61 protein-coding genes and 1 pseudogene are annotated in these 56,072 nt (G+C 66.3%); 38 read left to right on the top strand and 24 right to left on the bottom strand.

The features are described from left to right. The 10 genes from B1818_RS21350 to B1818_RS21395 form a co-directional block, all read left to right on the top strand. On the top strand, positions 1–650 hold a 650-nt coding region (locus tag B1818_RS21350), incomplete at its 5' end, for a penicillin-binding transpeptidase domain-containing protein (protein ID WP_303048506.1). Positions 651–740: 90 nt separating this feature from the next. After that, the gene (locus B1818_RS21355; protein WP_078113911.1) at positions 741–1,298 is read left to right on the top strand and encodes a copper chaperone PCu(A)C; all 558 of its coding nucleotides are present in this window, start codon (positions 741–743) and stop codon (positions 1,296–1,298) included. Then, entirely contained in the window at positions 1,291–2,532 is a 1,242-nt protein-coding gene (locus B1818_RS21360) for a Dyp-type peroxidase (RefSeq protein WP_078113912.1), read from the top strand. The genes B1818_RS21355 and B1818_RS21360 overlap by 8 nt, the downstream gene beginning before the upstream one ends. 239 nt (positions 2,533–2,771) lie before the next feature. Then, positions 2,772–3,275 carry a hypothetical protein gene (locus tag B1818_RS21365; protein WP_078113913.1) on the top strand — a complete coding sequence of 168 codons (504 nt, stop codon included), beginning with the start codon at positions 2,772–2,774 and terminating at the stop codon, positions 3,273–3,275. A gap of 308 nt (positions 3,276–3,583) precedes the next feature. Continuing rightward, positions 3,584–4,300, top strand: a complete 717-nt coding sequence (locus tag B1818_RS21370; RefSeq protein ID WP_176455968.1) for an N-acetyltransferase — start codon at positions 3,584–3,586, stop codon at positions 4,298–4,300. A gap of 150 nt (positions 4,301–4,450) precedes the next feature. Continuing rightward, entirely contained in the window at positions 4,451–5,377 is a 927-nt protein-coding gene (locus tag B1818_RS24305) for a hypothetical protein (RefSeq protein ID WP_139363063.1), read from the top strand. Continuing rightward, positions 5,374–6,528: a DUF418 domain-containing protein gene (locus B1818_RS21380; RefSeq protein ID WP_078113916.1), complete on the top strand. Its 1,155-nt coding sequence runs from the start codon at positions 5,374–5,376 to the stop codon at positions 6,526–6,528. The genes B1818_RS24305 and B1818_RS21380 overlap by 4 nt, the downstream gene beginning before the upstream one ends. A gap of 398 nt (positions 6,529–6,926) precedes the next feature. After that, on the top strand, positions 6,927–8,987 hold the full coding sequence (locus tag B1818_RS21385) for a DEAD/DEAH box helicase (protein ID WP_176455969.1): 2,061 nt from the start codon (positions 6,927–6,929) through the stop codon (positions 8,985–8,987). 34 nt (positions 8,988–9,021) lie between these two features. Beyond that, on the top strand, positions 9,022–9,261 hold the full coding sequence (locus tag B1818_RS21390) for a hypothetical protein (RefSeq protein WP_078113918.1): 240 nt from the start codon (positions 9,022–9,024) through the stop codon (positions 9,259–9,261). A gap of 228 nt (positions 9,262–9,489) precedes the next feature. Further along, positions 9,490–10,230, top strand: coding sequence for a hypothetical protein (locus tag B1818_RS21395; protein ID WP_078113919.1), 741 nt, complete (start codon positions 9,490–9,492; stop codon positions 10,228–10,230). A 332-nt stretch (positions 10,231–10,562) separates the two neighbouring features. Here the strand turns inward: B1818_RS21395 and B1818_RS21400 are convergent, their stop codons facing one another. Then, positions 10,563–10,784 (bottom strand): hypothetical protein, encoded by a 222-nt coding sequence (locus B1818_RS21400; protein WP_078113920.1) that lies wholly within the window; start codon positions 10,782–10,784, stop codon positions 10,563–10,565. Positions 10,785–11,180: 396 nt separating this feature from the next. On the opposite strand from B1818_RS21400, the gene B1818_RS21405 reads away from it, so the two are divergent. Together B1818_RS21405 and B1818_RS21410 are read left to right on the top strand one after the other, a co-directional pair. After that, a complete protein-coding gene (locus B1818_RS21405; RefSeq protein ID WP_254859789.1) occupies positions 11,181–11,672 on the top strand; it encodes a hypothetical protein in 492 nt (163 codons plus the stop codon). 393 nt (positions 11,673–12,065) lie between these two features. Then, complete coding sequence (locus B1818_RS21410) at positions 12,066–12,818, top strand: Abi family protein (RefSeq protein ID WP_078113921.1); 753 nt, start codon at positions 12,066–12,068, stop codon at positions 12,816–12,818. Here the strand turns inward: B1818_RS21410 and B1818_RS24550 are convergent. The 7 genes and pseudogenes from B1818_RS24550 to B1818_RS21440 form a co-directional block, all read right to left on the bottom strand. Then, positions 12,784–13,039 (bottom strand): annotated as a pseudogene (locus B1818_RS24550) (hypothetical protein). The gene B1818_RS21410 and the pseudogene B1818_RS24550 sit on opposite strands and share 35 nt — an antisense overlap. After that, positions 13,036–13,362: a hypothetical protein gene (locus B1818_RS21415; RefSeq protein ID WP_078113922.1), complete on the bottom strand. Its 327-nt coding sequence runs from the start codon at positions 13,360–13,362 to the stop codon at positions 13,036–13,038. Before B1818_RS21415 ends, B1818_RS24550 begins: the two are co-directional and overlap by 4 nt. 210 nt (positions 13,363–13,572) lie before the next feature. Further along, positions 13,573–14,472 (bottom strand): DUF2637 domain-containing protein, encoded by a 900-nt coding sequence (locus B1818_RS21420; RefSeq protein WP_078113923.1) that lies wholly within the window; start codon positions 14,470–14,472, stop codon positions 13,573–13,575. Between the two features lie 102 nt (positions 14,473–14,574). Continuing rightward, the gene (locus tag B1818_RS24555; RefSeq protein ID WP_239403873.1) at positions 14,575–14,733 is read right to left on the bottom strand and encodes a hypothetical protein; all 159 of its coding nucleotides are present in this window, start codon (positions 14,731–14,733) and stop codon (positions 14,575–14,577) included. A gap of 173 nt (positions 14,734–14,906) precedes the next feature. After that, on the bottom strand, positions 14,907–15,692 hold the full coding sequence (locus B1818_RS21430) for a ParA family protein (protein ID WP_078113925.1): 786 nt from the start codon (positions 15,690–15,692) through the stop codon (positions 14,907–14,909). A gap of 448 nt (positions 15,693–16,140) precedes the next feature. Beyond that, positions 16,141–18,114 carry a hypothetical protein gene (locus B1818_RS21435; RefSeq protein ID WP_254859791.1) on the bottom strand — a complete coding sequence of 658 codons (1,974 nt, stop codon included), beginning with the start codon at positions 18,112–18,114 and terminating at the stop codon, positions 16,141–16,143. 534 nt (positions 18,115–18,648) lie between these two features. Beyond that, positions 18,649–19,494, bottom strand: coding sequence for an alpha/beta fold hydrolase (locus tag B1818_RS21440; protein ID WP_078113927.1), 846 nt, complete (start codon positions 19,492–19,494; stop codon positions 18,649–18,651). 106 nt (positions 19,495–19,600) lie between these two features. On the opposite strand from B1818_RS21440, the gene B1818_RS21445 reads away from it, so the two are divergent. Both B1818_RS21445 and B1818_RS21450 read left to right on the top strand, forming a co-directional pair. Further along, positions 19,601–20,131: an ImmA/IrrE family metallo-endopeptidase gene (locus tag B1818_RS21445; protein WP_078113928.1), complete on the top strand. Its 531-nt coding sequence runs from the start codon at positions 19,601–19,603 to the stop codon at positions 20,129–20,131. Beyond that, entirely contained in the window at positions 20,128–21,321 is a 1,194-nt protein-coding gene (locus B1818_RS21450) for a DUF6545 domain-containing protein (RefSeq protein WP_078113929.1), read from the top strand. The genes B1818_RS21445 and B1818_RS21450 overlap by 4 nt, the downstream gene beginning before the upstream one ends. Here B1818_RS21450 and B1818_RS24030 read toward each other — a convergent pair. The 3 genes from B1818_RS24030 to B1818_RS24790 all read right to left on the bottom strand — a co-directional run bounded on the left by B1818_RS24030 (position 21,304) and on the right by B1818_RS24790 (position 23,251). After that, complete coding sequence (locus B1818_RS24030) at positions 21,304–21,738, bottom strand: hypothetical protein (protein ID WP_139363065.1); 435 nt, start codon at positions 21,736–21,738, stop codon at positions 21,304–21,306. The genes B1818_RS21450 and B1818_RS24030 overlap by 18 nt on opposite strands. Positions 21,739–21,749: 11 nt before the next feature. Continuing rightward, a complete protein-coding gene (locus B1818_RS21455) occupies positions 21,750–22,433 on the bottom strand; it encodes a helix-turn-helix domain-containing protein (RefSeq protein WP_254859792.1) in 684 nt (227 codons plus the stop codon). 290 nt (positions 22,434–22,723) lie between these two features. Next, on the bottom strand, positions 22,724–23,251 hold the full coding sequence (locus tag B1818_RS24790) for a helix-turn-helix transcriptional regulator (protein ID WP_078113931.1): 528 nt from the start codon (positions 23,249–23,251) through the stop codon (positions 22,724–22,726). A gap of 608 nt (positions 23,252–23,859) precedes the next feature. Here B1818_RS24790 and B1818_RS21465 point away from each other — a divergent pair. The 23 genes from B1818_RS21465 to B1818_RS21580 all read left to right on the top strand — a co-directional run bounded on the left by B1818_RS21465 (position 23,860) and on the right by B1818_RS21580 (position 45,080). Then, entirely contained in the window at positions 23,860–25,479 is a 1,620-nt protein-coding gene (locus B1818_RS21465) for a cutinase family protein (protein WP_254859794.1), read from the top strand. Positions 25,480–25,691: 212 nt separating this feature from the next. Beyond that, positions 25,692–26,444 carry a hypothetical protein gene (locus B1818_RS24235; protein ID WP_176455971.1) on the top strand — a complete coding sequence of 251 codons (753 nt, stop codon included), beginning with the start codon at positions 25,692–25,694 and terminating at the stop codon, positions 26,442–26,444. 61 nt (positions 26,445–26,505) lie between these two features. Continuing rightward, positions 26,506–27,780 carry a hypothetical protein gene (locus B1818_RS21480; RefSeq protein WP_078113934.1) on the top strand — a complete coding sequence of 425 codons (1,275 nt, stop codon included), beginning with the start codon at positions 26,506–26,508 and terminating at the stop codon, positions 27,778–27,780. Positions 27,781–27,823: 43 nt separating this feature from the next. Further along, positions 27,824–28,624: a hypothetical protein gene (locus B1818_RS21485; protein WP_078113935.1), complete on the top strand. Its 801-nt coding sequence runs from the start codon at positions 27,824–27,826 to the stop codon at positions 28,622–28,624. Beyond that, positions 28,621–29,223, top strand: coding sequence for a DUF6668 family protein (locus tag B1818_RS21490; RefSeq protein WP_078113936.1), 603 nt, complete (start codon positions 28,621–28,623; stop codon positions 29,221–29,223). The genes B1818_RS21485 and B1818_RS21490 overlap by 4 nt, the downstream gene beginning before the upstream one ends. A 19-nt stretch (positions 29,224–29,242) precedes the next feature. Then, positions 29,243–29,560, top strand: coding sequence for a hypothetical protein (locus tag B1818_RS21495; RefSeq protein WP_078113937.1), 318 nt, complete (start codon positions 29,243–29,245; stop codon positions 29,558–29,560). A gap of 15 nt (positions 29,561–29,575) precedes the next feature. Beyond that, the gene (locus B1818_RS21500) at positions 29,576–29,824 is read left to right on the top strand and encodes a hypothetical protein (protein ID WP_078113938.1); all 249 of its coding nucleotides are present in this window, start codon (positions 29,576–29,578) and stop codon (positions 29,822–29,824) included. A 44-nt stretch (positions 29,825–29,868) separates the two neighbouring features. Further along, complete coding sequence (locus B1818_RS21505; protein ID WP_254859810.1) at positions 29,869–30,447, top strand: hypothetical protein; 579 nt, start codon at positions 29,869–29,871, stop codon at positions 30,445–30,447. 71 nt (positions 30,448–30,518) lie between these two features. Continuing rightward, positions 30,519–30,923: a hypothetical protein gene (locus B1818_RS21510; RefSeq protein WP_078113939.1), complete on the top strand. Its 405-nt coding sequence runs from the start codon at positions 30,519–30,521 to the stop codon at positions 30,921–30,923. Beyond that, on the top strand, positions 30,920–31,771 hold the full coding sequence (locus B1818_RS21515) for a hypothetical protein (RefSeq protein ID WP_078113940.1): 852 nt from the start codon (positions 30,920–30,922) through the stop codon (positions 31,769–31,771). Before B1818_RS21510 ends, B1818_RS21515 begins: the two co-directional genes overlap by 4 nt. Then, on the top strand, positions 31,762–33,306 hold the full coding sequence (locus B1818_RS21520) for a hypothetical protein (RefSeq protein ID WP_078113987.1): 1,545 nt from the start codon (positions 31,762–31,764) through the stop codon (positions 33,304–33,306). The genes B1818_RS21515 and B1818_RS21520 overlap by 10 nt, the downstream gene beginning before the upstream one ends. Positions 33,307–33,385: 79 nt before the next feature. Beyond that, on the top strand, positions 33,386–34,876 hold the full coding sequence (locus B1818_RS21525; RefSeq protein WP_078113941.1) for an SCO6880 family protein: 1,491 nt from the start codon (positions 33,386–33,388) through the stop codon (positions 34,874–34,876). A 13-nt stretch (positions 34,877–34,889) separates the two neighbouring features. After that, complete coding sequence (locus B1818_RS21530) at positions 34,890–36,758, top strand: hypothetical protein (RefSeq protein ID WP_078113942.1); 1,869 nt, start codon at positions 34,890–34,892, stop codon at positions 36,756–36,758. Continuing rightward, a complete protein-coding gene (locus B1818_RS21535) occupies positions 36,755–37,072 on the top strand; it encodes a transposase (RefSeq protein WP_078113943.1) in 318 nt (105 codons plus the stop codon). Before B1818_RS21530 ends, B1818_RS21535 begins: the two co-directional genes overlap by 4 nt. Further along, on the top strand, positions 37,069–39,102 hold the full coding sequence (locus B1818_RS24690) for a transglycosylase family protein (protein WP_078113944.1): 2,034 nt from the start codon (positions 37,069–37,071) through the stop codon (positions 39,100–39,102). Before B1818_RS21535 ends, B1818_RS24690 begins: the two co-directional genes overlap by 4 nt. A gap of 10 nt (positions 39,103–39,112) precedes the next feature. Next, the gene (locus B1818_RS21545) at positions 39,113–39,700 is read left to right on the top strand and encodes a hypothetical protein (RefSeq protein ID WP_078113945.1); all 588 of its coding nucleotides are present in this window, start codon (positions 39,113–39,115) and stop codon (positions 39,698–39,700) included. Next, entirely contained in the window at positions 39,697–40,437 is a 741-nt protein-coding gene (locus tag B1818_RS21550) for a hypothetical protein (RefSeq protein ID WP_078113946.1), read from the top strand. Before B1818_RS21545 ends, B1818_RS21550 begins: the two co-directional genes overlap by 4 nt. Continuing rightward, positions 40,434–41,141 carry a hypothetical protein gene (locus B1818_RS21555; protein WP_078113947.1) on the top strand — a complete coding sequence of 236 codons (708 nt, stop codon included), beginning with the start codon at positions 40,434–40,436 and terminating at the stop codon, positions 41,139–41,141. The genes B1818_RS21550 and B1818_RS21555 overlap by 4 nt, the downstream gene beginning before the upstream one ends. Beyond that, positions 41,141–42,964, top strand: a complete 1,824-nt coding sequence (locus tag B1818_RS21560; protein ID WP_078113948.1) for a type IV secretory system conjugative DNA transfer family protein — start codon at positions 41,141–41,143, stop codon at positions 42,962–42,964. Before B1818_RS21555 ends, B1818_RS21560 begins: the two co-directional genes overlap by 1 nt. Then, the gene (locus tag B1818_RS21565) at positions 42,961–43,425 is read left to right on the top strand and encodes a DUF4913 domain-containing protein (protein WP_078113949.1); all 465 of its coding nucleotides are present in this window, start codon (positions 42,961–42,963) and stop codon (positions 43,423–43,425) included. The genes B1818_RS21560 and B1818_RS21565 overlap by 4 nt, the downstream gene beginning before the upstream one ends. After that, on the top strand, positions 43,418–44,344 hold the full coding sequence (locus B1818_RS21570) for a hypothetical protein (RefSeq protein ID WP_078113950.1): 927 nt from the start codon (positions 43,418–43,420) through the stop codon (positions 44,342–44,344). The genes B1818_RS21565 and B1818_RS21570 overlap by 8 nt, the downstream gene beginning before the upstream one ends. A gap of 29 nt (positions 44,345–44,373) precedes the next feature. Continuing rightward, positions 44,374–44,781, top strand: a complete 408-nt coding sequence (locus B1818_RS21575; RefSeq protein WP_078113951.1) for a hypothetical protein — start codon at positions 44,374–44,376, stop codon at positions 44,779–44,781. Positions 44,782–44,819: 38 nt separating this feature from the next. Beyond that, the gene (locus tag B1818_RS21580; protein ID WP_078113952.1) at positions 44,820–45,080 is read left to right on the top strand and encodes a non-hemolytic enterotoxin B; all 261 of its coding nucleotides are present in this window, start codon (positions 44,820–44,822) and stop codon (positions 45,078–45,080) included. 131 nt (positions 45,081–45,211) lie between these two features. Here B1818_RS21580 and B1818_RS24575 read toward each other — a convergent pair whose 3' ends face one another. The 4 genes from B1818_RS24575 to mobC all read right to left on the bottom strand — a co-directional run bounded on the left by B1818_RS24575 (position 45,212) and on the right by mobC (position 49,470). Further along, positions 45,212–45,469 carry a hypothetical protein gene (locus B1818_RS24575; RefSeq protein ID WP_254859796.1) on the bottom strand — a complete coding sequence of 86 codons (258 nt, stop codon included), beginning with the start codon at positions 45,467–45,469 and terminating at the stop codon, positions 45,212–45,214. 239 nt (positions 45,470–45,708) lie between these two features. Next, the gene (locus B1818_RS21590) at positions 45,709–45,951 is read right to left on the bottom strand and encodes a three-helix bundle dimerization domain-containing protein (RefSeq protein WP_254859798.1); all 243 of its coding nucleotides are present in this window, start codon (positions 45,949–45,951) and stop codon (positions 45,709–45,711) included. Between the two features lie 957 nt (positions 45,952–46,908). Further along, the gene (locus B1818_RS21605; RefSeq protein ID WP_254859800.1) at positions 46,909–48,936 is read right to left on the bottom strand and encodes a relaxase/mobilization nuclease domain-containing protein; all 2,028 of its coding nucleotides are present in this window, start codon (positions 48,934–48,936) and stop codon (positions 46,909–46,911) included. A gap of 36 nt (positions 48,937–48,972) precedes the next feature. After that, on the bottom strand, positions 48,973–49,470 hold the full coding sequence (gene mobC, locus B1818_RS21610; RefSeq protein ID WP_078113957.1) for a plasmid mobilization relaxosome protein MobC: 498 nt from the start codon (positions 49,468–49,470) through the stop codon (positions 48,973–48,975). Positions 49,471–49,980: 510 nt separating this feature from the next. On the opposite strand from mobC, the gene B1818_RS21615 reads away from it, so the two are divergent. Further along, positions 49,981–50,301, top strand: coding sequence for a hypothetical protein (locus B1818_RS21615; RefSeq protein ID WP_078113958.1), 321 nt, complete (start codon positions 49,981–49,983; stop codon positions 50,299–50,301). Positions 50,302–50,442: 141 nt separating this feature from the next. Here the strand turns inward: B1818_RS21615 and B1818_RS21620 are convergent, their stop codons facing one another. The 9 genes from B1818_RS21620 to B1818_RS21660 all read right to left on the bottom strand — a co-directional run bounded on the left by B1818_RS21620 (position 50,443) and on the right by B1818_RS21660 (position 55,718). Further along, complete coding sequence (locus B1818_RS21620; protein WP_078113959.1) at positions 50,443–51,240, bottom strand: Fic family protein; 798 nt, start codon at positions 51,238–51,240, stop codon at positions 50,443–50,445. A gap of 83 nt (positions 51,241–51,323) precedes the next feature. Beyond that, complete coding sequence (locus tag B1818_RS21625) at positions 51,324–51,560, bottom strand: hypothetical protein (RefSeq protein ID WP_078113960.1); 237 nt, start codon at positions 51,558–51,560, stop codon at positions 51,324–51,326. Positions 51,561–51,659: 99 nt separating this feature from the next. Beyond that, positions 51,660–51,854 carry a hypothetical protein gene (locus tag B1818_RS21630; RefSeq protein ID WP_078113961.1) on the bottom strand — a complete coding sequence of 65 codons (195 nt, stop codon included), beginning with the start codon at positions 51,852–51,854 and terminating at the stop codon, positions 51,660–51,662. Further along, positions 51,854–52,204 carry a hypothetical protein gene (locus tag B1818_RS21635; RefSeq protein WP_078113962.1) on the bottom strand — a complete coding sequence of 117 codons (351 nt, stop codon included), beginning with the start codon at positions 52,202–52,204 and terminating at the stop codon, positions 51,854–51,856. Before B1818_RS21635 ends, B1818_RS21630 begins: the two co-directional genes overlap by 1 nt. A gap of 41 nt (positions 52,205–52,245) precedes the next feature. Beyond that, positions 52,246–52,932: a hypothetical protein gene (locus B1818_RS21640; protein ID WP_078113963.1), complete on the bottom strand. Its 687-nt coding sequence runs from the start codon at positions 52,930–52,932 to the stop codon at positions 52,246–52,248. A 32-nt stretch (positions 52,933–52,964) separates the two neighbouring features. Continuing rightward, complete coding sequence (locus B1818_RS24240; protein ID WP_176455972.1) at positions 52,965–53,135, bottom strand: hypothetical protein; 171 nt, start codon at positions 53,133–53,135, stop codon at positions 52,965–52,967. 20 nt (positions 53,136–53,155) lie between these two features. Further along, positions 53,156–53,398 carry a glutaredoxin-like protein NrdH gene (gene nrdH, locus B1818_RS21650; protein ID WP_078113965.1) on the bottom strand — a complete coding sequence of 81 codons (243 nt, stop codon included), beginning with the start codon at positions 53,396–53,398 and terminating at the stop codon, positions 53,156–53,158. A 697-nt stretch (positions 53,399–54,095) separates the two neighbouring features. Further along, positions 54,096–55,106 (bottom strand): DUF3560 domain-containing protein, encoded by a 1,011-nt coding sequence (locus tag B1818_RS21655; RefSeq protein WP_078113966.1) that lies wholly within the window; start codon positions 55,104–55,106, stop codon positions 54,096–54,098. A gap of 39 nt (positions 55,107–55,145) precedes the next feature. Beyond that, positions 55,146–55,718, bottom strand: a complete 573-nt coding sequence (locus tag B1818_RS21660; RefSeq protein ID WP_078113967.1) for an LPD29 domain-containing protein — start codon at positions 55,716–55,718, stop codon at positions 55,146–55,148. Positions 55,719–56,072: the final 354 nt, after the last annotated feature.

Below are 56,072 nucleotides of genomic sequence, written 5' to 3' on the forward strand. Positions count from 1 at the left end.
GGTCGTCGGGTTACGGCGAGAAGAGCATGGCCCAGTACGTCAAGGACGGGAACTTCGGCTCCTTCACCCTCGGCCCGACGCCGGTCAGCGGTCTCGAGCTCGCCAACGTCGCCGCCACCCTCGCGTCGGGCGGCACATGGTGCCCGCCCAATCCGATCAAGGCCATCAGCCGGATCAAACGCGACGGGTACGGCAATCCCGTGGTGGACCCCGATAACCAGCCCGTACTCACGTCGGTGCCGTTCACGCCCCCGACGTGCGAGCAGGTCGTGGACGAGGGACTCGCGCACACCCTCGCCAACGCGATGAGCAAGGACGATCAGGGCAGCGGCACATCTGCCGCTGCAGCAGGTTCCACGGGATGGAACCTGCCGGCATCAGGCAAAACCGGTACCACCGAGTCGTATCGCTCCTCGGCCTTTTTGGGCTTCACCAACCAGATCGCCGGCGCCGCCTACGTCTACAACGATGGCCCGACTCCGTCTGGAGTCTGCACTTCTCCGCTGCGGAGGTGTGCGGAGGGCAATGTGTACGGCGGTATGGAACCGGCGCGCACGTGGTTTCAGGCTTTACGCCCGGTCGCAACGAAATTTGGTCCGGTCCGGCTGCCCCCACTTGACGCCCGATTCACGTCAACCCCACGGCGATGACCAGTCATCACGCGTCGTGACCAGTGCATTGCCGATCGCACCAGGCACACGGCAGTGCCGCCATTACAACCCCGGAAAGGTGGTTTTACAATGCCTGTGCACCACAGGAATAGATCGCTGTCTGTCGTGTCAGTCGTCGCAGTTCTGAGCGCACTATTTGCGCTTGCTGGCTGTTCGAGCGAACCGGCGAGGGAGTCCACGCAGTCGGCGGCGGTTGCGATCACCGACAGTTGGATCAAAGGTATGCCGGCGGGAATGACGTCGGTGTACGCCACGATCGCCAACGACAGCGACAGCGATGTCCGGGTGGTCTCTGCATCGTCTCCAGTAGCGGGCAGAGCCGAACTGCACGAGATGGTTTCCGACGGCGGAATCATGTCGATGCGTATCAAACCCGAGGGGCTGATCATTCCTGCCCGACAGACGACGACTCTGGGTCCTGGCGATGACCACCTGATGCTGTTCGACCTCAGACAGCCGATCACTCCCGGCTCATCGACAACGGTAACGTTGAGGTTCGAGGACGAGTCCAGCGTCGACTTCACCGCGCAGGGCCGAGACTTCCCTGGCGCGAGCGAACGCTACGAGCCCAACAACGACGAGCATGCCCCCCACACCCAACCCGAGTCCGAGCCCGGCGATGGATAGCGCGACACCCCGCGGAGCTCGGGGGCTGACTCGACGACAAATACTCGCCACCGGTGTTCTCTCAGCGGGGGCTGCTACCGCCGGAGCCGCAGCCGCAGGCTCCGGACTCAAGGCCACGGCCAGCGCCCCCACGGCCACGACCTTCGGCGAGCAACGCCTCGATTTCTACGGCCAGCATCAAGCCGGCATCCTGACACCGCCACAGGCGGCGGCCACCTTCCTCACGTTGGACTTGACCCCCCAGGCAACCCGCGACGATCTCATCTCAGTACTGCGGCTATGGACTGCTGATGCCGCTCGCCTCACCGCCGGTAAGCCCGCGCTGGCAGACACCGAACCCGAACTCGCCGCACTCCCGGCCCGCCTGAGTATCACCGTCGGATTCGGACCGGAGCTGTTCGACCGTATCGGATTGGCCGAGCGCCGCCCCTCCTCGGTCCGTTCGCTACCCGCATTCAGCATTGATCGTCTTCAACCCCGCTGGTGCGGCGGACAACTTCTTCTACAGATTGCATCCGATGACCCCTCCGCTACATCACACGCCGTCCGAGTCCTGACGAAGAATGTGCGATCCCTGACCAGAATTCGTTGGGTTCAGAATGGGTTCCGCTCAGCGCGTGGTTCTCGCCCAGATGGACTGACCATGCGCAATGTCATGGGCCATCTCGACGGGACCGCCAACCCGCAGCCGACGGATCTGCCCTCACTGGTATGGGCCGACGGTGCGGACCAGCCATGGTTCCGCGACGGAACGACGATGGTACTGCGGCGAATTCAGGCTGAGATGGATACCTGGGACGAACTCGACACCCATGCCCGAGCACGAGTAATCGGACGACGTCAGGACACCGGCGCACCCCTAACCGGAAACCACGAGACCGACAAACCTGATTTCGCGGCTACCACAGCTGGGCTTCCGGTCATACCCACCGAATCCCACATTGCACGCGCGAGCTCAGTCGATCCGCGCGAGCGATTCCTCAGGCGCGCCTACAACTTCGAAGACACCTCGCCTGCCGGCCAGCCTGGCGTCATCACCTCTGGTCTCATCTTCACTGCTTTCCAATACGACATCGACACACAGTTCGTGCCGGTCCAGCGACGCCTCGCCGAGGTCGATCTGCTCAACGAGTGGGTAACCCCCATCGGTTCGGCTGTGTTCGCCATACCCCCTGGCATCGACGAGGGTGACTATCTCGGTCAATCCCTTCTGAGCCCGAACCACTCCGGCTGAAAACCGGCTTCGCTTGCGTTGCCAGCAACTTGGTGGCGACGTTGCAGCGGACGGCCGAGCCAGACAGGAACTCCTGAACACCAAAGGACCAGCGGAACAATGATTTCATCTACACGACGACCGGCACCCTGAGTGTGATGCAGGATTCAGTGCCGAGAGACGTCGGGCCGCGGTGGCGGTCACGGCAAGCAGACGTGTCGGCGAGAGTTGTCGGTCCAACACTCGCCGACGGCTGGGCCGTGTACGTCGCTGCTGCCCTGACGGTGCTGACGGCTGTCGTGATGGATGTTGTGGCCGGTGAGCATCCGATTCACATGGTGACGTTAGGGCTGGCGGCGACCGCGGTGGCCGCGGTGCGTGTGTTCGCCTCCGGCCGCCTACGGGGGTGTGCTGCCGTTCTGAGTGGTGTTGTCGTGTGCCAGCCGGCTGTGCATGCGTCCACAAAGCTGTTTCCAGAAACGAGCGAACACGCGACGCAAGCCTCGGTCAGCGCGGTTCACGTGATGTTTGCCGCCGTAATGGCTGCCGCCGTCGCCTGCGCGCAGGTGCTACTCGAGCTCGTTGTGTCGGTGAGCCGGATCACGTTGGCATTGGTGTGGCTGACGATCTCTAGAGGGCAGCCGATACCCGCTGCGCCGATGGCGCCCGCGCCAGCACCGAATGTGCCGCTGTGTGACGGCTTTGCGGTCTCAGAACCGTTGCGCGGACCACCAAAGCCTACCGGCCTTGCCTTCTCGGTCTGACCCACGCCGGGCGCGGGTCGCGCACAGCCAGCAGCTGACCCGCCGTTGAGTAGTTGAGCTCGCAGTTCGCCGCAGTGCGAGATCGCGATCCTCTCACCTGACTGGGGCGTGAGGGGCAAGTAGGCCACATCCAGTAGCCGATTTCGATGCCCCCCAACGTGACTGGGGCACACCCCTCTTTCCTGTCATGGAGACCTCTTATGTCGATCCTTCATTCCTTGCCTGTCCCTGGACCGTCTCGATTCAGCATGGCCACCCGGTACGGCGCACGCTCCAACGCGCCAACGGCACTGCGCGGACCCACGCAGATGTCCATCACGCAGACTGACCACGACCAACCCGCCGAGCTGGGCGTCGTCACAGTTCGCGCTGCAAGCGTCGCAGACCTCACAGCCACCTCCACGCTGCACGTCGCTCATCTGCGGCTGGGGTTGTTCCCTCGCCTTGGACGTCGCTTCGTGCAGCGATGGCACACGACGTTTCTGACCGCCCCAGGCGGTGTCGGGATCGTCGCGACCACCCGCGATACCGAGGGACGAGAGGTGCTTCTCGGCTTCCTGCTCGGGACCACCGACCGCGACGCGTCACGCAGCGACTTAATCAGCTTCCGCAGCTGGCCGATCGTGCTTCACGCCGCCGTCGCGTTGGCGCTGCGGCCCGTCACGCTGGTGCAGTTTCTGCGGACCCGGCTCGTTCGTTACGCCCGTCGATTCGCACTCGCAGCGCATACGCGCCGCAAGACTGTTTCGGCAAGTACGAGGTGTTCGACGCAGGTAGCAGAACTCGACGTGCTGGCGGTTTCACCTGCAGCGCGGCGACTCGGCCTCGGCGCGCACCTGGTCGAACTTTTCGTGCACGCCTGTGAAACTGGGGGTGCCGTACGGATCGAGCTTGTCGCCCCGGCGACCACCGAAGCGGTGAGTTTCTACCGCCGCACCGGATGGGAGCAGACCAGTACAACGGTCACGAGTGACGGCGCCCCAGTCGCGCTGTTCGCCCGCCCTTGCGCGCTCACGAAGGTTTAAGCCACCATGCACCAACCCTCACATCGACGGATTTCAAGGCCTGGCCGGGCACTCATCGCACTTTTCGCTCTGCTGGCCACGGTTGCCGGTGCGCACACGATCCTGCAGCTAGCACACCCGTTCACACGAGAGCCCGACAGACCGCAAGCGTTGGGGGAAGCGATCACGCACGTCGCCCCGCCTCCGGCCGACAGCGCCTCGACACCTTCGACGCTGTTGCCGCCGTGGCGACCCGGCAGCGACGAGCCCGCTGGGCCAGTCAAGATCGCGGCGGCGACATTCGTCGAATCTGTCGGGACCTGGCGACCGAGTACAGCTCGGTCAGCGCCTCCTCCCATCGCCGGCGCTAAGCGGAGTATCGCTGACTCGACCACATTGGCGCAGAGGCTCGCCGCCCGCGGCTACGCCCGCAATCTGGTTCCAGACGCCGGTCTTCTCGATGCCACTTCACCGGCGGCCGTGACCCGGGTGCGGTATCCACAGCTCGGTGGACTAACCGACAGCGAAGCGAGCGTCGTCGTCTCCGCAGTTCAGTTCCTCGACGGCGGCCGCGAACACCGCGATGTACTCATCGACGTTCGGCTCCGCAAACGCGCAGGCCTATGGACGATTATCCCATCCCCGTCGGTGGCTGATCGGCCAGCGCTGCGTTCGACCGACCCGTCGACGGCTGCGTCAACCGTGCTCGCCAACCCGCGAATAGCTATGTCTGATCCGACACGGGCCGAGATCGCGGCTCGGGTCATAGATGACCGAATCCTACGGCTACTCACCGGTATGAGCGGCAAGTATCACCTCACGGTTCAAGTCGCGCGGACCGGCCACCCCGGCACCGTCTTCCCGACCCCTCGCACGTCCAACCATGCCCGGGGCTTGGCAGTGGACATCCGGGCAGTCAACGGCCGCAACGTCGTCGACATCGCCCAGACGGACCCGCTGTTGGCCGAGTTCATGCTTGCCGCGCGACGACTTGGATCCACAGAAGTCGGTGGTCCGATCCCCATCTCCGGGCCGGAATTCTTCACCGATCCGGTGCACCAGGACCACATCCACATCGGTATCGACGAACCTCAATGACCGAACAGCCACTACACGACGGGCCCGGCACGTCCACACAGCGACCGCGGGGATGGCAACACAGCGGAATCAACCAACGAGTCACCTCCCGCTACCGGAGGCTGTGCAGTGCAGACCGTGCTCAGGGAGTCGATCTGGCCCGGGGCATCGCATTGGTCGGGATGCTCGCCGCACATCTGCTTGTCATCCCGGCGCTGCATTGGGGTGAACCGGCCAGTTGGGTCGCAGTCGTGCAAGGCCGCTCGTCGATCCTCTTCGCCACTCTTGCAGGCGTCTCGCTGGGACTGTTCACCGGTGGCACGCAACCCATTCCAGGATCATCCACCGTGTTGCGCCGCACTCGGCTGCAGATCGCCATCCGAGCCTTATTCATCTGGGCGATCGGGATCGCCATGAGCGCGCTCGGCCTGCCTGTGTACATCATATTGCCCGCGTACGCGATCCTGTTCCTCCTAGCAATCCCTCTGCTCACCGCGACTCGGTTCCTGCTGACAGGGACCGTCTCGGTCGTCGTCGTGATCACACCGGTGATGTACGTATGGATCAACGCCGCACCGTGGTGGGACGGCAATGCCGGTGCCGCGGTCTCGGTGTTGGTGGGCTGGCCCTACCCATTCCTCGTGTGGATCGCCTTTATCGTCAGCGGATTGGTCATCGCGCGCTGCGGGGTTACCCAACTCCACGTCCAGGTTGCCGCGGTCGGTATCGGAACGCTACTCGCCGGCCTCGGATACGGCCTGGCCGCATCGCTCACACGGACGCGCATTCCCAACGCCGACAGCATCTGGGCGGACGCACTATCAGCTCAGCCCCACTCCGGCGGAATACTCGAAGTGGTCGGCTCCGGTGGCGTCGCAGTCGCGGTCATCGGACTCTGCGGGCTCATCACACGGACTCGTGCAGCGGCAATTCTCCTGCCACTTCGGGCGGTAGGCAGCATGCCTCTGACTGCCTACGTCCTCCAGCTCGTGGTGTGGTTTCTCGTCGCACACTCCATCCTCGACAACCCCCACGACCTCACAGCCTTCCGTACCCTACAACCTTTCTGGCCGATGACTGTCGGCATCATCACCGCCTGCACCGCCTGGGCATTGCTCATTGGCCGCGGCCCACTCGAGCAAGCATTGACCCGCCTGCAACCGTCACCTTGACGGAGCAACCGCCGTCTAAATGCCGGTACCCACCAACCGCAGGCGTCAGTGCCCCATCGGCGAAGCTACGTCGACACGCGTCCCGCAGCAATGACCATCCGTTCAGCACTGCATCGACACGTCGGTCAGCCATCTTGCTATTCCCGCATACTTTCGTCACTGGTGACGAAACACAATGGCGCACAAAACGATTCGCCGATAATCTACCTTATGTCAAGTAAACCACTGCGTATTGCATCTGATGAAACCCAGAACCACGTTCGCACCCCTCTTAAGGGCGTTACGGGCCGGGAAATGCAACGACCGAATATGCAGCGTTACCAGTAGTCCTGACATTGCCTCATCAGGATATGAAATATAACCTTGTTAGAGTTGGATAATGTTGTATGGTGTGCATCATGGCTGAACAAGGTTTCCTGCGAGTAGCGGAGGCGGCTGCTTATCTCGGGGTGTCCGCCCAGACGCTGCGGCGATGGGATCGTGACGGCACCTTGCCTGCGCTGCGGCGGCCCGGCAGTGATTACCGGTATTACCGACGCGCCGACCTGGAGCCGTTCCGGCTGGAGTATCGCCGTGCCCAGGAGGCCGCCGCGGCTGGCGCCGACAGCAGTGTGTTCGCCACCGCCAACGCGGACGTCGAGGCCAATGCGGCGTTGCGGGAGCCACAGCGCGAGGCCCACCTTGCTGTGCGCGAGCACTTCGCCGAGAGCGCCGCCCCGGCGATCGTGCAGATCCCAGTCGGGTGCGGCAAGACCGGCATCATGGCGACTCTGCCCTTCGGCATCGCCCGTGGTCGCACGTTGGTGATCACGCCGAACTTGACGATCCGTAAAGGGGTCGCCGATGCCGTGGACATCACCAGCCCGCAGTGTTTCTGGACCAAGTGTCGGGTGCTGTCGGATTTCACCGCAGGGCCGTGGATGGCCGTTCTGGACGGGCCGAACGCCAACATCCACGACGCGATCGAAAGTGACTTCGTGGTCTGCAACATCCAGCAGCTGGCCAGCCAGGCCGACCGGTGGCTTCCGCAGTTCCCCGAGGACTTTTTCGACATGATCCTGGTCGATGAGGGCCACCACGCTGCCGCCGAAAGCTGGCAGAAGGTGTTCCGGCGCTTCCCCAATGCCAAAGTCGTCAGCCTGACAGCCACCCCGTTTCGCTCCGACCAGCAGCAGCTGCACGGCGAGATCGTCTACCGATACCCGTTCACCCGGGCGATGATCACCGGCTACATCAAGCAGATCCACTCCCGCAACGTCGCCCCCGCCGAGCTGTACTTCACCTACCGTGACGACACCCGCCGCCACACCCTCGACGAAGTCCTGGAACTGCGCGAGGAGGCCTGGTTCCGCCGCGGCGTGGCGCTGAGCACCGAGTGCAACCGCCACATCGTGGAGGCCAGCATCCAGGCGTGTGACCGAATGCGCGCCCAGACCGGTATCCAGCACCAGATCATCGCTGCGGCCTGCTCGGTCGACCATGCCCGCCAGGTCGCCGCGATCTACAACGAATGCGGATACCGCGCGGCCGAGATCCATTCCGACATGGACGAAAACGACCAGGATGCCGTCATCGCGCGGCTGCGCCAAGGGCAGCTCGACTGCATCGTGCAGGTGCAGATGCTCGGTGAGGGCTTCGACCACCCGCGCCTGAGTGTCGCGGCGATCTTCCGGCCCTTCCGCAGCCTGGCGCCCTACATCCAGTTCGTCGGCCGGGTGATGCGCGTGGTGCAGGAGGCCGCCCCCGAGCACCCTGACAACCAGGCCCACATCGTGTCCCACGTCGGACTCAACAACGACGCCCGCTGGTCGGAATTCCGCGAACTCGACCTCGATGACCAAGCCTTGGTGCACGGATGGGTTGCCGGCACCACCGACGATGACGGCGATGGCAACGGTGATGGCGAACCGCGTGCCCGCCGATTCGACGAGGGCATGCTCGTCGACAACGAGATCCTCACCGACTTCGTCGAGCAGACCTACCTCGATCCCACCGACGACCGGGTCCTCGACGAGATCTTGAACCGCGAAGTCGCCCCCGGCATTCGGGTCGGCGACGTCGTTGACCGCGAGCAGCTACGCCAACGCCTGCTGGCGCAGCAGGCGGCAGCCGCACCCCCTGCGCCGCAGCCGATCCCGGTCTCCCCGCAGCGAGCACGACAATCGGCCAAGACCCGAGTCAACCAGCGCACCAAGGCGGTCGCCAACCGAATTCTGGCCGACCTCGACCTCCCGCCGCGGGGTCACCAGCTGATGGCCGTCACGGGCGGCCCGCGTCAGCACAACACGGTCATCGCGATCCGCCGTCTGGCCGCGGCGATCAACGAGGCGGTGGGCATGCCCAACGGCACCCGCGGCGAGTGGTCGGGCGAGCAGTTGACCACCATCTTCGAACGCATCGACGAGATCGCCGACACCGTCCGCGACACGTTGAGATCCCAACTGTCCCAACGCGGGTAAAACCTCACCCGTACCGTGCCCCAAAGGAGTCGGCATGCCCACCACCAAAGCGATCCTGCGCCACGTCCGTGTCGAGACGCCCCGCACGAATCACGAGCGTCCGTGCGCCGCCCACCGCAATGGCAAGAAGGCCCACTTCATCCTGGCTGGAGACACCCACCTCGTCATCACGGAAAACGACAAGGCGATCAGATACTGCCCGCCGGCGGCCGCCGAGATCCTCGACGTCGCTCAACAGGACCTCGCCACGCTGCGCCAGCAGCTCGGCCTGTGACGCCGCAGAACAGGTCCGCACAACTCAACCCGGCGCCCGTCAGCGCCGATGATTATGTCTTCCTGGCTCGATAAAGGCCTGTCCCCCAGCATTTTTCATGTGCCGATAGTAGATATTATGACATTTGCGCAGTTCGGCGCGGGTTGACGTCTGCAGGGTCGGCCGACGGTCCCACAGTGAGGAACACGCCCAGCAGCTCTCGGCCAGTCGTTGTCTAGATTGACAGTCATGGCTAACTCCGATCCCGAGCTCGACGCTGAATACCGGTCGTTCATCCGATCACTGCACCAAGAGACCGTCAACACGGTCCTTGAAGCTGAATCCTGGTGGCGCGGAGACACTATGCGGATTGCAGTGCTCGGTGGGTATTCGCCGGAGGACGAACGGGATTCAAAAGAAGTCTCCGACGCCCTCGAACAGACGTGGCGCTCCACTGTGGTCCCTCGCTTGCACACCCTGGTCCATGGACACCCTGATCCAGACGTTCGTTTTGCCGCCGACATCCTCGAAAAGCGCCTGTGGTCGATCTCCATGATTATCAGCCGGCCGTGGGATGAAGACTGGCTGGATGGCGATGATGATGAACGGAGACGTGCGGAGAACAGTGTAACGGTTCATCTTGCACACGACGGCTTCACGCGGCTTCACCGCGCCGTCTACCACGCCCCGTTCCGGGTCACCCGACCGTCACCTAGATACGACGGCATCGCGGTCGGCAACGCCGAACCCTTGCCCGGCAGGATTTTGGACACCATCCGAGAGTTGCAAGATGCGGGCGTTCTCGAACGAGAGGCACCCCCGCTGCGGGGCTTCGCAATTGCCGAGGCGGTTCGCAGGATTTCGGACATCTTCTTCATGCCAGAGGATGAGCGAGCTGCTCTGTTCAAGGACAACAACGTGGCCGATCCAGTCGGCGACGGAGGAGACAACCGACCGATAGGGTTCGGTTTCAGATCGAGCTCTCAGTGAGGTCTCAGAAGCTCGCGATCGCCGCACATCGTTCGGTGAGCGCGGTCCGCCGTTGGAACGACGCCCTCACACTCGACTGACACCCCGGACAGGAACGGCAAACCACCAGCTTCCGAACGCCCGGACGTCGACGGCGACACCGATCCCGGAGCCGACCAACCCGCTAAGACAGGACGGCACCCCCTCCCGCCGGGCTAGCCGAAGCAAGCAACCGCTTCCTCACACAGCGACGAGACCGGTACCCCCATCGACGAAGCCTCAATCGAAGGCCGCGGGTGCCCCCCCCCCTTGCGGACTACCTCGAACGGTCGATACGGCGCCGGCGCGGGCAGCTAGCGGTCCGGAGAATTCTTGATCAGTCGGACGTTGGGCAGGCTGAGCAGAGTGTCGAACGCGGCGTCGGGGTCGCTGGTGCCGAGGGCGGCTGCCGCGCGGCTTGTCGTGGCGATCAACACCGCGTCGTCGGCCGCGCGTGCGAAGGTGGCGTGATCGCGCATCCGATTCGTGGTGTCGGTGACGTCGAAAGTGAGGAACCGCCCGAAATTGTCTTTCATGTGCACGACCCGGATCGGTTCGGCCTGATGGGGTCTGCGCCTGAGCGTATCGGTGCTGGTGACTTGCCAGCCCAGGCCAGCGTCAATCAGGGCGACGAAGGGATAGTTCTCGAGGAACCCCCATTGCCGTGTCTGTCGCCGCTGCCAAAAGCTCTCACCCACGATTGGGCTCCCCTCTGCTGGTCGAGTTGGGACATCACTACTGCCCGCCGACGATGCCACACACCTCTGACAGGCTGTCCTCCCTCGCTAGGGGCCGTATCCGAGGGAAGGTGTACGCGGCCCGACAGCCCTTGCGATAGTGAGAGGGTGAGCCCGTCAACTCGTCCTGGCCGTGCCTGGTTGGAAGAACGTGCTGAGCGTTTGATGGAGATGGTCAACGATCGCGGTTTGACCATGACCGACCAAGCGGCACAACAGCTTCTCACCGACCGTGTGCAGTCCGTGGCCGAACTCATGCGCATCGGGGTGAGGCAAGCTCAGACCTACCTGACCGACGAGGCGTTGGCCGGCGTGGTCGACAGCATGGTCGAGACCCTTGCCGCTGAGGCGCCCGGTGCTGACCTGTGCGCCGAACCCCGAACCGCCACGATCACCGTCGGCGCCCTCGGGCGTCTGATCGCAGGGCTAGCCGAAGTCGCCCTGCTCTATACCGACCCCGCCCCTGCCCTGCCGGTCAACGACCGCACGCGACGCACTCACGAAGCGTTGACGCTGCTCTCGGTGACCGGGCTCATCCAGGCCGACGCCTCCGGTAGTGGGCCGGTGCCGGTCCCACCTGCTCTTTTGGCCCGTATCGCGCGCATCCTGACCACCGCAGCCGAGCACACCGACAACACCGACCTAGCCGCAGTGCTGCGCCGAGATGCCATGCGCGCCTCCGGTTAAGACTGCTGATCGTCGTGGTGTGGCGACAGCAAAGAAGCCTCAGCGTCCTGGGCCAGATTGCGGCTGGGTCGCTGTCGCGCGCCAATAACGCCGGAGCTTAAGGTCGGGCCATCATCACGTTGGACGTCGCGTAACCGGTTCAGCTCCCCTGGCCGGGTGTCGCTAGGGTTCGCGCATCGACCCACCGGCAAGTAACCCCACTACTCCCAACTCCTGGTACGCAGGCCCGAGATGGCGCTTGCAGGCCTCTGCGCGCGATAAACTGCTGGAACACGAGAAAAGCCCCGAGCACGTGCCCGGGGCTTCCTCATGTATGAGCGGGAACTCTTGTTTCCCGTATCAGCAAACATCCTACACATGCTCGAGATAGTTGGAAAGCGAGGGCGCCGACCAGTGACCCGGACGACGGCGGGGGAGGCCGCGCGGCTCATCGGCGACGCACGCCTCGCTCCGTACCTCAAGGCAGCCAACCACGACCTCGATGAGGCGCTCGCGCTCTACCAGTGGAATATGCAGCTGGCCGCCGCATTTCAGGAGGTACTTGGCTTCGTCGAGGTCAGCGTCCGCAACGCGATCGACGCCCAACTCAAGATCTGGAACCCCAGCCGCGGGTCCGATCCGACAACACGCCAACCGTACCCGGCGGACTGGACGATGAACCCTGCCCCGCCCCTGCGGGGCCTGGTGAAGCGCGCCGTCGAGCAGGCACATGTGCACGCGAAGAGGGCACGAGACAATCGCCATCCTGGGCATCAGCGCAAGGCCGCCCCGATCACGCACGACGATCTCGTCGCTCAACTGTCTTTCAGTCTCTGGCCCAAACTGCTCCCCTCGCCGGCCAAGGCGTTGTCGGGAACACCGAACCTGTGGTCGGCCGCACTCGTCGACGCCTTCCCGCAAGCGGCTGGGAACAGCGCCAACCAGGTATTGGCAGTACCGGCGGTCAAGCTGGTCCATGACCGTCTCGGCCGCTTGGTGAAGTTGCGGAACCGCGTCGCGCACATGGAACCGCTGCTGGATGTGAACATCACCGCACGCCAGACAGACTGCCTTCAGGTTCTTGGGTACATGTCGCCGCAGGCACGTGACTGGTGTGCAGGAGTCAGTCGGATCACCGCGGTCGGGAACGCTCGACCCACGCCCTAACAGAAAACTCCCACGCGCCACCAACACCAACCTGGCGTGACGGACCGCAGTTACGGCTGTAAGCCTGGGCCTCGTCGAGTTCGTCGGCGGTGTACGTGCGGATGCTGGCGGGACTACCGGGTGGTCGCACGATCAGCGTCAGGTCGGGCAGTTCTACGCGACCTCATTTGGGCGCGACGCGGTTGGTGGGACCTGCCCCCAGCGTCGTTGTTCTCGGTCATTGCGGCGCAGGGTCCTCTCGCGGTTGCAGTGCCTCGGGCGGCACCCACATGGTGATCGTGGCCGACGAAACGTGATTGGCGCTCTCGACCGGTATCTGACATATCCCGCGCCAGAGGCCGTTTGAGATTTGGAGCCACGCTAAAAGCAGCGCGGGCATGGTCGGCTCGATCCGGGCGCCGGATGCACGGACTCGCAGTGACACTCCCCCGCCGGCCGCATAGGAGCGTCCGCACGAGGGGTCCGCGATCGCCATGTCGATCAGCACGGGCCTGGGTGGGTCGAACACGCGCAATGTTCGGGTGTCGGGCCAATCGTCGAACATGCACAGAGTCTAGCCCCCGCACTCGAACGAGTGTTCGATGTAGCGTGTAGCCTGTTCGAGAGGTGGGGGTGTGCCTGGAACGGGAAGTCCGGGACCGCACGCACCCCCGCCCACTCCTGCACTCACGGGTGCGGAGGCAGCTACGGCCCGACTATGCGTGCGCAGCTCGCGAACTCCCCCGGCGTACCCGCTAGATATGGGCTGGCGTGCTCAGTGAGCGTCGACGAGCGCGGGCTGTTCCGCTATGTGCACACGCTCGCTGTGCGACGACATATCGGCGGTGCACTCGGCCGCGAGGTCGCGCCACCGGCCGATCGTGGTTCTGTGCACGCCGGTGAGATCGGCGGTCTGCTCGCGGTGGACGCGGAGTCGTTCGGCGACGAGTACGCGCGCGACCATCCGGTCGTCGTTGCGCAGTCGGCCTCGACTGCACACGAGGCGGGCCAGGTCGAGGTCGGCGTCGGTGATCTGTGCGTCGAGGTCTGCCAGGTTCAGGGGCGAGGTGTCCGCGTCGTCTTGTGCACTGTCGGGCCGCGTGTGCGGTTCTGTCGGTGCGCTGACCTGCGAGTGTGCATGGGACGCACTGTCCATAGGGTCGTGCTCGACGTCCGGCATCGGGCCGTGCGCTGTTACTCCCCCGCCGGCCCAGACGTGCATGACCAGGCCGTGGATGCTCGCCAGCAGGGCCAGGGGCGCAACGATAGCAATGGCCACGGCCATCAGGCCGTGCATGACACCCTGGTCGCTAGCAAGGAATGCGTGGCCGGCATTGCCAGCGACACTGACGGTGCTCGAAATCGCCAGCATCGCGAAGTGGTACCGCTTGCCGGCGTCGTCGCGGCGTCTGGTCGCAACATAGACACACCACGTGGCTTGCAGAATGAAGACGTCGATCACCACGGGCAGGAGCCAGGTCAGGCGGTCTGGGATAGCCCCGGACATGCGGGCGAGGTCGCTCAATGCTGTGAAGCTCAAAGTGAATGAGGCCGCAACGACGATAAGGCTCAAGACGACTGCGGTGGCCACGCTGGCGGTGTTTGACGCGGCCTTGGTGGTGTTGGTGTTTGACGCGGCCTTGGTGGTGTTACGGGCGTGGGTAGGGTCGGACATAGATCAACAGCTCCATTTCTGTTGGTCGTCGGTCCTGGTGGTGCTCCAATCACCACCAGGACCTCTCAGAACTAGCAGTGCTAGCTTCCCTAGCTAGATAAGCTAGCAACCGTGTTTGCGCAGATATTCATCCAAGGCTGCGTCGGTGATGGATTGCAGCGAGACGTCTTTGTTGCCTGTCTCGTACCGCAGCTTGCCCACTGCCCGGACTGCGCGCGCCTTGACGCTCGGGCGGATCCGCACGTTGTGCTGTTCCGTCATCTTTTCGACCTCTCCCCCGGCCTGCCGTACGTCCGGAGCACCCAGAGGTGGCGGCCCTTCCGCAGGTTGGGCAGGTGAGGGCGTCGGGGTGGCTGCCGCCGGCCGTGGCGGCCTCTCGGGCAGGTCGTCAGCTGGGTGGTGTCGGCGAATTGCTGGGGCTCGATTGACACCGCTCATGATGCTGCCTCCTTCGCAGTGAGGTTGAGTTCGTCGATGAGGTCGGAGTACGCCAGTTGCAGGGCAAGCGATTTGCCGCCGCGGTACTTATGTATCGGCGTGTGAGCACTGTGCGCATCTTGGCGCGCGGCGAGCTCAGGGATCGAGGTCGAAGCGACCAGGTCACCGTAGGCCGCGCGAAGTTCCTGCTCCCGGAAGGTGTGTTCGCCTGTGTTTCGCTTGCGACTGATGATGACCTTGTCGAAAGACAGCTGAGGGTTCGGTCGACGGGTGACGCTCCGGATCGTGTCCTCGAGATTGCTGACCCCTCCCACACTGTCGATCGTGGGCTCGGTGACGGCAATTACCCCGTCTGCGGCGCAGAGCACTGCAAAGAGGAGTTTGCCCAGCGAAGGCGGGCAATCGAACAGAACCACCGCGTAGGGGGATAAGTCCACGCGCTCGAACGCGACGTCCAGCCGAAAGATCAGGTCGTTCGCGCCATCTGCCTCGATGTTGGCTAGTGACACGCTCGCCGGAATGAGGTCGACCAGATCCCACGGCGTCGCGACCACCGCGTCGCCGGCTGTTCCTTCCCTGGTTTGAGCCATGAGGTCGTAGGAAGTGACCGCGTCGTCGGTGACTTCGACACCGAGTCCGGTGGTGGCATTGCCCTGAGGGTCCATATCGACCACCAGAACGTTCTGCCCCCTGTTGCTGAGAGCAGATGCCAGACCGAGAACAGTTGCAGTCTTTCCGACACCCCCCTTCTGATTCGCTATCGCGATTCTGCGCGGCTGCATCTCAGCTCCCTCCTCTATGACGGCTTCGTTGCTAGCAAGCTAGCGTCGCTAGTGTAGCTACAATCGCTAGCGAAGCTTGTGCAACACGCGCAGCTGCGATAACTTCTGCAGCTCGCACAGCGATGCTCACTAGGCATGCTTGTATCGCTAGTGCCGCTTCGCTACCTAGTGCTGCTACTCCATCTCCGCGAGTGCGTTTCAACAGAAGTCCTGGCAGGGCTTGCACGCCCCCGGGACGCGAATGCGGGGCTTAGGCCGAGGGATCAAACTCAGAACCGCCGCGCTCGACACCGGCCTTTACGGGTCGTTCGAGTAGGGCACAGGGCCTCGCCCGGCAGGGCCCATCCTATCGCTGCTAGCTCACATAGCAGCGATAGCTGGCATAGCTCATGCACTTCTCTAGCACTTCTAGCTGGCCTAGCGTCTTGTTGCTGCTTTCTTCCGGACGCTACGGATGCTCCCTTGCCTGATGCGCTCTAGGAGCGCCGGCGCTCGGACTGTCCAGCGCGGCAAGCGTTGAGAAAAGACTGCCTTGCTCCCGACCAGCCACGTCGGTGTGTGTGAGCCTGCTCCGAAGGACCTTCAGGCCGGCGCGCATGCGAGCCCGCTCACCTGGTCCTTCTGCGTGATAGGCCTTACGTTCACCGATAATCCGCGCTCGGAGTTGCTTTGCCCGCTCGAACGCACCGGTGGACATGGCCGCGGAGTCCACAGCTACCTGGTCTGCCTGGTCAGGGGTGACTGTCCAGAGAGTTCCCTTCCCCGTACCCAGCCGGGTGACTAGGCCCAGCGAGCCAAGCGTATGCAGCAGGCCGAGTACCCCCCAGCCGCTGCCACCAGTGGGGAGGAGGGGGGACTTGGCCGCTACCGCGGTCGTGGGGATCGCTGTGTCGGCAGTCGACAGCAGGGACCACAGGGTGTGAGCGTGGTGCCCTAGTTGTCCCCAGAGGGGGTGGAGCCGTAGGGGGTCTGTGACGTCATGGTCACCATTTCCCCGGTAAAACCCATCGGGCACTCGCAGCGAGTAGAGGGCAGCCTCGTTGGCTGGCCCATCGCGCCAATCACGGGTCCGAACGAGTAGGCCACGCTCCTGGAGGCGTTGGAGGTGGACATACGCGCGGCTATCGCACACCGACATCCAGGTCGCGAGGCACCGTTTGGCGATCGGGCGATCGACGAGGCCGTGGCCGTCGGTGAACCGGTGGGTGATGACGGCGACCGCGGCCGCGACGAGGTCGGGTTCGTCCCAGGTGGCGATCTCGGCCAGCGCGTCGTCGACGAGTGCTTGGTCGGCGGGATTCAGCGGCGGCCGATGGGTACTGGCACGCGCAGTTATGCTCTGCCAGTGCGCTGCACACGCTGAGCGGGCGCGCCGGCGGTCACCGTCGCGGTCGCGGAACTTCGCAAAGGCTGGACAGTGCGCGTAGAACCAGCGCACCGCGGCAAACGAACGTAACCCGACATCCCACAACACCCACGCCGCGGCCGTCGCCGCCGCGGAGCGGTCCTCGCCTCCTGTGTCGTTGAGGATGCGCCACTGCTGCGCCGAGATGGGCGTGCGCCGCCGCCAGGCTCTCGGGGCCTGCCACTGAAACTTCTCCGCACCGTCAGCGTCCGGGGCGAGTTCGTGCATCTGCGCGGCCGCGGACAGCGCGACCGTAGGACCCGGGGTGGGGGAGTGGGGGGTGTGGTCGTCAGTGATGGCGGCGCGGACCCGGTCGCCGGCATGGGCGACGACCGCGCCGATACGCACCTTCTTGACCAGTCCGTCGCGGCGGTGGACCTCTACCTCGAGTCCGGAGCGGTACACCTCGGCATCGAGCTGCACGCACCACCCGTCGTCATGGCGGGCGAACGTCGCCTGCACCGGTCCTGGTTCATCACTGCCGAGGGCCGCGCGCAGGCATTTGGCCGTCTCCACCGCGGTGATGGGTTCGAGGTCGCTGTTGACCGGTGTGCAGTGGCGGCCGCCGGGTTTCAGCGAGGCGCTGCCCGGCAGACGGAGCAGATGTCCTGCGCTCAGCACGTCGATGCGGCGAGCCGATAGGTTGAGGTGGCGGCGCAGATCCGCAAGAAACTCGCGAATGCCCTGCTCAGACGCAGGGGAGGGGCACGCGAGGATCACGTGCAGCGAGTCCGGACTACCGGACCGGGCCAGGTAAGCGGTAGTCGCTGAGTAGTCGCCAAGCACATCGCGCAGCCGTGGCCACACCTGCTCAGCGCAGCGGTCGAGGTCAATCACCAGCAAATCGCTGCGGATCGGGGCCACAACCGCCCAGATCGCCTTGCCACCGCCGGCCCGCTCAGCCTCGGTGATCAGCTCAATCGGGTTGCCGCTGCGCTCCCGGCGAGCCTTGTTCGCCGTCGCAGTGCCCGCCAACGCGAACGCCTCACCACCGGGTGCGGGCAGCAGCCGGTACACCTCGGACCACCGCGACTCAGTAACCGAGTCGTGATCCGACACGCGTTCATCAGAACTAGCGCGAACAAATGGGTACGCGCTACCCTGAGACCAGTCCGACACAGACTGTCCCTTCGGGGTCATTGAGTGCGAGATTCCCGGCTCACACTCACAAACTTCACGAACGCCCTCGGTTCCCGCCGGGGGCGTTCGTCGTTTCAGTTATGCGCTATCACGCAGCGGTAAAACCTCCTTCAAAGGTGGTACGCCGGGAATGGGTTGGCCTAGATCGTTCGCAACGAGGGCGCCTAGGTAGTCGACAACATGCATCCCGCGGGCCTTCGCGGCCGACTGGATCGTTGTCTTCAATGCCTCTGTCGGAGACAGACTCAAAGTCACCAAGGACTTGCCCGAGGGGTCTTTACGCGGTCGGCCGGCCATGACGGCCATTCTTCCGCGCAGAAATGGAAATCGCGGGATCGACACGCCGTAGGTGTGCGACATATCGCTAACCCTACGGCAAACCTCGCTTAAACCTCGCTCACGGGCGAAGGGCTATCGCGAAGCGGTGGACTCGACTTGTCGACGGATGGCTGCAGCTACCTCAGCCGGGTGAGTCTCAGGAAGCCAGTGCCCGCCCTCGATCTCTTCGGAGAACGTGAGATCACGGACTACATGCGACGTGCGTTCGGCAACCGCGCGCGTATAGAAGGCGTCGCTACTTCCCCACACGTAAGCAGTAGGGGGCGGTGCTGTCTTACCTACCCGAACCGGCCGCTGCGGTGGACGTATCTGCTCGATCATCATCTGCCGGTACCAGTTAAGCGTGGCGGTAGCAGCGCCTGGCTCTTGCATTCGGTTCTGGTAGTACTGCGCTCTGTCGGCGGGTAGGCCCGTTGATCCAATGAATTGGGCAAGTCGATGGCGAAGGAAAAGCTCGGGAACCGCAGGAAGCGCGATCGCAGCGATGTACCAGCTCCGTAGCGCCTGAGTGGAATGCGTGAATGACCAGGCAAGGGCGGCCGGGTGGGGAGTGGAGATCACAGTTGCCGAGGCGATCCGGTGAGGATGGGTTTTGCGCAGTGTCCACAGGAGCGCCCCACCCCAGTCATGACCAACGACGTGGGCCGTATCCAGGCCTCTCGCATCGAGGAGAGCCACGACATCGCTCACCAACTGGTTGGAGCCGTACGCCGCCAGGCCCGACGGACGGGCGCCTGGAGAATAACCGCGCAGATTCGGGGCAAGCACACGGAAGCCGGCTTCGGCCAGGATCTCAGCGACAGCCGTCCACGAGGTCGAATCCTGTGGGAAGCCGTGCAGCAGCACTATCGGCTCGCCGTCCTCAGAGCCGTGTTCGGTAACCTGTAGCGTCAGTGAATCCGAGGTGAAGGTATGCACTGGTGTTTGGGTCCTCTCCGAACGGGGGCCTCTGGCGGGGTAAGCGCACCCCAGACTGTCAGACGTTGTGTGTAATGGTCGATAGCGGGTCTAGGGGTATGAAGCTATGACCGGAACTTTCTTGCGGCGACGTGGCGCTGCCGCGTCGTCCGACCACATCGAGCAGGTGCTGGCCCAGATTCCATTGATCCCACCGTGGACGGTCGACGAGTTCTGCGCCTGGGTAGAGGAACGCTACGACCGCGAGATCAAGTTGTCGCCTTGGCAAACCGAGGCTCCTGAGGCCGGCGAACCGGGTTCATGCGGATTGCTCTGGGTCACTCGAGACGCGTTCATTATTAACTACGACGACACACGCAGCGAACGGCATCAGCGACAGCAGATCTTCCACGAGATCGGGCACATTCTGTGCGACCACCGCGGCGACTCATGGAACCCCGAGGCCATGAAGGGTTTGGCCGAAGGCCTCGACCTCGCGATGGTCGAGCGCGTACTACACCGCAGCGTGTTTGACTCGGCCGAGGAGATCGCCGCTGAACTCGTCGGTACGCGCTTGGCAGTGCTCAGTCGGATGCAACGCGGTGACGGTCGGTTCGATCGGATCGCTAGTGCGTTCTTCGAGCCTGTAAAGCGATGACTCCGAGCCAGACCCTCATTGACCAGACCACGACCGCTGTCCCGCTTGAGATAGTCGGTACTGGAGTTGGTTTCGGGCTGCTACTTATCGCGTACAGAATGCTCGTCATCCGCGACCGCCGACCGACGACGACCGCAGCACACTGGTATGCGCTGTTCATTGGTGTCTACGCCGCCCTTCGGATCGGAGTTGTCCACGATTGGGTCATTGCCCATCTGCACATAACGCTGGGCGATGTCCGGCTCATCGGAGCGATGCTCCAGGTGTGTTCGGCTGCTGCGCTTCTTCTTCTTGGCCTGTGCTGGCGATCACGGACCGGCGACGTCCGAAAGTGGGTGCGCCCGGCTTTAGTCGCGGGGGTCACCATGGTCTGCATCGCTTTGCTGATCATCCACGAGCCGGTCCGTAAGACCGGCCTAGCCGTCGAAGAGCTGGATGGCTCCTGGCGCACCGGGGCCTATCTCACTCTGCACAGCTTCCTGTTCATTCCAGCTGAGCTCGTGGTTGTTGCAACCCTCTGGCAGATGGCGAAATCGACGACCAGCGCGCGCCGCCTGTTGGTGACGTTGCTGTCCCTGGCGATTGCGTTTAGCGCCTTCAATCTGCTCCTCGTGATGGGAGCAGGCTGGCTAATGAGTGCTGGCGTCGATGGTCCGCTCACCGAGCCCCGCTCCATGGTGCGCAACGACCTTGCGCTGTATCCGACGCTTTTGCCGTGGATACCAGTCGGTATCCCGGCGGTGGTGGTGGACATCCGTCGTAGGCTCGGATTGAACCGTGGTCCCGCGGATCGAATGGCTCAGCTGCGGCCCTTATGGAGCGACCTGACCGCTGTCGCGCCCGCGTATCGTCTCGCCGAACTCGGACCTGACGACGGCTTACCCAGTGAGGCTGAACGCGAATTCAGGATGCGTATTGAGCTGGAGGAAATCATCTTTGCGGTCTCTCGGTACTTACCGCCAGGTACCGCGTGGCCGGACACTCCCGACGGACGCGCCCATGTCTTAGGCGAAGCGTGCCGGGAGTTCGCGGAGCATCAGACGACCGCTGGCGGCGGCTCTTCCCCGGAATCGAGGATGTTGGTACCAGCGGCGCGGCCCAGTTGGGCTACCGATGATGCAGAGCTTGAGGCCGTTGCGAATGCCTGGGCCGCCCAGCGGCCTGCCACTCGCCTAATTGGCGTCGGGTGAGTTCTTTTTCGTCATAGCGTTTAGGGCGGCTTTGAGCTTAGAGATGAGCTGCGGATCCTGATCGACGTCCCGTGTCGCTATGTGCTGAACACCCAGATCGCGAGCTTCACTGAGAAGTTCGAGTCTCTCGTGCATGAGCAGAATCCGGTCTACCTCGTCGGAGGTGAGCGAGGCATGTTCTGGGGCAAGGTAAGCGATGTCGAAGAGGCCAAACACGGCCGCCAGTGGCGCGACTAAGTCGGTGGGCACGACCTTCTCCGAACCTTCCCGTAGTCCGCGGATTAGGTCTTCGGGCACTGGAGCGTTCACGGTCGTCGATACCTTGTCCGCTATCTGACGGTCGGTGAGCGGCGGTTCATGCCTGCTATGCCCAAAAGTGACAAGCCTGCTGATGCGCTCGTTCAGAGGTGGGATCATATTTCCTGCCTTCACTGACTGCGCGCAAATCGGCGTTCGTACCGCTCACGCTCTTCGTCTGAGGGGTTCTGGTAGTAGCCGGCCAGCCACCGAAGGTACCGAAGGTCGTCAATATCCTCGGCGGTTCCCTGACTGGGATTCGACCGGAGGTGATCATCTAGGGCGATCACGAGATCGGCGAGGTTGCCTTCTTTCCGAAAGCTTTCGGCAAGGCGGATAATCCAGGCTCGGGTGAGCCGGTCGATTGTGTACCTCAGTTCGGAGATGCCCGCTTGGACGTCGTCAGGCAGATCGTCGGGCAGCGCGTCGAGCGCGCGACCGTTCCGGGTGAGCTCGGCTAGCGCATCGGTACGCAGAACAACACCGTGTTCGAAGGCCGTAACCGGCTGAGCTGGCCTGGCTCGATTGTGGGCCATCTCTTCTCGTGCGGCCGCGGTAGCGATAGGACCGTCATCCTCTGAGATTGGGGTCGGCTCTCCGCCCTGGAAAGCCCTGCCCGCGCTGCCGGGCATCCACTGCAGCGCTTGATCAAGCTTTCCGAAGGTCACGAAGTCCGGCTGCGCTATGTCACCGTGCTCGAGCCTCCGCACCGTCAGGGCGCTTGGGCCGCCAGCCTCGCGGACGGCAGACTGGGACATGCCGAGTTCTCGGCGTCGAGCCTCGACGAGCCGTCCGAAGCGCTGGTTGTTGGCCACGCCTCGCACCCTATGCGGTTTTGTGCGGCGTCTTCGCAACGAGGTCGCGCTTGTCACCAAACCCCGTCTCTTGGCCGGACATTCTTACGCTTTGGTCACGTTAGCGTAGCGGATTAACGCATCTAAAGGTAATGTACGGCGATGTTATGCGTAAGTTACTCGTACCTGTCGACAGAGCGCACTACCTTCCGCCGCGATCCCTCCCGCAGACGTGTGCCGAAACGAAGCGTCTGCAAATCTGGCGGGCGGCAACCACAGCTGAGGCTTGTGAAGCGAGCCGCAATGCGCGCTCAGGACCTCGTGATTCGAGGCGGCTGCGTGCGTGTGCGTTCATATGCAGCCCGGACGTCATCACCGGCAACTCCCAACGCGACAGCCAATGCGCCGGCAGAACTCTCGGGCAGAGGGCGATGCCCGCGTTCGAGCGCTGCAAGAGTTGAGGTGGGTATACCCGCGGCGGCCGCCAGTTCCGGCTGCGTCAATCCGGCGAGAATTCGTAGATCCGACAGCAGCGCATCAGACCGGTCGATCGCTACAACCGCTGAGACAGGAGCTTCGAGCACCCTGAGCACGGCCACCAGCTTGTCGATCTGGGGGGAGGATGTTGACGATTCCCAGTATCGGATGGCGTTTTCACTGACTCCTGCCACTCTGCCGAGTTCGCCAGCGCTGAGACCACGTGACCGCCGCAAGTCAGTCAGAGCCTTCGGATCGAAGCCCCTAATTACCTTCCGACTCAACCGTCGGACCTTGTGCTGCGGCGATAGCGGCGATAGATCACGACGTTCGATCTTGTCGGCCCGTCTTCTTGGTGTCACACTATGTAACTATAGTTCGGTGTGTTATTTTGAGGTCACGGACGGAGGGTGTTTCGTCACATGAATTGATTGGCGAAAGAACATACCGGTAGGCCGGGTGAGGCCCAGATTAGCCGTCTATAACCTCGCCCGACCCACCAGCAATTTGGATACCTAGCTCGGTTGCCGTTGGAGCGGCAGTGAGCCTGGCGTTTCACAGTCTACCGCCGGTGCGGGTCGTGAAACGTCAAGCTGGTCGTTCCTGCTGCTGCCTTACTCGGACAGCGAGGACGCGACATGACACATGTTGTATGCGTTACCCAGAGTCGGCGCGAGGCCGACCTCTCCACGATCCCCGGGGTAGAACCACTGGGCCGAACATCGTTCGAGTGTTCCGCCCGCCGTCCGGGAATGGTGTGCGTCGTCGGTTCGGATGCCAGCCCCGACACACTACTTGGTGCGGGAACCCGTTGTGCGGTAGGACATCTGATGGTCCCTGCTGGCCCGGAGGATGACCTGAGTGCGTGGCGTCGGGCGTGGCACACGGCATACCCGCTCGGGATGGGTGGTGCGCGATGAGGGGTCGTGCAGCACGCAATCGGGCAATTGCATTTGTGGCGGCGGCCACGATGGCGGCCACTGCTGGGGGAGCCACTTCGGTGGCGGCTTCGCCGGCCGAGGCTGCGGGTGTGTGCCCGAAGCTGTATGTGCTGGGGGTTCAGGGCACTGGTCAGTCGTCGTCGGATGCGAGTCCGACAACGGATTCGGGCATGTTGTCGGCGGTGATGAAGCCGCTGTTGACGATGGCCGGGTCGCTAGTGCAGCGCGCCTATGTGCCGTATCCAGCTGGTTTCGGCGGTGCGACGGCCGGATCGGACATGGAGTTCGACGAGTCGGTCACCGAGGCGATGAAACGCACGAACTCGATGATCAAGCAGATTGCTGATCGCTGTGAGGACACTGATTTCGCGTTGACGGGGTACTCGCAGGGAGCGTTCGCTCTCGGGCGGGTCGCCCGCGACATCGGTCAGGGCAGGGGTCCGGTGCCGGCGGATCGGGTGGCGGGGGTGTCGCTGTTCGGTGATCCGACGCGGCCGAAGGCTTCGCCGTTGTTCCCGGGCCGCGACGGCGCCACCCGTCCCGATCCGGCCCCGGGTACGTCTGGGGCGTCGTTGGAGACGGTGCCGGCGTTGAGCCAGCCGACCCCGGAGGGCGGCGGTATCGGCCCGGTCGCGGACTCGGCAAGCGACTACGGCGATTTGACTGGCCGGGTCGCGTCGCATTGCGCGACCGGCGATTTGGCGTGTGACGCACCGAGCGATGCCCCGGTCACGCATCTGGTGACCAACATCGTCGGGCAGAGCAAGCTTGATCAGGACGACCCGGTGCAAACCCTGTCGTCGTTGGCTGAGGCGTTGGCGCTGACATCGGTGAAGACCGCGGTCCCGCTGATCAACGAGGATGTCCAGGGCGAAACCCTGGATGAGTTGTCGTATCAGCCGAGTCAGTCAATTTCACAGCGGTTGGCCGTGGCGTCCGATCCGCGCACGCCGTTGCCGTCGGCCGGCGATGCGCTCAGCGCGTTGGTCAAGGTCGGCACGATCGGCCTGAATGCGGCGGTCACGGTCGCGAAGGAAGTCCTGACCCCCGCGACGATCACCGCTCTAGCAACCACTGGTCTGGCGAATCCTCCTGCGGCGCTGGCGATGCTCGGAGCGAAAGCACTGGAAGCGACGGTGAAGCTGGTTCCACCGACGACGGTGAACCGGTGGGCCAATGAGGCGTTCACTGCGGTCAAACAGAACATCTCCGACAACTCCGAACTGCTCGACGTGTCGAACCTGGTGCGCTACTGGCAGACCGCGCAACAGCACGGCAGCTACACCAGCAACGGCTCGACCGCGGCAGGGCTATCGGCAACGGTCTACACCGCCACCTGGTTTGCCGCGTTGGCCGCAGACCTGGCAGGTAAGACCTTGACCCCGTCCGAGGGCGGGGACGGGTTTTTCGCTCCAGACACCAGCTCGCCGCCGTCGGCGGCGGTGGTCCCGACGCTGCCCGAGGTCACGACGGTGACCGCAGGTTCTTCGTCGAGTTCGTCGACCACCCCCTCAGCGTCGCTGTCGACACCGTCGTCGGCATCGCCCAGTAGTGAAGCGGCGGCGCCTAGTTCAGCCTCCCCGGGGTCGGGTCAGTTCTCTACCGAGAGTCCCGATTCGTCGTCGGCACCGGTGCCGGCCGCGGGCTGACCCTTCTTCTCCTACGCATCAACATCCGAATCCCGAAAGGGGTTAGGGGAATTTTGTTGACAACCAACAACTCTGACGAAACAGACAACATCGACGGCCGGAGGTGGTTCGGCACTGTGCCGGCATGGGCGTCGACCGGTGACACACCGGCGCGCGAGCTGGCCGCAGGCTTGACCGCGGCAGGGTTTGTGCAGCCGGCTCCACCGGTCGAGGTGGCAGATGAGTGGGGGTGGCTGGCCACCACCGACGCACCCGATACGGCCGACGACCCCGCACCGCGCCCAGCCGAGGAGGCGGTGGCCGCCGAGCCTGCTGCGCCTGTCCCTGCCGCTGGTCGGGTGGTCGAACCCACCGTCGACGACCTTCCCGCCGCCGCTGCGGGGCCGGAACCCGCCGCCCGGCCTCGGCGGCGCGTGACGCTGCCGGGCCGTCGGGTGCGGGTGGTTGTGGCGGGCGTGGCCGCGGTGGTGGTGGTGGCCGGTGTCCTGGCGGCTGTGGTGGGCAGTCTGCTGGGCGGGGCGAGTGAGGACCCGCAGCCGCGTGATCCGGTCGCGGTGCTGGGCGCCACGTCCTCGGCACCGGCACCGCCTGCTGATGAGTGCCCGGAACAGATCGACGGGCCGGTGACAGTCGGTAACGACGAGGGCGATCAAACGTCGGGTCCCGGAGTGATCAAGGCGTTTGACTACGCCTATTACGTCCGCCGATCCGGTGAGGCCGCCCGTGCGGTGGCCACCCCGAACGGGGTGGGAACCACCGCCGATTTACAGAAGAGCATCGACGCACGTCCGGCCGGGACGAGCCACTGCTTACGGATCACTGACCGCGGCACCGGCCTGTACGCGGTGACGCTCACCGAAACCCAACCCGACCAGGCCCAACCGACGGTGTATCGCCAGCTCATCCAGACCGTTCAGGCCAACGGAAAGACCTGGATCGCCTCCATTTCCAAGGACGAATCCTGACCGTGTGTACCGACATACCTGTTGGTACACAGCGCATTTCAATCGAAAGGAACTGATCACAATGACCGCCAAACATCGCCCACGCGAGGGACACACCTACACCCGGCACCGCATGATCGCCGCGGCCGTGGTGGCGAGCACCCTGGCCACCGGGTTCGGCGCGGGAGCGGCGCTGGCTGAGCCCGAACAGGGCGGCACCGGGCAGAGCACCCCCGAACAGGGCGGCACCACCCCGACGACTCCGCAGCCCCCGGAGCAGGGCGGCACCTCCACACCTCCGCCGGCGGTCACGCCGCCGGGCCGAGGGTTCATCCCCGCCCCGCCGCAAGAGGCGCCGTACCAGCCCTACGTCGCACCGCAGACCTACAGCGAACCCATCTATGAGCGGCCCTACACTCCAGCCCCCTCGCGGCCCTACACCGCGCCCCGTCCGGCGCCGCCGGTGAAGCCGATCGCCCCGCCACCCGAGATGGTGCGTATCGGCAATCACGTCCGGCCCGTGGAGGACGTCAAGAAGCAGTTCCCTGGTATCACCCAGGAGCAAATCAACTCGATCAACGCCTGGTCGGCCTACGGCGAAGCAAAGATCGCCCAGGGCCTGATCAGCGTGGGGGTGCCCGAGGACGAGGCGTCACGTCAGGCCGCAGCGACCATCATCGGTGTGATGGGCGGCGGCACCGCCGGTGCGCTCGCCCTCGGTGTTCCAGCCGCGGTCACCGGCGCGGTCGGCGGCGGCCTGATCGGTGGTGTCACCGGCGCCATCATCGGCTCGACCCTGGTGGTGCCGGCCCCCGGCGCCAACACCGGACCCGGCGCACTCATCGGCGCGGGGGCTGGCGCAGCGATTGGCGCTGCGGCACTGGGCATCCCGGCCGCCGTCATCGGCGGTGTCGCGGGCGGCACCGTCGGCGGTCTGCTCGCGCATGCCCTCGGCGCCGGGGACCCGGGCGCCGACCCGGCCCAGCCGAGACTCCCCGGCCAGCCCGAACCCCGGCCCCGCACCACACCCGAGCAGGCACCGCCGACCGGCCCCAACCAGTTCGAGGTGCACCTAGCCGCACCCGACGCCGCTCGGGCGGGGCTGCCGGCGGTGGACTACCAGGTCAACGTGCGCGGTGATGTGTCGGCGGCGGTGGACGTGGCCGGTCAGACCGTGCGCGCCGGTTGGTCGGGCGAGCAGGCCCGCGCCCCGTACAACGTGCTCGGCGCCGGCGGCGCCAAAGCGCAGGAGACGGTGCGGCAGTGGACCGAACAGGCCACCGATCAGCTGAGCGCAGCCGTGCCCGGTCTGCACGTCGCCTGGCCTGGCCAGCAGAAGAAGCCCGCTCACCGCTGAGCCGCGGCAGCTTCCCCCTCGAAGAGTGAAAGGAACACCCATCATGAGCGAACCAACGTCATCGGCGTCGTGGTTGACCGAGACCGGACACCGTCCCCTGATCGGGGTCGGGGGGCGCGCACCCGAGCCCGCGCAGAAGGTGATGCTCGAACGGCCGGTCATCGTGTGCGGGACCAGCGGAGGTGTGGGCACCTCGGTGGTGTCAGCGTTGCTGGCCGACTACCGGGCTGCCGAGCTGGGGGAGCGTTCGTGGTGGGTGGACTTGTCGTGCACCGACAGCGACATGGTCGAGCGCCTGGGCGCCGACGAGCTGGGAGAGGCAGGTTGGTGGCAATCGGGGCGGGGGACCACGATGTGGTCGCCGACCGAGGGGTCCTCGATTGCCACCGCGCTTGAGGTGTCGGCCACCGGGGTTGCGGTTCCGGTAGTCGATGCCGGCGCCCGCACACGGCTCGCGGCCGCCGCGGTTGGTGACTATCGCCAGACCGGAGCAGCGACACCGGTTCTCGTGCTGGGGCCGCGCCCCGATCTGATCAACCGCGCACGGCGGGTGTTCTCCCACTGGGAGGGCGTCGGCGTGCTCGAACACACCGTGTTGGTGATCTGTTGCCAGATCCCGACGCTCAATCACGCAGCGCTGACCGACATGCTCCACGATGCGATGACCGGCCACGTGGCTGCGGTCGTCGCGTTCGACTACGACCCCGTGTTGGGGTCGGGCACCGCCCTCGACCGCGACTCCTTCGAACGACTGTCCCCGCGCACCTGGGATGCCGTTGGGGCGCTGGCGGAGTTGACCCGCGACGGCCAGGCGGGCACCGGCGAGCAGGCGGTGTCGCGGTGACTGCGCTGCCCCATGGAATCGCCCGGTTGTCGGTGCGTACCGAACCGCTCCCGGTCACCGGTGAATTCCCGCCGCTGTTCGCACTCATGGGCGCTCACGGCGGAGCGGGGGTGAGCACGCTGGCGACGATGTGGGCGCCGGCCGCCGACACCGGCCGCTGCTGGCCAACCTCGCCACGCACCACCCGCCGCGTGCTGGTGGTCGCGCGTGAACACATGAGTGGGATCGCCGCGGCCGCCGACGTGCTGCGTGCCGCCCACGAGGACACCGCACCACCCGGGGTGCAGGTGTGCGGACTGATCACGGTGGCCGCCGAACCGGGCCGGGCGAGCAAAGACGTCCTGCGCTACGCCCGCACCGTTGCCGAGCTGGCCCCGCACTCCTACCGCGTTCCGTGGGTCAAAGCGCTGATCCCGTTGCTGCACCGGCAGTTACCGACCTGGCGGCCCGCCGACGGTGTCAAGGCCACCCGCGCCAGCTCCGATGGCGTGCTGGCCTCAGTGCCCAGCGCGATCGCCGCAGTGGGACAGCAGATTTGCGACGACTTGGCAGCCGATCGGGCTGCCGCACACAGCGAACCGTCCTCCACGGTCGCCTAACACAAAGGAAAGAATCACCATGGGAATCGTCACCACCGCATACGGCCAGGTGCAGCTCCTCGCCACCGAGGTCCACCTGCTCGCCGCCAACCCGGGATACGACATTCCGCCGCAAGCCCCGCCGGGGTCGGAGAAGTTCATGACGCTGGTGTCGTGGATCGGGTGGGGCGCCTGCCTGGCCGCGGTCGCCGCGCTGCTGATCGCCGGCGGCAAGTTCGGCTTCGATCGCCACCAGGGCACCGCCGACAGCGAAGCGGCTACCAAGGTCGCCAAGACCTGCGTGGGCTGCGTCATCATCGCGATCGCCGGCGGTCTCGTCGGGGCTCTCACAGCCTGATGAAGGAGACCACGCATGCTGGTGATGCAGCTGGCCGCCGACCTGCCCGACGCGGTCACCCAGCCGTTCGAACAGCTCTTGGGCTGGATGTTCTGGTTGATCTGCCTGGCCGGGGTCGGTCGGTTGTTTTGGATCGGCGGGCAGATGGGTCACGCCCACCACAACCCGCACGCCGAGCCACCCGACACCCCGCTTGGGGTGATCGTCGGCCTGATCATCGGATCGTCAGCAGCGGGGATCGCCGGGGCCTTGGTGTCCTTCTAACCCGGGCCCTGGCAACCCTGGCCCCGCTGGCTGTCGTGGTGAGCATGCTCACCGGCTGCGGCGGCGACGCCGACCCCGCCGCGCACTCGTCGACGACCCCGCCACCGACCGCACCACCCACCGACGTGGCATGGACGACGTTCAGCGGCGTGCAGGTGCCGTGCGCCGACCAAGGCCCGAAAGACTGCTACGGGTCGGCCCCGACCGGCTACGACCACACCGGCGCCGGGGCGGCCTTAGCCGCGATCTCGGCGACCATCCGCATGTCGATCGCCGACGACGTGGTGTGGCCGAAAGTCGTTGGCGCACTCGTCGCACCGTCGGTGGCGCGGGATCAGTGGTCGATCAACCGGGTACGCATCTCGATCGGGCACCCAGTCGATAAAGACCAAGCGCCAGTGGTCGAGGGCTACACCATCGACTCCTACACCCCGCAGAAGGCGACGGTCGGCATCATCACCCGCCAACCCGATAAGTCGCTGACCCGCACCACCGCCACCGTCGTGTGGTCGGTCACCGGTGACTGGCTCCTCGAGCTCCCCGCCACCGACAACACCACCACCCGCGTGCACGCCATCCCCACGCTGCCCGCGAACATGATCGACCTCCCGGAACCTTCCTAACCACGTCAAACACGCTGCACCGCAGAAGGAGTCAGCACATGCGTTATCCCCTCGGGCTAAGCCTCGACGATATGCCTCACGAGCTGGGCATGATCCTGATGGCCAGTGCTGGTCACGGCGTGGCCGGTGCCCTGCTCAGTCAAGTCGCATTGTGGACCGACAGCGAGACTGTCGGCGCACTCGCTGTCATCGCCCTCGGTGTCGGGTTCATGATCGCCGCGGGCGCATCGTTTCTCGTGCGTGGTGAACCGACGTCGCCGCCCTGGGCGCCGAGCATGCTCGGAGCGCGGCTCCAGGTCATCGGGATGATCGGTGCGGGTCTGGGCGCAGTGATGCTGGCGATGTCGGGCGGGCTGCCGATGATCACGTGGTTCGGCATCCCTCTGGGGGGAGTCGTCCTCTTCACGTGCGCATTCATCCTCAGCTTCTACGCCACGACCGATGACCCGGTCGGGCATGGCGGTGAGCGGGCATGAGCAGCACCGACAACGAGACCACTGCCACGACGAAGCGACGGTGGAACCGCCCTATCGTGTGGATCGCCCTGGCTGTGGTGGGTGTGGCGATCGTGGCCGCGGTCGGCTTCGCCGCTTCGCGCCTGGATAATTCCGACGACGCGGCACCACCACCGCCGCCACCACCGATCAACACTCCGAGCGTGCCGAGCGGTGATCCCGGTCAGGACTACCTCGGCAACGACGTCGACGTGTTGGGCCGGGGTATGCGCATCCCCGCCGACCCGAACGGGCATGTCCTCGACCCAGGTCCGGCAACCTCACCGAAGCAACTGACCAGTCCGGTGCGCGCTCCGCAGGGCTTGGAGTGGCAGAAGGTCTACGGGGTGCCGATGCCGTTCAGCACGAGCGACGGACCGACCGCGATCCGTGCCGACGGCGTGCCCTCGGGGTTCAGTCGCACCCCCCAAGGCGCGGCGCTGGCCAGCTTGCAAATCCTGCTGCGCGCCACCTTCGGCCCACAGAAGGTGCGCCAAGCGGTCGTCGACAGTTCTGTGATCGGCCCCGCCGACCTCAAACAGCAGATGCTCGCGGTCACCAATGACCCGCAGTACCAGACGATGCCGGCCGCAGTGCAGATCACCCCGGACCGCTACACCGAGAACGCCGCGACGATCCGCTGGGCATTCGGGCCGTTCCCCGCGCCCGCAGAGTTCCCGACGACCAACGGCACCGTCTACGGCGGCGGCTACATGCCGGTCGTGTGGGACGACGGCCGATGGAAACTGCGCATCACCGAACAGATGCTCTCCACCGACCAGGGCCTTATGGAGTACATCGACAACCCAGCGTGGTCGACATGGTTCTGACTCACACCCGCTGGCCACGACGCCTGCTCATCGCGGCCGTCCTCGCTGCCGTGCTCGTACTGCGAGTGCCGTTCGGCGGCAGCGCGGCCGAGGACCCCGGCGCGCAGATGGTCCCGGTCGCCGCGGCCGCCCCCGGCGTGGTCGACAACATCAAAGAGTGCGCGTCGAGCCCGCTGGGTCTGCTCACCGGCCCGCTGGCGTGCGCGGGCGTCAAGTCGGCCACCGGGGCAGTCAAAGACGCCGCAGGCGAAGGCTTCAAATCAATGGTCAAATCCATGGCCGGGGGCTGGGTGAAGATCCTCCAGCTCACCTTGGCGTGGTTCATCAAACTCCCCACACCGCAATACGCCTCGGACTCGGTCATCCAGGACATCCAGAAGGCCACCGTGCAAATTCAGCTTTACGGGCTGGTGGCGTCGATCCTGATCGGGTCCTGGCGGTTGGTCATGGCGCGCCGCCAGGCGGTGATGAACGAAGCCCAGGAATCCTTCATGGGGCTGGCGAAAACGGTGTTCGGCGCGTGGATGTTCGGCGGGGTGCTCACCGCGTGCACCGCCAGTAGTGACGCCCTGTCGAACTGGCTGCTTGAGCAGGGCACCAAGGACAACGAAAACCTCATCACCAACCTCGCCGCGGCCAACCTGCTGACCCTCGGCTCGGGACTGATTCTCATCGTCGCAGTGTGTGGCATCCTCGGCGGGATCTTGCAGGCGGTGCTCCTCATCGGCCGCCAAGCGATGCTCGCCGTGGTCGTCGCGATGATCCCGGTGGTGGGCAGCTTCGGCGGAACCACCATCGGCAAGATGGCGTTCTCCCGCCTCATTCAGTGGACGATCGCCCTGCTGCTGTGGAAACCAGTAGCCGCGCTGGTGTATTGGGTGGCGTTCAAACTCGCCGGCCACGACGTCGGGTCCCTCAAGGACGCCCAGATGGCGCTCATGGGGTTGATCCTGCTGTCGCTGACCGTGCTGGTCCTGCCGATGCTCACCAAACTGATCTCGGCCGGCGCGGCGATGTCGGGCGGATCGGGGTTGCAGGCCGGAACGATGGCCGCCGGGGCTGTCGCCGCGGCGGGCACCATGGTCGCCACCGGCGGCGCATCGGCCGCGGCCGGCGCCGGATCAGCGGGCGGGTCGACCGCATCCATGTCGGGTGCCTCGCTGGGTCCGATGGGCGGACCCACCGGACCCAGTTCCGGCGGACTGTCCGGGGGCACGGGATCATCCGGCGGACCCTCAAACTCTGGCGGCGGGGGATCGGGCAGCAGCCGCGGCGGCACCGGCTCGTCCGGACACGTCGGCCGCCACGGCGGTGGCACCGGCTCGGGCAACCCCGGAGACGCCGGCACCGCCGCCGGCGCGGGCAGCGGACCCCAACCCTCCGCATCACCCGGCGCGGGCAGCAGTGGCACCGGATCAGTCGGGGTCGGCGACGTCAGTCAAGCCGCCTCCTCAGCCATGAGCGCCTCGGAAACCCTCTTCGACGACAACTACGAATCCGCATCCCTCGCTGGTGAAGGAGGCCAATACCGATGACCACCCACAACACTGCTGACCCGACCGGAACCGCCCAGCCAATTAGAGACGGCGGAGCAGCGGCAGGGGGTCAGGGCTGATGAGTTCGTCGGAGGCCGACGCGGTCCTGCTGTATGGGCGGTGGGAGAAGCCGCAGTCACCGGGTCTGTTCGGGATGTCTTGGGGCGCCACGCTGTTCGCCGGTGGCGTGCTGATCGTCGGGGTGTTGCAGTTCATGGTTTTCCGGTCGTTGGCGATGACCGGCGTCGTGCTTTTGTTCGGCGCAGTCGTGTTGGTGCCGCTGGTGCAGAAACGCCGCGGCCGTACTGGTTGGGAGTTGATGATCGTGAGGTTTGCGTTCTGGAACGCCAAGCGCAAGGGACACACCACATTCCGCGGTGGCGTGTTCGGGGTGGTGCCGGGACGGTGCCAGATGCCCGGTATCGCCGGGGATACCCGGTTGTATGAGTACGAGTTGAGTTCGGGCCACCGGTTCGGGCTGATCCACGCGCGGGCGAAGGACCACTACACGGTGGTGCTCTCGACTCAGCCCCAAGGCCAGGAGCTCGTCGAGCAATCCCAGATCAACAACTGGGTACGCGGGTGGGACGACTTCCTGTCCGGGCTGGGTAAGACCCACAACGTGGCCGGGGCCATGGTGGTGGTGGAGACGCTGCCCGACAACGGCACTCGGATTGCCGCCGAGGTCCGCTCGATCACCTCCACGCACGGTCCGGAGTTCTCCCGTGAGGTGATGGCGCAGACGGCGTTGCACCGGATGTCGGCGAAGGTCCGCAACGAGGTGCGGGTGTCGATCACCTTCCGCCGCCAGCGCGAAGCCGACAGCACCGAGGTCGCCGATCAGGGTGCGGCGATCGGGCGTCTGCTCTCGACGATCGTGGGCCGCGCCGCGACGGCGGGCCTGGATGCCACGCCGATGACCGCGGGCGAGTTGTGCGCGGTGGCCACCCGCGCGTTCCGCCCGGAGCTTGACCGCGAGTTGGAGGTGATGCTCTCCCGCGACGAGCAGGACGAGTTGCGGTGGGACCAGACCGGGTGTGCCGGGGCGAAGGCTGAGTGGGATCACTACGTGCATAACGGGTTCCGGTCGGTGACCTGGGAGATGACCGACGCCCCGGCGGGCACCGTGACTCATGAGGCGTTGCGGCCGCTGCTGGTGCCTCGCATGGATGTGCCGCGTAAGCGGGTGGCGATCGTGTACCGCATTCACAACGAGGCCGAAGCGGTGAAGCTCGTCGACACCGACTTCAAGAACGCGCTGTCTGCTGAGCAGGCCAAGACCGGTATCGGCTCGGCCGAGGCGTCGATCCGCGTGGATAACACTCGCGCGGCTCGGATCGAACAGGCCCGCGGCGCGGGACTGACCCGGTTCGGCATGTTGATCACGCTGACCGCTCCGCGCGACGCCGATCATCCGCAGTTGGCCGCTGAACTCGAAGGCATGACCTCGGCGGCCCGGATCGGGGTGCAGCGGGTGTACGGCGGGCAGGATTCGGCGTTCGCCGGGTCGCTGGGCTTGGGCATTCTGCTGCCCGAATACGCCACCGTCAACAAGCGTCTGAGCGCGTGAGGGGACCGGTGCGATGACGTTACTGAGCACTCGTCCCGGCCAGCGCGGCACAGCCATCGACGACACAGCCCCTCACGATCAGATCCCCGACACCGTACGCATCGGCGGGGTGCTGGTGATGACCGCCATGCGCTACGAAGCGCTCAAGATGGCAGCGGCCGACGACACCGGCGGGCGGTGGGCGACTCGCCGCGCTCAGCGCAGGCTGGCGGCCGAGAATCGGCGTCGCGAACGCGCCATCACTCGGGCGGTCGAGCAGGGTGGGTTCGATATCGAAAGCCCCGATCCCGGGCATCGGGGGACGGCGAAGCCTGGCGGCGGGCGTACCTCGATCGTGGTTCGGATGCTGGAGTGGCGCACCACGACCGCGCAGGTGGCCGGCGGGTTCTGGCCGTTCTCCATCGGCGCGTCGTCGCCGCTGTTGGGCACCCCGCTCGGCGCGCATTTGCAGACCGGCCAGGACTTCGGCTGCGATCCGCTGACCTGGTTCCTCGCCGGGCTGATCACCGCGCCGATCGCGTTCGTGCTCGCGCTCAACGGGTTCGGTAAGTCGTCGCTGGTGCGGCGCCTGGCGGAGGGCAACATGGCCCAAGGCCACACCTCGTTGTTCCTCGGCGACATCAAACCCGACTACGCCGACCTGACCCGCGCCAACGACGGCCAGGTCATCACCGGCGGCTACGGGCATCAACAGATCAACCCGCTCGCCGCGGGCGCGCTCGGTGAGGTCCTGGACCAGCTGCGCGAGCGAGCCGCGGCGATGGAGGCCGACCCGCAGGCCAGCCGGCGTGGCCTGGACAAGCTGCGCGAGCAGATCACCCAGGTCAGTGCGGACCTGCGGTCGCGGCAGGTCGCTACCGTGGCTGGTCTGGTAGAAATCAACCGCGGCCGTGCGGTCGAGGACTACGAAGACACCCTGCTGGGCTCGGCCCTCGACATCCTCTACACCCCCGTCGAGGACGCGGGAAAAGGGTTCACCGGTAGCAACCCGCCGATCCTGGAAGACCTCTACGCCGTGGTCAAAGCCGGTGGGCCGAGCTTGTACGAGGACGCCGCGGTCGAGACACCCGAGGCGTATGTTGCGGCGACGTCGAACCTGCTGCGGTCGTTGCGGGCGTTGGTGTCGGGCCGTTTGGGTCGGGTCCTCAACGGCCAGACGACCGAGCCGATCAACGTCAACGCACCTGCGGTGTGTGTCGATGTGTCCCGGGTTCCCAAGGGCGACAAGAAACTCAAAGCTGCGCTACTGCTGGTGTGCTGGTCGGACGGGTTCGGTGCGGTCGAGGCCGCCCACGTCCTCGCCGATGCCGGGATGGGTCCGCGACGCACCTTCCAAGTCATCATTGACGAGCTGTGGCAGGTCATCGGCTCGGGTGCCGGGATCGTCGACCGCGTCGACGCGCTCGTCCGCTTGAACCGATCGGATGCGGTGTCGCTGATCATGATCACCCACTCGGTGGCCGACCTGTCGGCGTTCGAGTCCCAAGCAGATGCGAACAAGGCGATCGGGTTCCTCGAGAAAGCGCGACTGAAGTTCATCGGTCCGGTCGGCACCGAAGAACTCGACCGACTCTCCACGGTCACCCACTTCAACCGCGCCGAACGGGCACTGGTCACCTCCGCGGCGTCCACACCGCCGCCGTCGGAGTCGGTGCTGCGCAAATTGCGTGCCCGCATGCGGGCCGGGGATGACGCCTCGACGACCTCGGCGGACCGCCCGCGCCCGCACGGCCAGGGCGTGTTCCTGCTCAAAAGCGGTGAGGACGACCGGCCCGGTACCCCGTTCCGGCTCAACTTCACCCCGATCGAAGCCGACGGCGGCGTGCACAACACCAGCGGCCGGTTTACCGGCGTCAGCACCCGGTCCGGGGACGCCGCATGAGCGCAGAGTTCGATCGCCGCTACGGGTGGATCGACCCCGAAATCCGCGATCTGGCCGTGGCCGCGGTGCGCGAGGTGTTGCCGCATGTGCGGTCGTTGTGGGCGGCGTGCAACAAAGTGTCCCAGCAGTTCTCGGTGCACCCGAACACGATCAAGAACTGGTACCAGAAGGCGATCGCCGCCGAGGACACCGCGCCGCAGGCCGGCAGCAACCTGGAACTGGCCGCAGCACGTGAGCAGCTGCGCGCCTTGCAGCAACTCAACGCCGATCTCGTCGCGGCACTCAAGGACCGGCAGGACCGGACGCGGCCATGAATGACGGGGCCAAGGGGGGTCTGGCCGCAGCATTGGCGCTGATCGTGGCGATTCCGCTGATTGTCGTCACGATGCTCAGCACCGTGGTGACCGACTGCGAGACCCCCGGTTCGGGGGCGGAGTCGGGCGGTGGTGGTAATCCTGGGCAGCGGACCATGCCGATGAAGAAGGGCACCTACAGCCTGACCTCGGGGTTCGGTCCGCGTGGCGGCACCATGCATCAGGGCGTGGACTTCGGTTCCCAGCCCGGGGTGCCGATCTACGCCGCGTTCGACGGCACCGTCTCCAAGTCGGGGCCGGCCAGCGGTTTCGGGCAATGGATTGTGCTGTCGCACAACATCGACGGTAAACGCGTCGACACCGTCTACGGGCACGTGTTCCCCCAGGACCTCATGGTCAAAGCCGGCCAGAAAGTCACCGCCGGGCAGCAGATCTCCAGAGCCGGCTACAACGGCGAAGTCTCCCCACCCGGCCCGGGTGGCACGCACCTGCATTTCGAGGTGTGGGAAGGCGGCTGGGGGCAACGGGCGATCGACCCAATGCCGTGGCTCAAAGGTGCCCGCGAACCGGGCAGCACCCCACCACCGGCGGCCCCCGCCCCGGGTGGGGGAGCCGACGCGGATGTGGTGACGGTGGCCGACTGGAACAAGGTCGCCGAGCACGAATCCGGCGGCAACTGGGCCATCAACACCGGCAACGGCTACTACGGCGGCTTGCAGTTCTCGGCGAGCACCTGGACCGGGTACGGGGGAGCGAAGTACGCCCCCACCGCCGACAAGGCCACCCCGGGTGAGCAGATGGAAATCGCCAACAAGACGTTGCAGGGCCAGGGCTGGGACGCCTGGCCGGTGACCTCCCGCAAGGCCGGGGTCCGCAGCAAGAAACCCGCCCCGGAGGGCACCTTCGTCGACAGCGCACCCGCCCGCGCACCACCACCCGCACCACCGGCAGCAGGCGCACCGCGTGCGGAGACACTGGGCGCGGTCACCGACAGCAGCGGCGAACTCGACATCTCCAAGCCAATGGCGTCCCGCCTGGGGTCAGAAGCGCACTTCCAAACCAACACCGTGCGACTGGTCCGCGCTGTCGCCCAACGGTTCCCACAACTAAAAACGATCGGCGGATGGCGCGCCGACGGCGGCGGATTCAGCGACCACCCCGACGGCCGCGCCGCCGACATCATGATCCCCAACGACGGCCGCGACCCCGCGAACGTCGAGCTGGGCAACCGCATCCAGCGCTACGTGATGGACAACAAAGACGTCTTTCACGTCGAATACACCATCTGGCGGCAGTACTATCAGCCCGCCCGCGGCCCCGGCAACGTCATGCCCGACCGCGGCGGCTGGACAGCGAATCACTTCGACCACGTACACGTCACCGTCGACCGTTCCCCGCTCTACAACGGCGAAGACCTCGGCCGGATCCGCGATCGCGGCGGCGATGCCGGCGGCAGCAGCGCCGGATCAGACGACTGCGAACCCGAAGGCACCCCTGGCGGTGGCGGGGGCGGCACCGTCAAGGTCGGGACCGTGCCGGCGGACTGGGCGCGCTGGTACAACGAGGCCGGCAAGATCTGCCCCCAGATCACCTCCTCTCTGTTGGCCTCCCAAGGCCATCAGGAGACCGGCGGCTTCAAAGCGCAGGTGACCTCACCGGATCAGGCGATGGGACCGGGTCAGTTCATCCCGGGCACGTGGGCGACCTACGGCAAGGACTACGACCGCGACCGCCGTGTCGACCCGTACTCGGTCGGCGACGGAATCATGGCCCAGGGCCACTTCATGTGCGACATCGCCACACAGGTCGACGGGTGGATCGCCTCGGGTGCCGTCGAGGAGCGCAGCGGCCCGAACAAGGACCGCCGCGACCTGTACCTGGCCGCCTACAACGCCGGCCCCGGTGCGGTGCAGTCCTCCGGCGGATTCCCCAACCAGGTGCCGCGGCACTTCTCCGAGACCCGCCCCTACGCCGAAATCATCATCCGCAACGAGCCGAAGTATCGCGACTCGCTGCCCGACCCTCGATAGGAGCCCCACCATGCACCGATCCCTGCACACCGGCGTTCGGGTGGCCGTACTCGGCTGCATCGCGCTGGTGGTGGCGCTCGCGCTCAGCGCGTGCGGCGGCGACAGCCCGGACCCGCAACCCGACAGCCACGCCAGCGGCCACGAGCTTCCGACCGGCGACGGTCCGCAAGCCGGCGCCAGTCCGGACGAGTCGGCAACCGAAGCGCTGCAACGCATCTACAGCTGGGAACCGGCCACCGACGACGATTCCGGCGACGGGATGCGCCGCGCGGTGCCGTGGCTGTCCGGGGCACTACGCACCGTGGCCACCCGCGGCGGCGACGACACGGTGCGGGCGCTGCCCGAGTGGCAGCAGTGGCGCACCAACCACGACATCGTCACCGCGGCGGTGAAAGTCACCGCGCGCGCCGACCCGCCCGGCGCCCTCGACGTCGAGCGCCGCGCCGTGGTCACCCAGGACGTCATGCACGCCGACGGCACCTCCACGCCGTGGCGGCTGATGACCTTCACCCTCGCGCTCTCCCGTGATGACGACCAGCGCTGGCGGATGTGGCGCATGGACCTGATCGACACCACGACGTTAGGAGCAGCACAGTGAGCGTCCCCTACGACCCGAACAACCCCTACGACGACGGGTACGACGCCCACGGCTACGACTCGGCAGGTTTCGACCGCGACGGCTACGACGCACTCGGATACGACCGCTACGGGTTCGGCCGGGCCGGACGTGACCGCCTGGGCCGCGACCGCGACGGGTTCTACCTCGACGGATACAACGAGTCCGGTTACGACATCGACGGCTACGACCGTGCCGGGTTCAACCGCTACGGCTATGACCGCACCGGACACGACCGCACCGGACACCGCTCACCGGCACCACCGCGGCCGCCGACGGCTCGTGAGAGCGTCAACGGCCTGATCGGCGGAAGCCTGGTGACCGTGGCCGTCACGGCCACCGTGACCGCCCTGGTGGTGTGGCTGCTGCGGTATCTGACCGCCCGCACCCCGGACGAGGTGTGGGAACACCTCGCCAGCACGCCGCCGGTGACGCCGAGCCCGGCCAGCGCCGCGATCACCGCCGCCGCACTCGCGGTCGCCGGGATCGCCGCGATAGTCGTGATGACCGTCTACACCCCCGGCGGGGCCGGCATGTTCCGGCTGCTGCTGGCCCTGGTCGGGGCGTGTCTGGTCATCGCAATGGCCAGCAACCACGACGCCGCGACCTGGGTGGCCTCCACGGTCATCGTCGCCGCGGCCGGTGCCGCTATCGCCGCGCTAGCACCCACCATCCGCCCTCGAACATCAACCGCCACAACCGGAAAGGAACTGCGATGAGCACCACCACGAAGAAGAAGAACAGCGCCTCCGACGTCAAGGACTGGGACACCGCCCGAGACTCCGTGCGCGACAACGCTGACACGCTGACAGCGATGACCAGCCACTCCGAGCTGTTCAGCTGGGCCAAAGAGCACGGCATCGACACCGGCTCGCTGTTCCGCAAGTGGAAGACCGAGCTGCGCAAACAGCTCCACGTCGACTACGACGACCTGCGGCAAAAGGCGTTCGACGCCCGCCTGGCCGAGATGGACGCCGCGGCCGAGGCCGCACCGCAGGTGATGTTGTATGCCGCCGGCGACAGCGAGGTCAACTCGTTCGCAGTGTGCTCCGAGCACGGTGAAGATCCCTGGTACGGGGAGTTCCACGACAACGACCGGGTCGACGATCAGAACAGCGCCGACCTCGAAGCCGCCCGTAAGGCGATCTACCTCGCCGGCCAGGCCCGCGAGGACAAGAAGCTCGACCTGATCGGGTTGCGACTGGTGGTGTCCAACCACCGGGTGACCACCCGGGCATTGCAGCGAGACATCCTCAAGCACAGTGTGTTCGTCACCGTTGAGGTCGTCGACAACGGCGAGGACAACCCGGCGCTGGAGGTCTGTCGGATGCCCGGCTTCCGCACCTGGCGTGAGGTGTCACTGACCGACCTCCTCGACGCCGCCGAGCCCACGGCCGCCCAGGATGAGGGTGAGGTCGCCTGATGGCCGCCACACCGGGCACCTCCACCGAACCCACCCGCAACCACTCCGACAAAGTCCTGTTCGCCGGTGTCGGTGTGGTCGTGGTGGTGTCGCTGCTGTGCTGGGCGGCATTGCATCTGGCCGGCGGGCAGACGGTGCCGGCCAACCCGTTCGCCGCGCCGATCGCGCTCGTCACCGGTGACCTGCGGTGGCCGACCGCGGCCACGGTGTGGCTGATCGTTATCCTGCTGCCGGTCGCCGCGGCCGCCGGATATGCGGTGCTGCGCTGGCGGCGCCGGCCGAAGCGCTCGCGCGTCGACACCGCCCAGCAGCACTTGGGCAGCGGCGCCGACATCGCGTCGGTGACCGAGAAGTCGGTCGCCGCCAAGGCCAGGGACCTCGGCGTCGACCAGGACGCGGCCCCGGCCGGGTTCTCCAGCACCATCGGTGTGCCACTAGGAAAGACCCTGTCGGGCACCCCGATCTACGGATCGTTTGAGGACATGCACCTCGACATCTGGGGACCCCGGCAGGGCAAGTCCACCTCGAGGATCATTCCGGCGATCTGCGAGGCCCCCGGGGCGGTGTTGGCCACGGAGAACAAGCGCGGCAACCTCGATCACACCCGCCTGGTCCGGGAGTTCCGCGACGCTACCGGCGCCCCGACCCGGCAGGTGTGGGTGTTCGACCCGCAATCGGTGGCCAATGAGGAGCCGTGGTGGTTCTGGGATCCGCTGAGCTACGTCACCGACGAGACCCGCGCCGAAGAACTCGCCCAACTCTTCGCCGCCGGAGACGACGGCCAGGACGCCAAGAAGGACCCCTACTTCGAGCCCGAGGGCGAAGATCTCCTGGCCAACCTCATTCTGGCCTCCGCCCTGGCGGGGGAACCGATCACCACGGTGTTCGAGCGGCTGGTGGTGCGAGCCGACGGCCACGACGCGGTCGCGATCCTGCGCGAGCACGACTACCCAATGGTCGCCCACGCGCTCAATGCCCGCCTGAACCTCACCGACAAGCAGGCCGACGGCATATGGGGCACCGCCATCAAGATGGCCAAATGCCTTCGCGGACGCAATGTGCGGGCGTGGGTGTCGCGCACTGGCCCCGACGACCATCGTCCGCACCTCGACCTCGCCAGCTACATCCGGCGCGGGGAAACGCTGTACTGCCTCTCGCGTGAAGGTGTGGGGTCGGTCGGCCCGCTGGTCGCGGCGTTGACCATGGCCACCACCAAAACCGCCGAGGCGATCGCCACCGCCTCCCCAGGCGGGCGGCTACCGGTGCCGCTGCTGTGCGCCCTCGATGAGGCCGCCAACGTCGTGCGCTGGCCCGATCTTCCGAAGCTGTACTCGCACTACGGGTCCCGCGGAATCATCATCATGACCATCCTGCAATCGTGGTCCCAAGGGATCGGGGTGTTCGGGGAACGGCCGATGAAACTGCTCGAATCGTCGTCGAACATCTACATCTACGGCGGCAACGTCCGCGAGACCACCTACCTGGAAAGCCTGACCAAGCTCGCCGGCCAGTACGAACGCCGCGCGCTCAACGTGTCGCGGTCCAGCGGAGCGGGCAAAAGCTCTGGTTCACAGTCGGTGTCGGAGCACACCACCCGCGAGAACATCTTCACCATCCGTGACCTCGCTTCCTGGCCCCGGGGCCGGATGCTGCTGTTCTCCGCCGGCAACCCGCCGACGATCCTGCAACCGATCCCGTGGATGGACAAACCCTACGCACCACTGATCCGCCAATCACTGGCCGAATACGGCCCACAGAAGCAGGACGACGTGGCCACACCCGCCGCGACCATCGACACCGCTGACGAAGGAGACGCGGCATGACCGACCTGCTGATTGATGACGACTTCGACGATTTCGCCGAGTCCGACAACGACGTGGGGTACGAGGCAGCGGCGTCCCCGGACACCGAGTTTGACTCGGTCTATGAGTTCGTCGACGACCACCTCGTGCTGCTCTACGCCCGCCACGTCGAGACCAAGCCCGGGCGGCTGTGGTGTCCGCGCTGGTTCGACCACGCCGAGGCCGTCTCACGACTGGAAGCGCTGTGGCGCGCCTATGAATCGTTGCGCCTGGACCCCGCGACCGGGATGAGTGTGTGGTGGCGCGATCACGCCGACCACCACATGACGGTCCTGATGTCGGCCGACGGCCCGTTCGAGGGATGCAGCGCCGACCGAGGCCACAACCGGCCGCCGAGACCGCTTCCCACCGAGCAACTGACCGACCGCGCCCTACGCGCCGCGATGAGCGCCACCGACGAACAGGACACCGCCGATGAATGAGCACGAGCAGGAAACCCGCGAACTCGAACAAGGCATGGAACGGGCGTTGGCCGTGGCCATCGCCCACACCTCGGCACTGATCGAAGCGTGGGCGCGGCGCGCGGCGAACAAAGCCCGCGAGAACACCGCGGACACTGCCCCGCAGGCGCCGAACGAGGTGTACACCAACCTCGCCGCCGACGCTGCCGACACCCAGCGGCAGGTGCGCGCCGAACTCGCGGTCGCCCAACCCAATGCCGACTACTGGAAACACGCCAGCCCCGACGAGCTCGCCCGCAAGATCCGAGAGGACTACGGCATCGAACCCGCCCGGCTGGGGGAGCGCACCCATGACCGACACTGGGCAGAACGCGCCGACGGCCGCAACGTCGTCGACCTTTACGCCATGGCCGATCGCTACGCCGAGCAGAGCGCAACCGCGGCCGCAGTCCGCGACAACATCGGTGACCTGATCCGCGACTACGGCCTCGACCCCGTCGAGCTGATGCGCAGCTCACCTCACGAGGCCGCCGAACGCTACACCCAATCCCGCGCCGAACACTGGGCACCCGGGCAGCCGCCAGCACTGAGCGCCGATGGCCGCGACGCCACCGACCGCGACGGCGTGCACGTGGCCGCGCTGCTGACCCAAGCCCAAGCCGCCGACCTCGACGCCGAACAGGCCGCCGAGCTGTCAGACCTGGCCACCGAACGCGCCGACGCCGCCACCACAACCGAGGTTGGCGAACAGGCCGGGCAGTCCCGGGCAGACCGCGTGGCCGCGGTGAGCACATCCGAGAGCGGCAAAGCCGCCACGACCGCCGCCCGCGACCACCCCACCAACCCGCGCAGGGCCGCCGCCAGCACCGGCCAGAAACAACCCACCGCCCGGCGGTCCAGCACCCTCACCGCCGACCGCCAACGCGGCCGCGGCCTCTAACCACCGACCCAGACCGAAAGGACAGTGCAATGACTCAGTTCGATCCCAGTAACTTGCTCGCCGAGATCGAGGCCGATGACGCCGCCGAGGCGCAGGCGTTGGCCGAGCGGCAGCGTCGGCGGCGGGAAGCGCTCGAACCGGCGGCGCGGCTGGCTGCTGAGATTGCGACCGCCCGTGAACACTTCCTCGCCGAGGACCGCCAACGGCTGAACCGGCTGGCGAAGTTGGTGAAGGAAGCCAAGAGGAACGGCGCACCCGCGGCCAAGCTCGACCAGTTCGACTTCGCGCCGCTGACCGCCCAGGCCCGCAGCGGCCGGGGCCGGTCCGGAGCGTCCAAGCCTCGCGCACGCCGGACCACGGCCGCCGCGGCGAAGCCCGCCGAGCCCACGCAGGAAGGGAGCGAGCAGACGCCAGCGCCGGTGTCCATGGCCAGCTGACCCAAGGACACCACAACCCACCCACGACAGGAGACACCATGAAACTCACCACCACTGCCCGCCGAGTCCTCGCCGGCAGCCTGGCCGCAGCGGCGCTCGCCGCGGGGGGCGCCACCCTCACCGAAGCGCCGGCCTCGGCCGCCGACACCCGCCACCGCACCTATCCCGGTTACATCCTCGGTCCGTTCGACACCAAGGAGCAGTGTGAGACAGCGCGAAACGGGCCAAACGCGCTCGCAGACCTGACCATCTGCTGGCCGGACAAGGGCCGCTGGTACTACGGCGGCCAGGGCGCCTGACCCGACCCGCTCGCCGTCGACTTCGGCAGCGGGTCGCAACTTAAGGCCGGTGTCACCCGTTCGAGTGACACCGGCCTTGTGTTGTGCGCGTCAGTGTCCGACGACGCTTCCCGGCAACAGCCTGGCGAAAGCTACGGCTGGCCGCCGGCCAGTTGTCGGAGCTGCGCGTAGCGGCGGGCGCCGACCTCTGCCGCGGTGACGAGAGCGGCCGCACGCCGGAAGTAGTGCTCGACGGAGTGCTCGCCCGGTACCGGAGTCCGGGCGGCGGTTAGCGCACCGCGCAGGATGGCCAGCAACATGCGTAGCCGTGGTTGCTCGCGCACGAGCTGGGAGCGCTCACTGGCCGGGTCGAACATCATCTCCGCGAAGTCGCCGGGCGCAGCGCCCACTGTGTCGAATGTGTTGAGGTCCCGGTCGAACGCCTCTAGAGGTTCGGGGTCCAGACGCAGCAGCGTGTCGACGAGCTCCAGGAGCAGGACGTCTTGTGCAGCCGCGCAGGCCCGGGGGGCGGCGTGGAGTGAGTGGCCATACGTCTGATCATCCCTGTGTTTTCGTCGATTGCAACGAGCGCCGACCCACATTCTTCTTCGGTCCAGTATGGACACGCCGGCCAATCAGACGGACAACGTCACTGGCCGATGTGCGGCGGAACTTGAGCGGGGTCGGCCATCGCGTCGGCGCCGCCGAGGGCCTTGTTGGCGCGGCGCTCTACGAGCAGCGGGACGAAATCGCGTACCTCGGTTCCGTCGAAGTGCTGGTACGCGTTGTCCACTGCGGCCGACACCTCTTCGGGTGGCCGATGCGAGTAGAGGCCGATCAGGCGGTCGCGAACCTCACTGATCTGGCGCAGTTCGTCATTATTCGCACCCACACAGTTGATCATCGTCCGAGGCAGCGTTGATAGATCGTCGACTGTGGATGGATTCACCAATCGTTCACTCACCCGGTACCTGCGCTCGATCTTGCCCCGAGTCGCCCCAGCCGCCTGCGCGCGCTGGGGCGAGTCGGGTGTCGGCGCCATCCTCGGAATGATCCCGGGGTGTGGAGAGGGTCTACCGGGCGTGGCTGCCTCCTCGGGAACCCGGCCGGGGGGAGCTGGGTCCTTCGGCGGGTCCGACGCTATCGGTTGGCTCGTCTGCCGAGCAGGACCCACCGGATGAATACTCAGTGAAGACGTTCCCTCCAAACCGGCCCGGATGGCCAAGGACGATCAGGGTCGCGGTTGTGTACGGAAGGCCGTAGTGAGCTGCGAGAGCCACCATCGTGGTGTAGGCGTTCTTCAGCTCTGCGATCTCCCCTGCGATATCGCGACTGCGTCGCCCCTCCTGCTCGATCCTGAGCGCGAGGAACTGCGCGTGCCGTTCCAGTTCCCTCAGAAGGAGCGCAGCTTGCATCGCATCGCGTCCTCTAACATCCCCCATACAGCGATCGTGCGCCTCAGCGGTTAATGATCGGGGAACCTACGATGACATGCATGGTTCCATCGCGACGATCCGTCGATCCTGTCTCGCAGGCGCAGGCCCGCGTGCTGATCGACGAGCTTGAACGAGTCGCAGACACCCTGGTCGAGAGACTGCACACTGGTACTGGTGGCGAGAAAGCTCTACAGACGGCGCGACGGGAACTCTACGAGGTCCGCGAGCACATACGGCGCCTCCAGAACGTGTACCAATCGGTCGGTTGATTGCCCTCGCCGGCGAAACGGTGAGGGCTCCTCGGCGCAGCGGGCTGGCCGATCACCGCACGGGGTTGCTGGTGTTGCGTCTGCGGTGGCGCTGCATGCCGTTTGTCAGGGTGGTATCTGAGGTACTCACGGCACCTAACATCGTCAGCTGCGTTCGGGTCCGCGGGCCTCACCATGGGCCCGGGGCCGCGCGCGTGCCACGGTCGGGCGCCCGGTGCTGGTCCGCGCAGCGGTCGCCGGCTCGCGCGCCGGGGTGTAGGCGCGGCCGGCGTAGTGGCGTTCGGTGGCGCCGATCGCAGCGCGGATCTGTGCGGCCTGGCGGGCGTGGCCTTGCGCGGTCATGGCGTCGCTGATGGCCGCGCTGGCGGCCAGGACTTGTTTCATCACGGCGAGCCACAGCAGGGTGGTGTCGTCGCGGCCAGCGGCCAGCATGGTTGCCGCGACCCGGCGCGCGGAGGTGCGGCTGCGCGCAGCGGGTGGGCGGGTCGGGCGGCGGTGCCCCGACACCGAACTCAGCGAGTCCGCGAGTCGGTTGAGGTGCGCGGCATCGGCGGGGTTGGCGGTGCGCGCAGCGGCGCCGACCGCAGCGGCGGTGTCGGCGGCCGCGGAGTGCCAGCCGCGTGAGGTCTTGTCGCTGACACCGGTCACGGTGCGTTCCCATCGGCGCGCATCCTCGTGCGCACCGCGCGCAGCATCCGGGTCGGGCTGCTGCGTGCTTGCGGTGTCGTTGCGTGTGCGTGCCCAGGCCGCGGCCGCCAGCTGTCGATGGCTCTCGCTGTCGGGCCATCGGCCGCGCAAGTCTTTCAGGGCGAGGCCGTCGCCGAGGTAGCTGGCGTTGCGCCAGATCGGTTTCCCGTCAGCGTCAGCGGCGATGCTCGGGCGCAGCGCGACAACGTAGCCGGTGACTTCGGTGGTGGAGCCTTTGGCGAAGCGTGGGCGCGTCAGCAGCTCGGGGTGGGCGCGCAGCGCAGCCGCGTAGTCGGCTTCGGTCGCCGCCGTGCGTGCGATCGGGGAGAGGAGGTCGCGCAGCCGCGCGGACACGTCGACGTCGTCGCCGGGAGCGGCTGCGCCGCTTTCAGTGGTCGCCGTGTCGGCGGTGCGTTCCTGCCCATTCGCGCGGGTATCGGCGTCGCGGCGGGTGCGTGCACCGGGGGCGCGTTCGTCGGCGTGGTCCCACGCCGAGCGCGCATCGGCGCGGGACTTGTCGTCGTCGATCCAGCCCTCCCGTAGGCGGGGGAGGGAGAGGTCTTCGGCAAGTTTCTTGCCGCCGTGCATGACCGGCTGGCCGTGTTTGTTGGCGTACTCCGATGCAGGCAGCCCGACGCTGAATCCGGTGACCGCGCTCGGATCTGTTTTGTCGTAGCGGGCCGAACGGATCACCAGTCCGTCGGCGCGCACGAGACGCACGAACTCGGCTTCGCTTTCCGCGGCCGCCGCCGCGACCCGGACACGGCGCGCGAGGATCACCGACGGTGCCTCAGCGATGCGCGGCTCGGCGCCGTCGACACCGCGGGTGGCGGCGTCTTGGGCGTGCGAGCGGCCGCGTGCGGCCATGTTCTTGGTGTAGCTCGACAGCACTTCCATGCCGTACTTGGCTTCCAGATCCCGGGCGATGCGTTGTGCACGGGCGTAGTCGCCTTCGTTGCCGCCGCGGGTCGGGTGCGGTCGCCACTTGGCGACCACGCTGCCGTCATCGCGGACACGGGATGCGGCGATGTGGATGTGGTCGCCGCCGTTCTTGGTCACCCCGTGGCGGATGGCGACCCAGCGTGCGTCGGCGGCGTCCGGGTCGTCGAAACCCATGCCCTGCATGAAGTCGTGCGCGATCGCCGACCACGTTGCGTCGTCGAGCGCCGCAGCATCTGGCGGCAGCGACAGCGAGCAGTGCCACACGTTCTCATCGCGGGTCGCCTCGGCGATCGCAGCTTTGCCTGTGACGCCGCGTTCCTGGGCGGCTTTGAGGGCGGCGGTGTCGCGTCGGGTGACCTCGGTACCGAACACCACCCGCGCCTCATCGAGTGCATGACCCAGCTCGTACGCATGCTCGCGTTGCATCTCCGCGCCGGCACCGCCGGCAGCGAACACCGCCCGCGAGGACGCAGCGACCACATGCGGATTGGTGTGCTCATTGGCCTTGCCCGGACCCGCCAGATAGATCACCAAACCCTGCATCCGGGCGCCCGAAGAGATAGCCGGAATCATCGGCATCTACACCGACCAGCCTTCCCCCTCGGCAGCGGTGATCGGACCACTCGACGCGCCGCGCTCACCGTCGGTGTCGGCCTTCTTGGTCGCGGGAAACGACACCGCGAACACCTCACCGAACGCATCTCGTACCCGAGCCGACGCCCGGTGCGCCGCGTCGACGGCGGCCTCGAAATCGGCCGGCACCTCCCGCTCACTGTTGGCGTGCCGAGCGATCTGGTTCATGTTCACCGCGATCCCCGACAGCAGATTGCGGATGTCGGTGGCCTCCTTCCACGCCGCGACCTTCTCGGCGTGATTGACCGGCACACCACCGGCAGGGGACAGGGCACCGGTGACCAACAACCGTTGGACCGTCATACCGGCGTCCTCGGCGCGGTTGCGGAGCTCGACGTCCTCGGCCGGGCTCACCTTGACCACGATCCGCGCATCCCGCCCGCCCGGATGGTTGCGGCGACGTCGACGACCGAACGCGCGATGAGTGTTCTCCGACTCCGTCATCGCTGCGTCCTTTCCGTGCGTCGTTTCCGGCCCTGGCCGCCTCAGCCCAGCGCAGCGACCCCTGTGGGGATTACCGCGCAGACCTCCTCGGTCTGTGCTCTCACCGTACCGACGACAGGGACGGTGAGCAAGGTTTAGGGCACCTAAACGATAACTTGCTCCTGCAGGGCGGGTGCTTTTCGATGTGAGCGCGCGTGCGCGCGGGGTGGTCGAGGCCCACGCGCAGCGTGGTCGATTTCCGCGCTGGAACAGCGGCCCACCGGGCGGAGGCTGGTGACGAAACGTTGGCTGGGGACAGCGGGAGTAAGTCAGTGGGTGAGTTCGCCGGGCCGTCTTACGTCGAGCAGGGGCCGGGCGCTCGTAGAGTGCTAGGCCATGACCGTGAGTGATCCGTCGGCCTTCGACGATCCGCACATCCCTTGGCGTTCGCCGTGCACTTGACTCCGGGCGTACGCGGCGCTCGCCTGCCGGACGGGGTGTCGTTCGGCGCGGTCAGAGAAGGGCGATGAGATGACAGAGATGGAAAAGAAGAACGAGGACCAGCTCCGGGAGATGGCTGCGGCGATGGTGCTACATCAAGCCATCCACCTAGCGGGACAGGGCATACAGCGGGAGATGGGCGACAGGCTGGAAATCCGCGTCGAACCTCTCACCGATGGCGAGCAGGGCTATGTGCAGCTACACCACTACGTCCGAAGCAGGGCGAATGGGGAACTGGTCTGGTTGGAGCAGGCGTGCTTCAAGTCAATGCAGACACCCGCGGAGATGTTCCTCGCCGGAGTGAACAGGTTGGTGTCGGAGCGGCTGTATCCAACAGACATCACCTGGTGACCAACTAGTAGCAGCAGCGTCGCTATCCCGCCGCAGGCAGTTCCAGCCAGCAGCAGTCAGGGGTGCCGACGGAACCCGTCAGTTCCGAGCAGACTAGAGACAGTCGGGCTGAAGCCCGAGACGCGAGCGCGCCTACCCCGGTCATCGGTCGCGGCCCTCGGGCCCGCGGTCATACCCGGTCCCACGCCGACGGTGAGCACCGCTCGACGCCGAACGCGATCCCAAGGTTGGGGAGCGTCGGGAGGTGCCGCGGCTAGCGATCCGTGCCGCGCGTTGGGCGTCGGTCTCCCGTGCCGCGGCGCGCTCGGTCGCGCTGGGTTGCGGCGGCGAGACCGGTTCGGCGATCCGCGCGAACACCGGAATCATGCTGTCGGGTACGGGCTCGAACGTGTCGCGGTCGGGGTGGGAGAGCATGGCGGCGTTGACCCACTCTTGCGGTGTGACGCGAGCGTAGTCGAGGCGGTAGCCGGCGTCGGCGGCGAACTGGGACATGAACACCTTGGCCGCGCGGCCGTTGCCCTCGCGGTAGGGGTGGCCCATGTTGATCGAGGCGTAGACGGTGGCGGCCTCGACAGCGAACCCGCCGTGGTCCAGGTCAGTCCAGTCGACGGCGGCGATGTGGTCGCGGGCGTGGTCGAGGTAGCGGCCGATCTGGTTCGGGTCAGCGAACGGCAGGCCGTCTTTGCTCAGCGGATAGGTGCGTGGAACACCGGCCCATTCGTAGATCGGGGAGAACAGCGCGGCGTGGATGGTGTGCAGGTGCTCGGCGTCGTAGGTGCGGTCGATCGGGATACGGCCGTCGGCGATCATCGCTTCGCGGTGCGCGGTGATGGTGTATTCGGCCGCGGCGAGCGCATCGGGATCGGTGATGCCGAGTTTGTTGGCCAACACGGTGGTGCCGGGGATGAACGTGGCGTCCCAGTCATCCTGTGCGGTCACTCGCGCTCACCTTTCAGACACGACGACGGCACCACCTCGACGAGGCGGTGCCGTCGTGAACAGCTACACGGTTGTGTGGGCGGTCAGCCGAGGGCGTGTGCCGCTCGTGAGCTTGTCGCCATGGCGACGGCTTCGGCGATCACTTCGGCGTCGGTCAGTTCGCCGCGTGCCGAGCGGGTGAGCAGGTCGATGTCGGCGCGTTGCGGGTCCCACCCCTCGAGGACGTTGTTGTCGATTGCCTGCACGACACCACGGACCTGGGTGTCGGTGAGGCCGGCGAACAACTCCGGCCAACGGGTGATCCATCGTGACTCGATCATCGCCGCACCTACCTTTCCTGGATGTCTCGTCGTGCTCAGTTTACCGATCATCGGCCCTTCCCATGGTGGGGTCGGTTCTCCCGACCTCGAGAGGTGTGGTCAGAACAGGGCGATTTGGTCGCGGCCGGCGAGTTCGGCGGCACGGTGGTGGGCTTGGTCGGCGGCGAGCTGTGCTGTGGCGACGGGGATCGCGAGTTCGTGGGCGATGTCGGTCCAGCTGCGGCCGTGCTCGCGCATGTCGGCAGCGAGGTCCTGAATCTCTCGATCCTGGGCCTCGGGATCGTCGTCAGTCATCACGGCGCGTCTTTCCCTTTGTCGAAGCCGAGGTCGCGAAGGTGTTGAACATCGGGGATGCGAACCCGCGCAGTGAGGGAGCACTGGGCCGCTCCCGCAACGAGCACCACAGTGCCGCACACCCACATCGTGGTGCTGCCGTTGTTGAGGGCGGCTGCGGTGGCACCGCAGACGACGGCGATCACGGCCAAGGCCGTCGCGGCCAGTTGGAGTTGCCGTGCACGGGCGACAGCGGCCGCTGCGGTCTCGCGGTGGCGAGGCCGGAAGTGGTCAACGCGCTGCCGCACTATCCCTGAGGCGAGGATCGTGACGGCCCCGACCGCGATGAGGATGGTGGCTGTCCATTCCATAGGTGTTCTCTCTCCTTCTGCGGTGGGCAGTCGGTAGTGCGTCAGATGCGGGCGAGGGTGTCGCGGATGGCCAGCCACCGGGTTTCGGCGGCCTGCTGATGTGCGGTGAGAGCGGTCCAGTGGCCGGCGAGTTCGGCGGTGGGGCGCTCGGCGGTGGCTTGGGTCATGCGGGCCAGCAGTGCGCGGTAGCCGCGGCGGTACCAGCCGTCGACCAGCGCGGCGGCGAGGTGGGGCAGGTCGGCGCTGTCGGCGACGGGGCGGCCGTGGCGCGGGGAGGCGATTTCGAGCATGACGCTGCGGGTGCGGGTGGTGAGTCCTCGATCGGCAAAACGCGCATTGACCAGAACGGGTGTGGCGGGGCTACCTTCGTCGAGCAACGCCACGACGGTGTCGAACACGTCCTGATGAACGGCGCTGAGGAACACCACACTGCCGGCGGGAAGCACGGTGGTGGTGGTGCCGGCGTCGCGGTCGGCGCGTGAGCCGATCAGCGCCTCGACGACCTGGCGGGCCCGGGCCGGCGGCGCCCACAACAGCGCGGTGAGCATGTCCAGTTCCAGGGCGAGGGTGTTGTCGACCTCGGCGGTGTCGTCACCGATGGTGCCGGTGAGGGTGAGGTCGTCTCCGGCGGTGACGGTTTCCAGTTCGGGCAGCGGTTCGATCGCGGTGGCCGGCGGCTGCGGCGCATCAGAGGGTGCGACTTCGGGTTTGTCGGCCATGGCGATCACCTGCTGTCTCCTTGTTCGTATCGGTCGGCGGTTTAGGCGACGTCGCTGCGGACGCCGGCGAGGTCTTCGTGTGCCCACTGTTCGCATTGGGCGGCCAGGTCGGCGAGCTCGTCGCCGTAGCGGGGATCGCCGTCGGCGTAGGCCCGTTCGGACTTGGCCCAGTAGGCCACGGCGCGCTGCGCATAGTCGGTGGTGTTGGTCATGGCGAGGGCTCCCGTTCTCTTCACGCAGCGGCGGCGAGTGCCTTGACCCGATCGGGGCGGAATCCGGACCAGTGCTCACTGCCGGCGACCACGACGGGTGCTTGCAGGTAGCCCAGGCTCATCACGTAGTCACGTGCGGCGTCGTCGGTGCTGATGTCGACCACCCGGTAATCGAGTCCCTGCTTGTCGAGGGCTTTGTAGGTGGCGTGACACTGCACGCACGCGGGCTTGGTGTAGACGGTGATCGTGGTGTTCTCGCTCATGGTGTCGGCCCTTCTCTGGTGTCGTCGCGAGTGCTTGTCTGTGCGTCCATTGTATCTCGTATTGCTTTGTCGTGCAACTGTTTTCGCTGTTCACAGACTCTTTTCAGGGTGTCTGGTGGTGGTGCTTTTCGGAGATATCTGCCGCCCATTCGCCCGGCCGGGGGGTGTCAATGGAGTGCAGGGAAGAAGTCGCCGCGAAATAGGCGGCGCCGAGCGGGAGCGAGGCAGAGCGCGTGGCGAGTTGTTGCCGAAGCGGAGTTGACGCGGTCCGGTTGGGCGCCATGACAATTCGGCAGGTCAGGCAAAGCCCCGCGAGGTGAGAAAGGCGGCGCAACGCATCCCAGTGCGAGAGTGGTTGGTGCAGTCCGGATTACGAGCCAACAGCGGGCAGGACATGGCGCGGCTGTGAGGTGGAGGGGAGACGGTGAACAGGGTTTGGGGCCGGGCCACGTCTCCCCTCCGGGGGAGCCTCATCTCTCGGTGTGACAACCACGAGAATGAATGCTCGGCCACGATAGCAAACATTGGGTTTGCGATCTACTCATCGGTGCGGGTGGTGTGTGCTGGGCGTGACGCGCGGCTGCCAGCCTGCCGACCTGCCGGTATGCGGGGCGCGTAGCGCCCTGCGGTGTTTCGGGTTCGATGCCCGAAACACCGGACCCGCCCCGCCTGCGCGGGGTGGGCCGGTGCTCGGTAGTCAGGCCGTGGCCGCGTCCTCGGCGGTGCCGGTGGTCTCGCTCTGGGGGCGGTGGCCTCGGAGTTCGGGGTAGGGCACGGTGTGGCGGATCATGCGGCCGCCGAAGGGTGCCGGCGTTTCGACGCTGACGGTCTTGGTGTTGGTGCGCAGCACGGGCGTCCAGCCATGGAAGCGGATGTTGACCAGGTCACCGGCGGTGATGGTGTCGGGGCTGTAGTCGCCGGCGGTGCCGTCGGCGATCTGCTTGTCGCGGATGCCCTGCCAGTAGGTGATCTGGTCGGCGCGTTCGGCCATGCGGTCGATGAGGCGTTCGCGGTACTCGCCGGTCGCGGCGGTGGTCTTCTCGGTGTGTTTGACGCCTCGGCCGTCGGTGAACAGGGTTCGGGTGTGCCCGTCGAGGGCGCGTTGATCGGCGCGCTGCTCTGCTTCGAATTTGTCGATGCGGTTCGCCACGGTCACCGGGCTGTATCGGAGTTCGGTCGTGCGGGCGGCGGATTCGGCACGGTTGGCGGCGTGGTTGGCGTCGCGGTCGGCGGCCACGGCTTTACTGAGCGCGTTGTGGGCGCGGTCGATTGCGCGACGGTGCCGGCCTTCGCTGTGATGGCCGACCTTGACCGGCTCTCCTCCTGGTGGGAGTGCTGCGGTGGCGCGCTGCTCGGCGGTCCATGCGGCGTCGGCGTCGGCGGCGCGGCGGGCGGCTTTGTTCTCGAGTGCGGCGACCCGGTCGGCTTGGCGGGCGGCTCGGTCGGCTTCGACCTGGGCGGGGTCGCGGTGGGTGCGGTCAATCTCGACGGTGACGGTGTGGCCGGCCTCTTCGAGGGCGCGGGCGGCGCGGGTGATCTTGTATTCGTTGGGCTGGCGGTCACGGCTGGACTGAATACCCATCAGTCCCAGGCTGCGGAACCAGCGAAACCCGTTCGCCTTCAACAGTTCGTAAGTGCCGTCACCTCGAACCATGCCGTCGGCGAGGGTGCCGTCGGCGGCGGTGTGAGTGATCGTGATCTCGGTCATGGCGTGGGTGTCTCCTTCGGGTGTGCGGTCGGGGAGGGGTTAGGCGGTGGTGTGGGTGGTGAGGTCGGCCAGGCGCAGGGCTGCGGCGATGGCGGTTCCGGCGTCGTTGATGCGGTAGGTGGGGATGTGTTCGCCTCGGTGGATCAGGCCGCGATCCTCGGGCAGGGCCAGTAGGAAGAACTGGCCGCTGTGCAGGCGGTTGTAGTCGAGGGTGTCGACGTCGACGGCGGCCAGGAGCTCGCGCAGGTGCTCGTTGTCGGCCAGGAGCTCGCGGGTGACGTGCTGGACGGCGGCGGGGGAGTAGTGGCGTTCGACGTTCACGCCGTCGCAGCCGTAGCGGACCACTTCGGGTAGTTGGTCGGTGGTGATGGCGACGAGCCGGTCGGGCAGGGTGTCGTAGCTGTCGGTCATGCCGTTGAACGAGGCGGACCGGAAGCCGTCGACCGCGGCTTTGACCTCGGATTCGCGGGGTCCGTCGGTCCAGGAGACGCCGATCCATGCCGACCCGGTGCCTCGGCCCTGGCGGACGGAGAACTTCACGCCGGGCCAGCTCGCCCGCAGGGACTTGCGCATGATGGCGGCGGTCTCTTTGGTGCTGTAGCTGACGGTCATTGGTGACCCCTTCCCGTTGTGAGTGCTGGTTTGCGTGTGCACTGGCCATCTCTTTGCCGGACGGAGTGGACTGCAAGGGAGGAAGTGAAAAAGTCATCCGGCCCGAAGGGCTGCAAACCCGTAGGGCGGGTTAGTTTTTCACGCCCTTGCGGGCCGCGAGTGGAGGTAAGAGAATGCGGCAGGGCAACGCAAACCAACTCAGCCCGAAGGGCCTACCGTGCGGCATAGCCGCTCCGTCCAGGTGACGGCGCAGCCGGCAGCCTCGTGCTGTACTGCCGTACTGCCAGCGGCCAGGCTCGACGCGACCACACCGGACGCACGTGGCAGGGAAGGGGATTGTGCGGGAGCGACGCG

Origin of the sequence: Gordonia sp. IITR100 (genome assembly GCF_002009645.1) — a bacterium.
Lineage (GTDB): Bacteria > Actinomycetota > Actinomycetes > Mycobacteriales > Mycobacteriaceae > Gordonia > Gordonia hongkongensis.

Coding starts and splice junctions, on each gene's coding strand:
- B1818_RS21355 (WP_078113911.1), top strand. CDS start 741: ATGCCTGTGCACCACAGGAATAGATCGCTGTCTGTCGTGTCAGTCGTC.
- B1818_RS21360 (WP_078113912.1), top strand. CDS start 1,291: ATGGATAGCGCGACACCCCGCGGAGCTCGGGGGCTGACTCGACGACAA.
- B1818_RS21370 (WP_176455968.1), top strand. CDS start 3,584: ATGTCCATCACGCAGACTGACCACGACCAACCCGCCGAGCTGGGCGTC.
- B1818_RS21380 (WP_078113916.1), top strand. CDS start 5,374: ATGACCGAACAGCCACTACACGACGGGCCCGGCACGTCCACACAGCGA.
- B1818_RS21385 (WP_176455969.1), top strand. CDS start 6,927: ATGGCTGAACAAGGTTTCCTGCGAGTAGCGGAGGCGGCTGCTTATCTC.
- B1818_RS21390 (WP_078113918.1), top strand. CDS start 9,022: ATGCCCACCACCAAAGCGATCCTGCGCCACGTCCGTGTCGAGACGCCC.
- B1818_RS21395 (WP_078113919.1), top strand. CDS start 9,490: ATGGCTAACTCCGATCCCGAGCTCGACGCTGAATACCGGTCGTTCATC.
- B1818_RS21400 (WP_078113920.1), bottom strand. CDS start 10,784: ATGAAAGACAATTTCGGGCGGTTCCTCACTTTCGACGTCACCGACACC.
- B1818_RS21405 (WP_254859789.1), top strand. CDS start 11,181: ATGACCGACCAAGCGGCACAACAGCTTCTCACCGACCGTGTGCAGTCC.
- B1818_RS21415 (WP_078113922.1), bottom strand. CDS start 13,362: ATGTTCGACGATTGGCCCGACACCCGAACATTGCGCGTGTTCGACCCA.
- B1818_RS21420 (WP_078113923.1), bottom strand. CDS start 14,472: ATGTCCGACCCTACCCACGCCCGTAACACCACCAAGGCCGCGTCAAAC.
- B1818_RS24555 (WP_239403873.1), bottom strand. CDS start 14,733: ATGACGGAACAGCACAACGTGCGGATCCGCCCGAGCGTCAAGGCGCGC.
- B1818_RS21430 (WP_078113925.1), bottom strand. CDS start 15,692: ATGCAGCCGCGCAGAATCGCGATAGCGAATCAGAAGGGGGGTGTCGGA.
- B1818_RS21445 (WP_078113928.1), top strand. CDS start 19,601: ATGACCGGAACTTTCTTGCGGCGACGTGGCGCTGCCGCGTCGTCCGAC.
- B1818_RS21450 (WP_078113929.1), top strand. CDS start 20,128: ATGACTCCGAGCCAGACCCTCATTGACCAGACCACGACCGCTGTCCCG.
- B1818_RS24030 (WP_139363065.1), bottom strand. CDS start 21,738: ATGATCCCACCTCTGAACGAGCGCATCAGCAGGCTTGTCACTTTTGGG.
- B1818_RS21465 (WP_254859794.1), top strand. CDS start 23,860: ATGGCGGCCACTGCTGGGGGAGCCACTTCGGTGGCGGCTTCGCCGGCC.
- B1818_RS21480 (WP_078113934.1), top strand. CDS start 26,506: ATGACCGCCAAACATCGCCCACGCGAGGGACACACCTACACCCGGCAC.
- B1818_RS21485 (WP_078113935.1), top strand. CDS start 27,824: ATGAGCGAACCAACGTCATCGGCGTCGTGGTTGACCGAGACCGGACAC.
- B1818_RS21495 (WP_078113937.1), top strand. CDS start 29,243: ATGGGAATCGTCACCACCGCATACGGCCAGGTGCAGCTCCTCGCCACC.
- B1818_RS21500 (WP_078113938.1), top strand. CDS start 29,576: ATGCTGGTGATGCAGCTGGCCGCCGACCTGCCCGACGCGGTCACCCAG.
- B1818_RS21505 (WP_254859810.1), top strand. CDS start 29,869: ATGCTCACCGGCTGCGGCGGCGACGCCGACCCCGCCGCGCACTCGTCG.
- B1818_RS21510 (WP_078113939.1), top strand. CDS start 30,519: ATGCCTCACGAGCTGGGCATGATCCTGATGGCCAGTGCTGGTCACGGC.
- B1818_RS21515 (WP_078113940.1), top strand. CDS start 30,920: ATGAGCAGCACCGACAACGAGACCACTGCCACGACGAAGCGACGGTGG.
- B1818_RS21520 (WP_078113987.1), top strand. CDS start 31,762: ATGGTTCTGACTCACACCCGCTGGCCACGACGCCTGCTCATCGCGGCC.
- B1818_RS21525 (WP_078113941.1), top strand. CDS start 33,386: ATGAGTTCGTCGGAGGCCGACGCGGTCCTGCTGTATGGGCGGTGGGAG.
- B1818_RS21530 (WP_078113942.1), top strand. CDS start 34,890: ATGACGTTACTGAGCACTCGTCCCGGCCAGCGCGGCACAGCCATCGAC.
- B1818_RS21535 (WP_078113943.1), top strand. CDS start 36,755: ATGAGCGCAGAGTTCGATCGCCGCTACGGGTGGATCGACCCCGAAATC.
- B1818_RS24690 (WP_078113944.1), top strand. CDS start 37,069: ATGAATGACGGGGCCAAGGGGGGTCTGGCCGCAGCATTGGCGCTGATC.
- B1818_RS21545 (WP_078113945.1), top strand. CDS start 39,113: ATGCACCGATCCCTGCACACCGGCGTTCGGGTGGCCGTACTCGGCTGC.
- B1818_RS21555 (WP_078113947.1), top strand. CDS start 40,434: ATGAGCACCACCACGAAGAAGAAGAACAGCGCCTCCGACGTCAAGGAC.
- B1818_RS21560 (WP_078113948.1), top strand. CDS start 41,141: ATGGCCGCCACACCGGGCACCTCCACCGAACCCACCCGCAACCACTCC.
- B1818_RS21565 (WP_078113949.1), top strand. CDS start 42,961: ATGACCGACCTGCTGATTGATGACGACTTCGACGATTTCGCCGAGTCC.
- B1818_RS21570 (WP_078113950.1), top strand. CDS start 43,418: ATGAATGAGCACGAGCAGGAAACCCGCGAACTCGAACAAGGCATGGAA.
- B1818_RS21575 (WP_078113951.1), top strand. CDS start 44,374: ATGACTCAGTTCGATCCCAGTAACTTGCTCGCCGAGATCGAGGCCGAT.
- B1818_RS21580 (WP_078113952.1), top strand. CDS start 44,820: ATGAAACTCACCACCACTGCCCGCCGAGTCCTCGCCGGCAGCCTGGCC.
- B1818_RS21605 (WP_254859800.1), bottom strand. CDS start 48,936: ATGCAGGGTTTGGTGATCTATCTGGCGGGTCCGGGCAAGGCCAATGAG.
- mobC (WP_078113957.1), bottom strand. CDS start 49,470: ATGACGGAGTCGGAGAACACTCATCGCGCGTTCGGTCGTCGACGTCGC.
- B1818_RS21615 (WP_078113958.1), top strand. CDS start 49,981: ATGACAGAGATGGAAAAGAAGAACGAGGACCAGCTCCGGGAGATGGCT.
- B1818_RS21625 (WP_078113960.1), bottom strand. CDS start 51,560: ATGATCGAGTCACGATGGATCACCCGTTGGCCGGAGTTGTTCGCCGGC.
- B1818_RS21630 (WP_078113961.1), bottom strand. CDS start 51,854: ATGACTGACGACGATCCCGAGGCCCAGGATCGAGAGATTCAGGACCTC.
- B1818_RS21635 (WP_078113962.1), bottom strand. CDS start 52,204: ATGGAATGGACAGCCACCATCCTCATCGCGGTCGGGGCCGTCACGATC.
- B1818_RS24240 (WP_176455972.1), bottom strand. CDS start 53,135: ATGACCAACACCACCGACTATGCGCAGCGCGCCGTGGCCTACTGGGCC.
- nrdH (WP_078113965.1), bottom strand. CDS start 53,398: ATGAGCGAGAACACCACGATCACCGTCTACACCAAGCCCGCGTGCGTG.
- B1818_RS21655 (WP_078113966.1), bottom strand. CDS start 55,106: ATGACCGAGATCACGATCACTCACACCGCCGCCGACGGCACCCTCGCC.
- B1818_RS21660 (WP_078113967.1), bottom strand. CDS start 55,718: ATGACCGTCAGCTACAGCACCAAAGAGACCGCCGCCATCATGCGCAAG.